Source organism: Streptomyces novaecaesareae (genome assembly GCF_000716875.1).
In the GTDB taxonomy this organism is placed as follows: Bacteria; Actinomycetota; Actinomycetes; order Streptomycetales; family Streptomycetaceae; genus Kitasatospora; species Kitasatospora novaecaesareae.
On sequence record NZ_JNWQ01000001.1, the window covers coordinates 169858 to 223191 of the forward strand.

38 protein-coding genes and 1 riboswitch (1 of these 39 only partly in view) are annotated in these 53334 nt (G+C 74.4%); of the genes, 17 read left to right on the forward strand and 21 right to left on the reverse strand.

Annotation, left to right across the window (positions count from 1 at the left end; all coding sequences use genetic code 11):
* The 4 genes from OP86_RS00755 to OP86_RS00770 all read left to right on the forward strand — a co-directional run.
* Nucleotides 1–454 carry the 3' portion of a TadE/TadG family type IV pilus assembly protein gene (locus OP86_RS00755; protein ID WP_030056459.1) on the forward strand. The gene continues 14 nt to the left of window position 1, outside the view, so only the last 454 of its 468 coding nucleotides appear in the window; the start codon falls outside the window, past its left edge; it ends in the stop codon at nucleotides 452–454.
* A 160-nt stretch (nucleotides 455–614) separates the two neighbouring features.
* Complete coding sequence (locus OP86_RS00760) at nucleotides 615–1061, forward strand: hypothetical protein (RefSeq protein ID WP_157849632.1); 447 nt, start codon at nucleotides 615–617, stop codon at nucleotides 1059–1061.
* A complete protein-coding gene (locus OP86_RS38615) occupies nucleotides 1061–5068 on the forward strand; it encodes a LysM peptidoglycan-binding domain-containing protein (RefSeq protein WP_033330451.1) in 4008 nt (1335 codons plus the stop codon). Before OP86_RS00760 ends, OP86_RS38615 begins: the two co-directional genes overlap by 1 nt.
* A gap of 127 nt (nucleotides 5069–5195) precedes the next feature.
* Entirely contained in the window at nucleotides 5196–5726 is a 531-nt protein-coding gene (locus OP86_RS00770; RefSeq protein ID WP_051829512.1) for a hypothetical protein, read from the forward strand.
* Here the strand turns inward: OP86_RS00770 and OP86_RS00775 are convergent.
* On the reverse strand, nucleotides 5692–6216 hold the full coding sequence (locus OP86_RS00775) for an HAD domain-containing protein (RefSeq protein WP_030254322.1): 525 nt from the start codon (nucleotides 6214–6216) through the stop codon (nucleotides 5692–5694). The genes OP86_RS00770 and OP86_RS00775 overlap by 35 nt on opposite strands.
* A 173-nt stretch (nucleotides 6217–6389) precedes the next feature.
* Here OP86_RS00775 and OP86_RS00780 point away from each other — a divergent pair, with 173 nt between their 5' ends.
* Nucleotides 6390–8564 (forward strand): hypothetical protein, encoded by a 2175-nt coding sequence (locus OP86_RS00780; RefSeq protein ID WP_157849633.1) that lies wholly within the window; start codon nucleotides 6390–6392, stop codon nucleotides 8562–8564.
* 167 nt (nucleotides 8565–8731) lie between these two features.
* Here the strand turns inward: OP86_RS00780 and OP86_RS00785 are convergent, their stop codons facing one another.
* The 4 genes from OP86_RS00785 to OP86_RS00800 all read right to left on the reverse strand — a co-directional run bounded on the left by OP86_RS00785 (nucleotide 8732) and on the right by OP86_RS00800 (nucleotide 13573).
* Nucleotides 8732–10102, reverse strand: coding sequence for a S53 family peptidase (locus tag OP86_RS00785; RefSeq protein ID WP_030056465.1), 1371 nt, complete (start codon nucleotides 10100–10102; stop codon nucleotides 8732–8734).
* Between the two features lie 294 nt (nucleotides 10103–10396).
* Complete coding sequence (locus tag OP86_RS00790; protein ID WP_030056466.1) at nucleotides 10397–11155, reverse strand: beta-ketoacyl-ACP reductase; 759 nt, start codon at nucleotides 11153–11155, stop codon at nucleotides 10397–10399.
* A gap of 25 nt (nucleotides 11156–11180) precedes the next feature.
* Complete coding sequence (locus OP86_RS00795; protein WP_030056467.1) at nucleotides 11181–12380, reverse strand: thiolase family protein; 1200 nt, start codon at nucleotides 12378–12380, stop codon at nucleotides 11181–11183.
* Nucleotides 12381–12409: 29 nt separating this feature from the next.
* Nucleotides 12410–13573, reverse strand: coding sequence for an acyl-CoA dehydrogenase family protein (locus OP86_RS00800; protein ID WP_030056468.1), 1164 nt, complete (start codon nucleotides 13571–13573; stop codon nucleotides 12410–12412).
* 176 nt (nucleotides 13574–13749) lie between these two features.
* On the opposite strand from OP86_RS00800, the gene OP86_RS00805 reads away from it, so the two are divergent.
* A complete protein-coding gene (locus tag OP86_RS00805) occupies nucleotides 13750–14460 on the forward strand; it encodes a TetR/AcrR family transcriptional regulator (protein ID WP_030254316.1) in 711 nt (236 codons plus the stop codon).
* Between the two features lie 64 nt (nucleotides 14461–14524).
* Here the strand turns inward: OP86_RS00805 and OP86_RS00810 are convergent, their stop codons facing one another.
* The 8 genes from OP86_RS00810 to OP86_RS00845 form a co-directional block, all read right to left on the reverse strand.
* Nucleotides 14525–15664 carry a nitric oxide synthase oxygenase gene (locus tag OP86_RS00810; protein ID WP_078588361.1) on the reverse strand — a complete coding sequence of 380 codons (1140 nt, stop codon included), beginning with the start codon at nucleotides 15662–15664 and terminating at the stop codon, nucleotides 14525–14527.
* 324 nt (nucleotides 15665–15988) lie between these two features.
* Nucleotides 15989–17416 (reverse strand): sugar porter family MFS transporter, encoded by a 1428-nt coding sequence (locus OP86_RS00815; RefSeq protein WP_106973306.1) that lies wholly within the window; start codon nucleotides 17414–17416, stop codon nucleotides 15989–15991.
* Nucleotides 17417–17544: 128 nt separating this feature from the next.
* On the reverse strand, nucleotides 17545–18516 hold the full coding sequence (gene egtD, locus OP86_RS00820) for an L-histidine N(alpha)-methyltransferase (protein WP_030254307.1): 972 nt from the start codon (nucleotides 18514–18516) through the stop codon (nucleotides 17545–17547).
* Between the two features lie 44 nt (nucleotides 18517–18560).
* Nucleotides 18561–19310, reverse strand: a complete 750-nt coding sequence (gene egtC, locus OP86_RS00825) for an ergothioneine biosynthesis protein EgtC (protein ID WP_030254304.1) — start codon at nucleotides 19308–19310, stop codon at nucleotides 18561–18563.
* On the reverse strand, nucleotides 19310–20734 hold the full coding sequence (gene egtB / locus OP86_RS00830; protein ID WP_078588308.1) for an ergothioneine biosynthesis protein EgtB: 1425 nt from the start codon (nucleotides 20732–20734) through the stop codon (nucleotides 19310–19312). Before egtB ends, egtC begins: the two co-directional genes overlap by 1 nt.
* Nucleotides 20731–22038, reverse strand: a complete 1308-nt coding sequence (egtA, locus tag OP86_RS00835) for an ergothioneine biosynthesis glutamate--cysteine ligase EgtA (protein WP_051829513.1) — start codon at nucleotides 22036–22038, stop codon at nucleotides 20731–20733. Before egtA ends, egtB begins: the two co-directional genes overlap by 4 nt.
* A gap of 265 nt (nucleotides 22039–22303) precedes the next feature.
* Nucleotides 22304–23584 (reverse strand): aminotransferase class I/II-fold pyridoxal phosphate-dependent enzyme, encoded by a 1281-nt coding sequence (locus OP86_RS00840; RefSeq protein ID WP_078588306.1) that lies wholly within the window; start codon nucleotides 23582–23584, stop codon nucleotides 22304–22306.
* Nucleotides 23581–24090: an SRPBCC family protein gene (locus OP86_RS00845; protein WP_030056481.1), complete on the reverse strand. Its 510-nt coding sequence runs from the start codon at nucleotides 24088–24090 to the stop codon at nucleotides 23581–23583. The genes OP86_RS00840 and OP86_RS00845 overlap by 4 nt, the downstream gene beginning before the upstream one ends.
* Before the next feature lie 247 nt (nucleotides 24091–24337).
* On the opposite strand from OP86_RS00845, the gene OP86_RS00850 reads away from it, so the two are divergent.
* The 3 genes from OP86_RS00850 to OP86_RS00865 all read left to right on the forward strand — a co-directional run bounded on the left by OP86_RS00850 (nucleotide 24338) and on the right by OP86_RS00865 (nucleotide 31147).
* Nucleotides 24338–25144 (forward strand): SAM-dependent methyltransferase, encoded by an 807-nt coding sequence (locus tag OP86_RS00850; RefSeq protein ID WP_030254295.1) that lies wholly within the window; start codon nucleotides 24338–24340, stop codon nucleotides 25142–25144.
* A gap of 148 nt (nucleotides 25145–25292) precedes the next feature.
* Nucleotides 25293–27410: a putative bifunctional diguanylate cyclase/phosphodiesterase gene (locus OP86_RS00855; RefSeq protein WP_030254292.1), complete on the forward strand. Its 2118-nt coding sequence runs from the start codon at nucleotides 25293–25295 to the stop codon at nucleotides 27408–27410.
* A gap of 191 nt (nucleotides 27411–27601) precedes the next feature.
* Nucleotides 27602–31147, forward strand: a complete 3546-nt coding sequence (locus OP86_RS00865; protein WP_078588305.1) for a protein kinase domain-containing protein — start codon at nucleotides 27602–27604, stop codon at nucleotides 31145–31147.
* A gap of 121 nt (nucleotides 31148–31268) precedes the next feature.
* Here OP86_RS00865 and OP86_RS00870 read toward each other — a convergent pair whose 3' ends face one another.
* On the reverse strand, nucleotides 31269–31898 hold the full coding sequence (locus OP86_RS00870) for a GTP cyclohydrolase II (RefSeq protein ID WP_030056486.1): 630 nt from the start codon (nucleotides 31896–31898) through the stop codon (nucleotides 31269–31271).
* Between the two features lie 277 nt (nucleotides 31899–32175).
* Here OP86_RS00870 and OP86_RS00875 point away from each other — a divergent pair, with 277 nt between their 5' ends.
* From OP86_RS00875 to OP86_RS00885, 3 genes are all read left to right on the forward strand, one after another.
* Nucleotides 32176–33051, forward strand: a complete 876-nt coding sequence (locus tag OP86_RS00875; protein ID WP_030056487.1) for an AraC family transcriptional regulator — start codon at nucleotides 32176–32178, stop codon at nucleotides 33049–33051.
* A gap of 172 nt (nucleotides 33052–33223) precedes the next feature.
* On the forward strand, nucleotides 33224–34132 hold the full coding sequence (locus tag OP86_RS00880) for an NADP-dependent oxidoreductase (RefSeq protein ID WP_030056488.1): 909 nt from the start codon (nucleotides 33224–33226) through the stop codon (nucleotides 34130–34132).
* A gap of 156 nt (nucleotides 34133–34288) precedes the next feature.
* Complete coding sequence (locus OP86_RS00885) at nucleotides 34289–35053, forward strand: VOC family protein (protein ID WP_030254285.1); 765 nt, start codon at nucleotides 34289–34291, stop codon at nucleotides 35051–35053.
* Here the strand turns inward: OP86_RS00885 and lnt are convergent.
* Nucleotides 35029–36588, reverse strand: a complete 1560-nt coding sequence (gene lnt / locus OP86_RS00890) for an apolipoprotein N-acyltransferase (RefSeq protein WP_234434719.1) — start codon at nucleotides 36586–36588, stop codon at nucleotides 35029–35031. The genes OP86_RS00885 and lnt overlap by 25 nt on opposite strands.
* A gap of 344 nt (nucleotides 36589–36932) precedes the next feature.
* A complete protein-coding gene (gene cobN / locus OP86_RS00895) occupies nucleotides 36933–40565 on the reverse strand; it encodes a cobaltochelatase subunit CobN (protein ID WP_030254278.1) in 3633 nt (1210 codons plus the stop codon).
* Between the two features lie 136 nt (nucleotides 40566–40701).
* A riboswitch (cobalamin riboswitch) is annotated at nucleotides 40702–40787 on the reverse strand.
* Nucleotides 40788–41045: 258 nt separating this feature from the next.
* Between cobN and OP86_RS00900 the strand changes: the two genes are divergently transcribed.
* From OP86_RS00900 to OP86_RS00910, 3 genes are read left to right on the forward strand one after another with little or no spacing between them, the layout of a single operon-like run.
* Complete coding sequence (locus tag OP86_RS00900) at nucleotides 41046–42374, forward strand: hypothetical protein (protein WP_234434718.1); 1329 nt, start codon at nucleotides 41046–41048, stop codon at nucleotides 42372–42374.
* Nucleotides 42371–42997: a precorrin-8X methylmutase gene (locus OP86_RS00905; RefSeq protein WP_030056494.1), complete on the forward strand. Its 627-nt coding sequence runs from the start codon at nucleotides 42371–42373 to the stop codon at nucleotides 42995–42997. Before OP86_RS00900 ends, OP86_RS00905 begins: the two co-directional genes overlap by 4 nt.
* Nucleotides 42994–44523 carry a precorrin-2 C(20)-methyltransferase gene (locus tag OP86_RS00910; RefSeq protein ID WP_030056495.1) on the forward strand — a complete coding sequence of 510 codons (1530 nt, stop codon included), beginning with the start codon at nucleotides 42994–42996 and terminating at the stop codon, nucleotides 44521–44523. Before OP86_RS00905 ends, OP86_RS00910 begins: the two co-directional genes overlap by 4 nt.
* Before the next feature lie 162 nt (nucleotides 44524–44685).
* Here OP86_RS00910 and OP86_RS00915 read toward each other — a convergent pair whose 3' ends face one another.
* The gene (locus tag OP86_RS00915) at nucleotides 44686–46425 is read right to left on the reverse strand and encodes a TIGR03767 family metallophosphoesterase (protein ID WP_106973299.1); all 1740 of its coding nucleotides are present in this window, start codon (nucleotides 46423–46425) and stop codon (nucleotides 44686–44688) included.
* A 330-nt stretch (nucleotides 46426–46755) separates the two neighbouring features.
* Here OP86_RS00915 and OP86_RS00920 point away from each other — a divergent pair, with 330 nt between their 5' ends.
* On the forward strand, nucleotides 46756–47895 hold the full coding sequence (locus OP86_RS00920) for a cobalt-precorrin-5B (C(1))-methyltransferase (RefSeq protein ID WP_030254271.1): 1140 nt from the start codon (nucleotides 46756–46758) through the stop codon (nucleotides 47893–47895).
* Between the two features lie 118 nt (nucleotides 47896–48013).
* Nucleotides 48014–49543, forward strand: coding sequence for a UDP-N-acetylglucosamine 1-carboxyvinyltransferase (locus tag OP86_RS00925; RefSeq protein WP_030056498.1), 1530 nt, complete (start codon nucleotides 48014–48016; stop codon nucleotides 49541–49543).
* 188 nt (nucleotides 49544–49731) lie between these two features.
* Here OP86_RS00925 and OP86_RS00930 read toward each other — a convergent pair whose 3' ends face one another.
* The 4 genes from OP86_RS00930 to OP86_RS00945 form a co-directional block, all read right to left on the reverse strand.
* Entirely contained in the window at nucleotides 49732–50472 is a 741-nt protein-coding gene (locus OP86_RS00930; RefSeq protein WP_030056499.1) for a cobalt-precorrin-6A reductase, read from the reverse strand.
* Nucleotides 50472–51233 (reverse strand): precorrin-4 C(11)-methyltransferase, encoded by a 762-nt coding sequence (gene cobM, locus OP86_RS00935; RefSeq protein ID WP_030056500.1) that lies wholly within the window; start codon nucleotides 51231–51233, stop codon nucleotides 50472–50474. Before cobM ends, OP86_RS00930 begins: the two co-directional genes overlap by 1 nt.
* Nucleotides 51230–52468, reverse strand: coding sequence for a bifunctional cobalt-precorrin-7 (C(5))-methyltransferase/cobalt-precorrin-6B (C(15))-methyltransferase (locus tag OP86_RS00940; protein ID WP_030254265.1), 1239 nt, complete (start codon nucleotides 52466–52468; stop codon nucleotides 51230–51232). The genes cobM and OP86_RS00940 overlap by 4 nt, the downstream gene beginning before the upstream one ends.
* Before the next feature lie 219 nt (nucleotides 52469–52687).
* Nucleotides 52688–53113: a gamma-glutamylcyclotransferase family protein gene (locus OP86_RS00945; RefSeq protein WP_030254260.1), complete on the reverse strand. Its 426-nt coding sequence runs from the start codon at nucleotides 53111–53113 to the stop codon at nucleotides 52688–52690.
* Between the last annotated feature and the right edge of the window lie 221 nt (nucleotides 53114–53334).

The following is a 53334-nucleotide window of genomic DNA, read 5'->3' on the forward strand; positions in this document are numbered from 1 at the left end:
GCCCGGGGCCGGGCCGCGGTGGTGGCGCCCGCGCAGGCGGGACCGGGGCGGGATCGCGATCGAGGCGGCGATCGTCGTGCCGGGCGTGGTCGGCCTGGTGCTGCTGGCCGTCGCCGCCGGACGGGTGCAGACCACGGCCGGCACGGTCGAGGCCGCCGCCCGCGCGGGAGCCCGTACGGCCACACTGCAACGCGACCCGGACAAGATGGCGCAGCCGGCCAAGGACTCCGCCTTCGCGACGCTGCGCCAGCAGGGCGTCTCCTGCCTCGGCGGGGACGTCCGGGTCGAGAAGGGGAAGCTCGACCTGCCGGGCGGCCCGGTCGTGACCGTCAAGGTCACGGTGGTCTGCGACGTCGAACTCTCCGACCTGCTCGGCGGACCGTCCGGGGTCGGCGTGACCAAGCACCTCGTCGGCGAGTTCACCTCGGTGGTGGACCGTTACCGGGGCGCATGACGGTGCGCGCCCCCGCCACCGGGACGCCGGGGGATTGGAGGCGGCCCGCGCGGGGGAGACGCAAGCGGAGAGCGCCCGGGGGATGACACAGCGGTACCGAGCGGCGCCCGGTGGGGGCCGGTGGGGAGAACAGCGTGCGGAACGAGGGGAGGGGATGCGGGTGCTGAGCCGTCTGCGGCGACGGGCGGCGCGTCGGCCGGACCGGGGCGCGGTGGCCCTCTTCGTGGCGATCTGCGCGGCCTACGTCGTGCTCGTCATCGCCCTGGTGATCGACGCGGGCGGCCGACTGCGGGTCGCCGAGCGCACCGACGCCTACGCCCTGGAGGCCGCGCGGGTCGGCGGACAGCAGCTCGACCAGGCCGAGCTGTTGAACGGCAAGGGCTTCAAGGCCCAGCAGAAGTACGCCCAGGACGCCGCCGACGCCTACCTCGGCCTGTACGGCCTGAAATCCGAGCGTGTCGATTTCTCCGAGGACGGCAAGGTCGTCATCGTCACCGTGCAGACCGACTACCGGCCGGTCCTGCTGGGCGCCCTCGGGGAACGGAAGGTAACGGGCAAGGGCAGTGCGACCCTCGTCCACGGAGTCGAGAAAGCGGAGACCGACTGATGGCCGCGCCACGTGCCAAGGACCAGGCCCGAACCGCCCAGGCCCGCACCGGCCGGGCCGGAGCCGCGCATCGGAGCGGCGGCTCCGCGCGCCGGCCCGCCGCCCCGGCGCCCCGACCGCCGCGCGGACGCGGCCGCGGCGGCGCCCTGATCACCGCGCTCGCCGCGCTGGTCACCCTGCTCGTGCTGCTGCTCGGCGTCCCCGCGCTGCTGCTCTACGGCACCCAGGCGGTCGCCGGGATGGGCGACGTGGCGCCGGGCGGCGTCGGGGAGGCGCTCACCAGCCCGGACGACGGGCGGCTGTTCCTGTGGGCGCTGGTGGTGGTGGGCTGGCTCGCCTGGGCCTGCTTCGCGCTCTCCGTCCTGCTGGAGATCCCCGCCCAGCTGCGCGGCCGGGTCGCCCGCCGGATCCCGGCCTTCGGCTGGAGCCAGCGGCTCGCCGCCGGGCTGGTCGGTTCGGTGCTCGCGCTGCTGCCGGTCGCCGGCTCGGCCTTCGCGGCCGTCCCCGAACTCGCCCACACCCCGGCCGTCCAGGCGCAGTCGGTCCCGGGCGTGCAGCGCGCCGCACTGCCCGCCGCGCAGTCCGCGCCCGCCCTGACGCCCGCCGCCGAGCAGCAGCCGACGTACACCGTGCGGGACAGTCGGCCCGCGGACAGCCTGTGGTCCATCGCCGAGCGCCAACTGGGTTCGGGCGAACGGTGGGTGGAGATCGCCAAGCTCAACGACGGTCGGGTGATGGACGATTCGGGCATCCGCTTCGACGCCGACCGGCCGATCCAGCCCGGGTGGGAACTGCTGATGCCGGCGGACGCCAAGCCGGACGAGGCGAAGGGCTCGACGCCCGCTCCGGCTCCGGCGCCCTCGGGGGACGCGACCCAGGGTGCTGCGCAGGAGACTCAGCAGGGGGCTCCGCCGCAGGGGACGTCGCCGCAGGCCGGGACGGAGCCGGGCGGTGCGGGCGGGCAGCGGACCGTCACCGTCGAGGCCGGGGACAGTCTTTCGAGCATCGCCCAGCGGGAGTTGGGGGACGGCGAGGAGTGGCCGAAGCTGTTCGACGCCAACAAGGGGGTGCAGGCGCCGGACGGCGAGCGGCTGACGGACCCGGACGTGGTGGTGCCGGGGATGGTGCTCACGGTGCCGGGAGCGGCCGCGACGCCTGCGCCTGCACCTGTACCTGCGCCCGCTCCGGCTCCGGCTCCGGCCCCGGCGCCTGAACCTGCGCCTTCGCAGGGGCAGGGCGCGCCTGCTCCGGCCACCCAGGCTCCCGCGCCTTCGCCGGGCACCCCGCAGTCGGCCCCGGCCCCGGCCCCGGCGCCCACGCACGCGCCGACCCAGGCGCCCGCCCCCGCCGCCCACGTCGACCCGGCCCGCAGCGACGACTACACCGTCGCCCTTGCGGCCTCCACCGTCGGCGTCCTGCTCGCCGCCGTCATGGTCGGCACCGTCGCCCACAAGCGCGGCACCCAGCAGCGCGCCCGCCGCCCCCGGCACCGCATCGCGATGCCCGCCGCCGAGGCCGCCGCCTTCGAGAACGAGCTGATGGCCCGGCAGGACCAGGCCGGGCTGGAGCTCCTGGACCGCGCCCTGCGCACCCTGGCCCGCAACACCGTGCGCGGGGGCAAGCGCCTGCCCGCCATCGTCGCCGCCCGGATCACCCCCGGCCACACCGTCGAGCTGCACCTGTCCGGCCCGGCCACCCCGATCGCGCCGTTCCGCGCCGCGCACGCCGCCAACGTCTGGTGGTGCAGCGCCGACTCCGGCGACATGCTGAGCGCCGCCCAGGCCCGCAAGACCGCCGCACCGTACCCCGCGCTGGTCACCCTCGGCACCTCGCCCGACGGCTCGGTGGTCCTCGCCGACCTGGAGGCCGTCCGGCTGCTCCACCTCTCCGGCCACCCCGACGACGCCCGGGACGTACTGCGCACCCTCGCCGTCGAGCTCGCCCACAGCCCGCTCGCCGACCGGCTCCACCTGCACCTGGTCGACCTCGCCGAAGAGGTGCCGATCAGCGGCCCGGCCGCCGAACGCGTCCACCGGCACGCCACCCTGGAGGACGCGCTCGCCGCCCTCGGCCCGCGCACCGCCAAGGCCCGCGCCACCCTGGTCGCCGCCGAGGCCAGCAGCCCGCGCGAGGCCCGCAGCCGGGGCCAGGCAGACGAGTCCTGGGTCCCGGAGATCGTGCTCTGCGCCCAGCAGCCCGGCGGCGACGTCCCCGCCGAACTCGGCCGGCTGCTCGACGCCCGCCCGCGCACCTGCGTCGCCGTCATCACCCGCGCCCCCGAGCGCGGCACCGGCCCGGTCGCCCGCTGGACCCTCCCGGCCAGCGGCCAGGCCGCCATCCCGGGCCTGCACCTCACCGTCGAGCTGCAGCGGCTCAGCGGGCCGCAGTACGACCAGGTCGCCGAGCTGCTCCGAGCCGCCGACGACACCACCCAGCACCCGGCCCCGGCCTGGACCCTGGACGGGCCGGAGGACACCGACACCACCGAACTGCCCCTCGCCGTACCGGTGCTGGCCGGTGTCGGCGCCGCGGGCGGTACTGGCGCAGGGGAGGAGGGCGCGGAGACCGCCGCCGGCCCCCGGCTGCTGGCCCGGGTCATCGGCACCGGCGCCAGCCCGTTCGCGGGCACCGACCCGGTGACGCCCGCCCCGGGGCCGGCTTCGACCGCGGCTCCGACCCCCGTCCCCGCCGGTCCGGCGCGGTTCGCCGTCAACGGGCAGGGGCGGCAGGCGGCCGGTGACGAGACCACCCGGGACCTGCGGCGGCCGGGCGGGCCGGAGGAGACCGGGGAGGACGCGGTCGACCCCGTGGACGCCGCTGCCGCTGCCGCTGCCGATGTCGATGCCGCTGCCCAGGCGGCGGACGCCCCGGCGGAGGCCACAGCGACCGTCGTCCTCGCCGTCCAGCCGGTGGTACCGCGGCCCGTGGCGCCGCAGCCGGCCGTACCGCAGCCGATCGTGCCGGGGATGGGCGGTCCGGAATCGGGTGAGCCGGGGCCTGCCGAGGAGGCGGCGCCCTCGGGCGCGTCCGCTCCCGAGAGCGCGGACGTCGACGCCGCCACGACGGCCTCCGGGGAGTCCGAAGCAGCCGTCACCCCGGAGCCCGTCGGGACGGCCGGCCCCGCGGCCCTCGAAGCCGGTCCCGCCGCCGTTGCCCCGGTCGCCCGGACGGCCCGGACCGCGGCCGGTCGCAGCGACAGCGACGACCTGCTCGCCATCCTCCGCTCCCCGGAGGCGCACACCCCCCGCAACGCGCCCCGGATCCGGCTGCTCGGCCCGGTGGACGTCGCCGGCGTCCTCGGCACCGCCGAACCCGGCGCTCTGCCCCGGCTCACCGAGCTCGCCGTCTACCTCGCGCTGCGCCCCGGCGCCGACCACCGCGCCCTCGACCTCGACCTGCACCCGGGCGCCGCACACCTCGACCCGCACCCCACCACGGCCGACGCCAAGGGCCCGCTGCCGGCCAAACTCGCCGACCTGGCCGCCTGGTTCGGCACCTCGCCCGAGGGCCACGCCTTCCTGCCCACCGAGGGCACCGACGGTTACTCCTTCGCCCCGACGGTGACCTGCGACTGGGACGAGTTCCGCAGCCTCTACCGGCGCGGCATGCGCAGCACCAGCGCCACCGCGGACGCGGCCCTCGCGCACGCGCTGGCCCTGGTCCGCGGCGCCCCGTTCGCCGAGGCCCCGCCCGCCTCCTACGGCTGGGCCGAGGCCGAGCGCCAGGACATGATCGCGGCGATCGTCGACACCGCCCACGAACTGGCCGCCCGCCGCCTGCAGTACGGCGACCACCGCAGCGCCGAGGCCGCCGTCTTCCGCGGCCTCGCCGTCGCCCCGGACGTCGAACTCCTGCACCGGGACCTGTTCTACGCCTACGCCTCGGCCGGCGCCCGGGACCAGCTCCTGCGCGCCGTCAACCGCCTGGACGCGCTCAGCCGCCGTACGGGCCGCGACCTCGACGCCGACACGGTCGCGCTGCTCAGGGACCTGCTCGCTGGCTCCTGAGGGCGGCGCCGCCCGCGCCGGGCGGGGCCGGCCTCGGCCGCGTGGCGTCCGACGATGCCACGCGGCCGGGGGCAGGGCAGGGGCCGGGGTAGGGCCTGGGGCCGGGGATTCGGGGATCGGGAGGGTGATGAGTACCGTGCTCGCGAGCCTGATCGCCGTCCTCGGCACGCTGTTGGGGTCCCTCAGCACCTACCTCTTCCAGCAGCGGGCCGCCGCGCGCGGCGAGGCGAGGGCGCGCGAGGAGCTGCTGCGCCAGGAACTCCTGTCCGCGTACGGCGGGTTCGCCGCGGCCGTGACCGAGCTCAAGCGAGCGCTGGTCACCGGGTGGCTGCGCCGGTCGGACCCGGCGGCCCTCGGCCCGGCGCTCGCCGAGGCCGACCGGCTGGGCGCCGTCGCCGAGACGGCGCGCTTCCGGCTGCAGTTGGTGTCCGGCCGGCCCGAGCCGCTGGCGGACGCCGCGTTCGCCCGTGCCGGGGCAGTGCGCGACGCGGCCGACCAGTCGGAACTCACGGCCAGGGAAGCCGAGTTCGAGGCTTCGGTCGGCGCGTTCATCAGGGCCGCCGCCGAACGCCTGGCCGTCGCGCACCAGCCGCCGGCGCCGTGGCCGACCGGGCGGTTCGTGCTCAGCCGGCGCGCAGCCAGGCCTCCAGGGCGGTGAAGTCCGCCTCGGTGAGGCCGAGTTGCGGGTCGACCCGGTGGAGGAGGGCCCGGGCGGGGGAGTGGGCCGCGACCCATCGGCGATCCGGCTCGGTGATCTCGTCGTCCACCCAGGCGAACGGGCGCCCGGCGGCCCAGGCCACCAGTGCGCGGGTCTTCCAGTGCACGCCGTCCGGTCCGGCGTCCTCGTCGCCCGCCTCGTCCACCGGCCAGGACACGACGGGGAGTTGCGGCAGGCCGAGCCACGGTGCGAGGCACTCGTTGGCGTCCTCCAGCCAGGTCGTCGCCCACACGAGTTCGCAGGGCAGGCCCAGCAGCCGCGGCCCCGAGGCCGGGTCGGCACGGGTCACCAGCGGGTTGCCGCCCGGGGCGGCGCCGGTGGCGGCGTACGGGCTGCAGTAGGTGGGATAACCGCCGGGGGGAGGGCCGCCGAAGGGGATGAGCGGTCCGTCCACGTCGAGGAACAGCAGCGGCCGGCCGGGATCGGTCATGACCGCACGATAGCGGGCACTACGGGCGGTGTGGCGCGCCGATCGGACACCCGGCCTGGATAGGGTGCGCCGGGATCTCGTAGGGTGGCCGCGCACGGAGTGTGGTGGCAGGCGCCACACAGGCAAGGGCATCAGACGCCGCGGGAGCGGCGGGGCGGGGCGGTGACCAGGAGATGGCGGAGACGACAGCGGTTTCCGGAGGGCCGGACCCGGCAGCGGACTCGGGCCCCTGGGACGCCGTACCGCCACCCCCGCGCCAGTCCCCCGAGGAGCACCCGCCCGGGCCCGCCGCGCTCTACGAGCCGCCGCCGGCGCCCCCGGCAGCACCCGTACCTGCACCCGCACCCGTACCGGTGTCGGGCCCGCAGCCGGTCGCGCAGGTGCCCACGCCGCCGCCGGCGCCCCCGGTCGCGCCGCCCGTCCCGTCCACCGGATGGACCCTCACCGGCCTGCCCGCCGTGGGTGCGGCGACGCCGCCGCCGGTCCCGGTCCCGGCCCCGAGCGGTGCGCCGGGCAGTGTTCCGAGCGGTGCGCCGGGCGCGGCCGTCGCCGGTCCGGGCGGGTTCGGTGCCGCGCCGCGCGGACGGATCCTGGTGATCGAGGGCGGGTACGGCAACTCCGGCCGCCGCACCTGGGGCCGGGGCGGCCCGACCCAGGCGCCGGTGCTCTCGGCGATGCTCGCCGCCGTCTCGCCGCAGGTGCTGCTCGCCGCCGACGCGGTGGACGCCGTGCACCTCCCCGGCGCCGGGGACCCGCACACCGTCCTCGCCCACCTGCGGGCCGCGTCCCGGCACCCCGGGCCGCTGCTGGTGCACGTGGGCGGCCACGTGATCGCCGACAAGCGCGGCGGACAGCTCCAGCTGACCCTGCGCGACGCCAAGCAGGACGGCCTGCCCTGGCAGGCCATCGCCGCCGAGCTGAGCCACCGGCCGGCCGAGTGGCAGACCCTCGTCATCGCCGACCTGAGCGCCGACCAGAACGCCTGGCCGTACCTCCAGGGCACCGTCTCGCCGCTCAGCGAGGGCATCCCGCTGTGGGCGGTGGTCAGCCCGGACCCGGAGCAGATCGGCACCTTCACCCGTGCCCTGATCGAGGCTCTGCACGGCGGCCGCCCCGGCGCGGGCGAGGTGCTCGCGCCCGAACAGCTCCGGCAGCAGGTGTACTCGGTGCTGCGGCCGGACGTGGTCATCCTGGCCACGCACGCCCCGGACCGCCCGTTCTTCCGCAACACCGCGCGCCGCGGCGACGCCCTGGCGGCCGAGCTGCCGCCGCTGGCGGACGCCGTGCCGTTCACGGACCCGGCGCCGTTCGCGGACGCCGTGCCGTTCGCGGAGTCGGCGCCGACGGAGCTTCCGCCGCCGCCGGCCCCGGTGCTGCCGCGTCCGACGGAGCCGCAGGACGGCGTTCCCGCCCGGCCGGTGACGGCCCCTCCCGCGACGGTTGCCCCGGTGGCCGTCGGCGGCCCGGTGAGCCTGGTCAAGCCGGGCGTGCCGCCCACCCCGCCCCGACCGGCCCGCCCGGTCAGCCTGCTGAAGGCGGGCGAGCCCGTCGCGGCACCGGGCGTGACCCTGCACAAGCCCGCCCCGGCCGACGTCACGCCCGAGGACGCCGCACGTGTGGACGCCGTGCCTGTGGACGTCGTACCTGAGGACGCCGTACGGGTGGACGCCGTGTCCCCGGTGGGCGTCACGCTCCGCAAGCCCGCCCGGACGGAGGCCTCGGACGTCGTCGCCGATGCCGTCATCGCCGCGGACGTCGTGGACGTCGTGGATGTCGTGGACGCCGAGCTTGCCGAGGAGGGGGCGGCCGAGGAGCCTCAGGACGCCGTCCCGGCCGAGGCCGCGCCAACGGACGAGGCGCCCGCCGCCGAGGTCCCCGCCGACGCGCCGGCCGAGGCCGCGGTGGCCGCTCCGCCCCGTGCGGACTACCGCGAGGTCATCGGACGGATCGTCCGCAGCGCCGACGCGGGGGACCACGCCGCCGCCACCGACCTGGCGTTCGCCCTCGAACTGGAGGCGATCGCCGAACACGGCGCCGTCTCCGAACCGGTCCTCCAGGTGCGGCAGGTCCGGGCGCACGTGTGCCGGCTCGCGGGTCGGGCGGTCGAGGCCGCGGACATCTACCGCGAGGTGGCCCTGTCGCTGCTCCGCTCGCAGGGCCCGGACCACCCGGAGACCCAGCAGGCTGCCACCAACGCCGAGGCCTGCTGGCGCTCGATCACCGACCGCGCGGAGGCGATCCGGATCGCGCCGGAGATCATCGAGCTGCGTGCCTACCTCCCGGGCCCCGAGGGCCGCAAGCTCCGCGCCGCCGAGCGCTACCTCGCCCAGCTGGCCGCCGCCGACTGACGGCGGGGCAGGCGGCAGCGGACGGGTAGCGGGCCGCGGGTAACGGGGAACAGGTAACAGAAAACAGCGGACAGATGACAGATTTCGAAATCTGTCATCTGTCCGCTGTCGTTTGTCAGCCGTCAGCTGCTACAGCCGCCAGCCGTCGGCCATCAGCCGCTACCCGATCACCGACCGGCGATCGCGTGCACGAACTTGGCGCCGTCGATGGTGCCCAGGCCGCTGGCCAGGTCGTAGCCCTCGGTGGCGTTGTAGCCGGTGACGCCGTTCCAGCCGTTGTCACCCTCCTTGACGTCCACGATGCCGCTCCACTCGCTCGGGAGCAGGTTGAGGCCGTACAGGCGCCAGTTGAGCTGGCCGAGGCGGTAGCCGGCGAGCTGGTCGGCCAGGGCGACGACACCCGAGAAGATCGGGGTGGCCTCGCTGGTGCCGCCGGTGAGGTGCCAGCCGACCGCGGTCGGGTCGTAGGACTCGTAGGTCCAGGCGGCACCGTCCACGGCCGCGCTCATGCTGATGTCCGGCGTGCCGCGGTGGTTGCCGGTGACGTTGGCGACGCCGGCCTGGTACCACGGGCGCTCGAAGACGCCGGAGACGCCACCGCCGCCGGCGCCGGACTTGTCGTGCCACACCTTGTCGGCCGCGGTGCGGTTGCCGTTGTCGTCCAGGGTGAGCTGGGTGCCGCCGATGGAGGTGACCAGCGGGTCCGAGGACGGCCAGGAGTTGACCTTGTACGGGTACAGGTCGGTGCCGTTGGTCTGCGCGTCGGTGGCGCCGTTGTCGCCGGAGGCGCCGAGCACGGTCACGTTGTGGTCGGCGGCGGCCTTGAAGGCGTAGCGCAGGTCGGTCAGCGACTTGAAGTCGCCCTTGTCGTAACCCGGGAAGGTGTTCTCGGTGGCGCCGAAGCTCTGCGAGATGACGTCGCCGCGGCCCTTCTTGATGAGGTCCTTCTCGGCGTCCATCATCTCGGGCAGACCGGTGGTGCCCTCGGTCTCGGCGACGCCGGTCTCGACCAGGATGATGTGCGCGTCGGGGGCGACCGCGTGGGCGTACTCGACGTCCAGGGTGGTCTCGCCCGCCCAGCCGGTGTGGTCGGGGTTCTTCGGGTCGAAGACGGGGACGTTGCCCCACTTGACCACCTCGACGTTGGTGTCCGGGATGCCCCACTGCTTGTCGAAGACCTCCAGGTCGTGCTGGATGGTCGGCGAGCCGAAGGAGTCGACGATGACGATCGTGCGGCCCTTGCCGGTGACGCCCTCCTTGTACAGCGGGTTCAGGTTGTAGGCGGTGCGGTACTGCAGCGGCGAGTAGCAGTGGATGCCGATCTGGCTGACGCACTGGGTGGTGCTCAGCGGGGCGACGCGCGCCTGGGCGTTGTGGTGCCCGAAGGAGGCGGGGCGGACGTGGACGCCCGCGAGGTTGTGCGAGGGGGCGGCGGTCGCGGTGCCGACGGCCGGTACGGCGATGGTGCCGGCCGTGAGGGCGGTGGCCCCCACGGCGAGCAGAGCCAGGGCGCGACGGAGGGAAGCGGGGCTGCCCATGGGACTCCTTGAGGGGGACGCAGGGCCCGACCTTGGTCAGGTCGGGTCGGTCCGGCCATCCCATCGACTGCAACATGATCATGCCATAGTCATTTGGTGGGGTAGTGGGGTCGCGGACATGGTCATGCTCGGCCACGCGAAAAGGTAAAGGCCGTCCCAGGGGGAGGTAACCCCGCATCTGGGACGGCCGACTGACGAACCGTCAGACAGGACCCGTCGTGTTCACAGTTTTCACCGTGTTGGCCAACTTTACCAAGTTCACCGGCTTCGGGTAAGCCGTCGTCAGCCGTCGAATCAGCGGGCGCCGCCGTTGACGTACAGCGTCTGCCCGCTGACGTACGAGGCGTCCTCGCTCGCCAGGAAGGCGACCACCGACGCGATCTCCTCCGGCTGCCCGACCCGGCGCAGCGGCGTCCGGGCGGAGACCTCGGCCTGGTGGTCCTCGGCCGAGCTGCCGACCCGCTCGGCGGTGGCGGCGGTCATCGGGGTGGCGATGTACCCGGGGGCGACGGCGTTGACGTTGATGTTGAACGGCCCGAGCTCGATCGCCAGGGTGGCGGTGAGGCCCTGGATGCCGGCCTTGGCGGCCGCGTAGTTGGCCTGGCCCCGGTTGCCGAGGGCCGAGCGCGAGCTGAGCGAGACGATCTTCCCGAACTTCTGCGCCACCATGTACTTCTGTGCGACGTGGCTGCAGTTGTAGGCGCTGGTCAGGTTGACCGTCAGCACCGTGTCCCAGTCGGACTTGGGCATCTTGAAGAACAGGTTGTCCCGGGTGATCCCGGCGTTGTTCACCAGGATGTGCACCCCGCCGAAGTCGCCGGCGATCTGTGCGAACACCGCCTCGACGGCGTCGTAGTCGGCCACGTCGCAGCCGTACGCCCGGGCGGTGCCGCCCTTGGCGGTGATCTCGGCGACCGTGCCGGCCGCCCGCTCGGCGCTGAGGTCGACCACGGCGACCGCCGCGCCCTCCTCGGCCAGCCGGCGGGCGGTGGCCGCCCCGATGCCCTGCGCCGCACCGGTCACCACGGCGACCTTGCCCGCGAAACGCGTCATTGTGAACTCCTTGGGAGAAAAAGTGTCAGACGTTCTCGACCAGCACGGCCGTACCCTGCCCCACGCCCACGCACATGGTGGCCAGGCCGCGCCGGGCGCCGGTACGGCGCATCCGGTGCAGCAGGGTGGTGAGGATGCGGGCGCCGGAGCCGCCCAGCGGGTGGCCGAGGGCGATCGCCCCGCCGCTGGGGTTGACCAGTTCGTCGGCCTGCTCCGGGTCGAAGCCGATGCCGTCGGCGGAGGCGAGCGCCTGGGCGGCGAAGGCCTCGTTCAGCTCGGCGGTGTCCAGGTCGGCGAGCGACCAGCCCGCCCGCCCGAGCACCTTCGCCGTCGCCGGCACCGGGCCGATCCCCATGACGTCCGGGTGCACCCCGGCCGAGGCGCCGGCCACGTACCGGCCGAGCGGCTGCAGGCCGAGGTCGCGCAGCGCCTCCTCGCTGACCAGGACGAGCCCGGCCGCGCCGTCGTTCATCGGTGAGGCGTTCCCGGCGGTGACGGTGCCCCCGGGGCGGAAGACCGGCTTGAGCCCGGAGAGCTTGGCCAGGCTGGTGTCCTCGCGGATGCCCTCGTCCCGGCCGACCGTCACCCCGTCCGGCCGCTCGACCGGGATCAGCTCGGCGTCGAAGTGCCCGTCCTTGCGGGCGGCCGCGGCCCGCTGGTGGCTGCGCAGCGCGAAGGCGTCCTGACGCTCCCGGCCGATGCCGTACCTGGTCGCCACCTCCTCGGCGGTCTCGCCCATGCTGAGCACGCCGTGCAGTTCGGCCATCCGGGGGTTGGTGAGCCGCCAGCCGAGCCGGGTGTCGTAGGTCTCCATCCGGTGCGGCAGTGCCTCGTCGGGGCGGGGCAGGACGAAGGGGGCGCGGGTCATCGACTCGCAGCCGCCGGCCAGCACCACGTCGGCCTCGCCGGAGCCGATGGCCCGGGCGGCGAGGGTGACGGCCTCCAGGCCGGAGGCGCAGAGCCGGTTGACGGTGGCTCCGGGGACGGTCTCCGGCAGGCCGGCCAGCAGGACGGCCATCCGGGCGGCGTTGCGGTTGTCCTCGCCGGCCTGGTTGGCGGCGCCCCAGTAGACGTCGTCGATCCGGGCCGGGTCGAGGTCGGGCAGGTCGGCGAGCAGGGCGCGCAGCACGGTGGCCGAGAGGTCGTCCGGGCGGACCGTGGCGAGCGCTCCGCGCAGCCGACCGATCGGTGTGCGGCGGGCTGCGGCGAAGTAGACGGGACGCACGTCGTCGGGCTCCTTGTCAGGTGGGCGGATCAGAAGGCGTTGACGCCGGTGAGGGCGCGTCCGATGAGCAGTTCGTGGATCTGGCTGGTGCCCTCGTAGAGGGTCATCACGCGGGCGTCGCGCAGGTACTTGCCGACGGGGTACTCGTCGATGAACCCGTACCCGCCGAACACCTGCAGCGCGTTGTTGGCGGCCCGGACGGCGGCCTCGCTCGCGTGGAGCTTGGCGATGGAGGACTCGGTGGCGAACGGCAGGCCGCGTTCGATGTGGTCGGCGACCTTCCAGGTGAGCAGCCGGGCCGCCTCGACGTCCACGGCGATGCCGGCCAGCAGCTGCTGGACGAGTTGGTGGGAGGCGATCGGCCGGCCGAACTGCTCGCGTTCGCCCGCGTAGCGGACCGCGGCCTCCAGGCAGGCGCGGGCGATGCCGACGCAGCCGGCCGCGACCGACATCCGGCCCTTGGCCAGCGCGGCCATCGCCACCGTGAAGCCCTTGCCGACCTCGCCGAGGCGGGCGCCGTCCGGCACCCGGACGTCCTCGAAGGAGAGTTCGGCGGTGGCCTGGCCGCGCAGGCCGAGCTTGCCGTGGATCTCGGTGCGGGTGAAGCCGGGCAGGTCGGTGGGGACCAGGAAGGCGGTGATGCCCCGGTGGCCCTGCTGTTCGGGTTCGCTGCCGCCGGTGCGGGCGAAGACCAGGGCGACGTCGGCCCAGGTTCCGTTGGTGATGAACATCTTGGCGCCGCTGATCAGCCAGTCCTCGCCGTCGCGCACCGCGCGGGTGGTGAGGTTGGCCGCGTCGGAGCCGGTGCCGGGCTCGGTGAGGGCGAAGCAGGCGAGTGCCTCGCCCGAGGTGAGCCGGGGCAGCCAGTGCCGCTTCTGCTCCTCGGTGCCGAAGCTGTTGATCGACTTGCCGACCAGGCCGAGCGAGACCGAGACGATCCCGCGCACCGCCGAGTCGCCGCGCCCGAGTTCCTCCAGCACCAGGCAGTAGGCGAGGTGGTCGCCGCCGCTGCCGCCGTACTCCTCGGGGATGGTCAGGCCGAGGAAGCCGACCTTCGCCAGCTTGCCGATGATCGCGCGGTCGACGGACTCGACGCGGTCCCACTCGGCGGCGTACGGAACGATCTCGCGGTCGGTGAAGGAGGCGGCGAGGTCCCGGACGGCGCTCTGCTCCTCGGACAGCTCCAGGTTCACGGCGGCTCCCGAATCCCGTGCGCCAGGTGGGCCCGGGACGAGGCCCGGACCGATTAAACTAGCGCTGCAAGTTTTATGGGGGGACTGTAGCCCCGGCCGGCCCCCGCTGGGAAGGGGCACCTGCCAGAATCGGTCCCCACCGCACCCGACCGGAGGAACCGGAGGCAGCCGCCGAGATGGCCCGTCCACGCACCCCGCTGCTCAGCCGCGAGCGCATCGTCGCCGCCGCCCTGCGGCTGATCGACGACGAGGGGCTGGACGCCCTCTCCACCCGCCGCCTCGCCACCGAGCTGTCGGTCAGCGGGCCCTCGCTCTACAACCACTTCGCGACCAAGGACGAGCTGCTGGACGCGGTGGTGGACAGCGTCATCGGCGAAGTCGACTTGTCGATGTTCGGGCCCACCGGGCCCACCGGGCCCACCGGGCCCACCGGGCCCACCGGAACGAGCGCCGGAGCGGCTGGAACCTCCGCGACCCCGTGGCCGGTGGCGCTGCGCGACTGGGCGCGCTCCTACCGGGCCGCACTGGCCGCCCACCCCAACATCGTCCCGGTGCTCGCCCAGGGCCCGGGGCGGCGGCCGAACGCGCTGCGGCTGGCCGACGCGGTCTTCGGCCACCTGGTCGAGGCCGGGTGGCCGCGCGGCCAGGCGACCCGGATCGGCGCGCTGATGCGCTACTTCGTCACCGGCTCCGCGTTGGCGTCCTTCGCGGCCGGCTTCCCGGCGGACGCCGAGGTCTACGACGCGGCCGACTACCCGCACCTCGGCGAGGCGCACCGGCTGGCCGGGCACCGCGGGACGGTCGACGAGGGCGCCTTCGAGACCGGTCTGGAGGCGCTGCTCGACGGGCTCGTCCTGCGCTTCGCCCGCCTCGCCGAGCGGGCCTGACGCCGACCCCGGTGCGGTCACGCGGTACCCCGGCGCCTCGCCCCGGCGCCACGCCCCGACACCGCTACCAGGGCTCGCGCGGGACGAAGGCCGGCCGCAGCGCCGCATCCACCGGGTCGTAGTACCGGTGGTAGACCGGCGTCAGCCCGCCCGAGACCGGGGGCACGATCCAGCTCCAGTCCGCCGGGGTCGGCCGGCCGAGCCGCTTCTCCTGGGCGACGTGCTTGAGGAAGCGCTCCGACTCGGTGTGGTGGTCGGCGATCGTCACCCCGGCCTCCTGGAAGGAGTGCAGCACGGCGATGTTGAGCTCGATCAGCGTGCGGTCGCGCCAGAGCGTGCGGTCGCTGGAGGTGTCCAGGCCCAGCCGCTCGGCGACGGCGCCGAGCATGTCGTACCGGTCGGCGTCGGCGAGGTTGCGGGCGCCGATCTCGGTGCCCATGTACCAGCCGTTGAACGGCGCGGTCGGGTAGCGGACGCCGCCGATCTCCAGCGTCATGTCGCTGATCGCGGGCACCGCGTACCAGCGCAGGCCGAGGTCGGCGAACCAGCCGTGCTCGGGGTGGCTCAGCGGCACCTCCAGCGTGGTGTCGTCCGGCAGCTCGTACCAGGCCGGGCGCTCGCCCGGGCGCTCCTGGACGAGCAGCGGCAGCACCTCGAAGCGGTCCTCGGCGCACTTCCAGCCGAGCTCGCGGGCCCGGGCGGCGAGCGCGGCGCCGGCCGGGTCGCCGACGGCGCCGTCCGCGGTGCGGTGGCCGGCGTAGCGGACCAGCTGCTGGTTGAGGATGCGCGCGGCCGGGCGGCCCGGACGGTCGGGGGCGAACACCGAGACCACCGGGCGGATCCGCCCGCCGTTGCCCGCCAGCCGCAGGTGCTCGAAGCACTCGGCGGCGATGTCGTCGGCGGAGGAGAGGTGGCGCAGGTCGCGGACCACCAGGCTGCGCCAGTACAGCCGGCCGATGCAGCGGGCTGCGTTGCGCCAGGCGAGCTTGGCGCCGTAGGCGAGTTCGGCGGGGGTGTGCCGGTAGCTGCCGGTGCGGTCGATCTCGTCGAGGACGGTGTGCAGTCGCGGTTCCAGGGCCCCGGCGGCGGGCTGCTCCTGGTGGAACTGCCGGATGAAGTCGGCGGCCTGGTCCGGGTCGGTGAACGGCGGCGGCGCGGCTGTCGGTGCGGGCGTCGGTACGGATGTCGGTGCGGGCGTCGGTATGGGCGTCGGTACGGCTGTCGGTACGGCTGTCGGTACGGATGTCGCCGTCGGGTGCGGGTGCAGCGCCGGGGCGTGCGCGTGGGCGTACGGGCAGCCGCCGGTCGGGGCGGCGGCCGCGGTTCTGCGGGTGCGGTTGCGAAGCCGGTCGAAGATCAAGGACACATCCCTCCTGTCGCACAGGAGTACCGGAGGTGCGCGGTCCACCGCAGAGAGTGAACGATTCGGCCCCCGCACCCGCGCCGATGGCGCTAGGGTGCGGGGGCCGAAGGTCAGAAATTCAGACTGTGAGACCGTGAGACCGTCCGATCAGCCGATGTACGGCTGTCAGCCCATGTCCTCCAGGCGGATGCCCTTGGTCTCCTTCAGGTACTTGGCCACGAAGAGGGCCGACAGCGCGGCGAAGGCGGCGTAGATCAGGTAGGTCGCCGACAGGTTCCACCGGGACATGGACGGGAACGAGACGGTGATCACCCAGTTGGCGATCCACTGCGCGGAGGCGGCGACGGAGAGCGCGGCGGCGCGGACCCGGTTCGGGAACATCTCGCCGAGCATCACCCAGACGACCACGCCCCAGGACATCGCGAAGAACAGCACGAAGGCGTTGGCGGCGATCAGCGCGACGGTGCCCTGCAGGTCGGGCAGGGTGAGGTTGTCGCCGCTGCCGGTGGCCGAGGAGAACGCCCAGCCGGCCGCGCCGAGGGCGACCGCCATGCCGACCGAGCCGATCAGGGCGAGCGGCTTGCGGCCGATCCGGTCGACCAGCACGATCGCCACCACGGTGCCGAGGATGTTGATGACCGAGCCGATGAAGCTGATCAGCAGCGAGTTGCTCTGGTCGATGCCGACCGACTGCCACAGGATCGACGAGTAGTAGAAGATCACGTTGATGCCGACCAGCTGCTGGAAGACCGACAGGCCGATGCCGACCCAGACGATCGGCAGCAGGCCGAAGCGGCCGCCGAGCAGGTCGCGGAAGCGCGGGCGGTGGTCGGAGGCGATCAGCGCCTGGACCTCGGCGATCCGGGCGTCGGTGTCCACGCCCTCGCCCTCGACCTCGGTGAGCACCTTGCGGGCGTCGTCGAGCCGGCCGGCCTGGATCAGGTAGCGCGGGGACTCGGGGATGACCGAGGAGAGCACGAAGTAGACCGCGGCCGGCACGACGCAGATGCCGAGCATCCACTGCCAGGCCTCCAGGCCGAGCAGGTGGCCGCGGGTCTCGCCGCCGGCGGCCTGCGCCAGCAGCCAGTTGATCAGCTGGGATATCGCGATGCCGAGCACGATCGCGGCCTGCTGGAAGGAGGCCAGCCGGCCCCGGTACTTGGTCGGCGCGACCTCGGCGATGTAGGTCGGGGCGATCACCGAGGCGATGCCGATGGCCGCGCCGCCGAGGACGCGCCAGAGGGCGAGGTCCCAGGCGGAGAAGGGCAGCATCGAGCCGACGGCGCTGACCGCGAACAGCAGCGCGCCCGCCTTCATGACCTTGATGCGGCCGTACCGGTCGGCGAACCGGCCGGCCAGCGCCGCGCCGACCGCCGAGCCCAGCAGGGCCGAGGAGACGATCAGGCCGGTCACGCCGTCGCCGACGCCGAACTTCTCCTGGATGCCGGAGACGGCGCCGTTGATCACGGAGCTGTCGTAGCCGAACAGGAACCCGCCGAGGGCCGCGGCGGCGGTGATGAAGACGACGAAGCCGAGGCGGCCGGGCGCGGGGGCCTCGACCGCCCCGGAGGGCTTCTGGGTGACGCTCACGATCTGACTCCTGGTACTCAACACTGAGCTCGGTAGTCGAGATCGTAACCCTTATTCGTTTAACTCTTGTACACCGGCATGCCCGATGCTTGCTCTAAGAATTCGTAAGGTGAACAAGCAAATTGGGCCGCTCAGGCCGGGGTGGAGAGCGAGAGCCCGAAGCGGCCCTCGGGGTCCGTCCACCAGTGGTCCAGCCGCAGCCCGGCCGCCGACAGCTCCCCGGCGACCCGCTCCCGGCGGAACTTGGCCGACACCTCGGTGCGCAGCTCCTCCCCCCGGTCGAAGTGCACCGGCAGGTCCAGGGCCGGGATCTTCACCGTCTGCGAGCGCAGCGAGCGCAGGCGCATCTCGATCCACTCGTGCTCGGCGTCCCAGAGCGCGACGTGCTCGAAGGCGTCCGGGTCGAAGTCGGCGCCCAGTTCCCGGTTGAGCACGTTGAGCACGTTCCGGTTGAACTCGGCGGTCACCCCGGCGGAGTCGTCGTAGGCGGCGACCAGTACCGCCGGGTCCTTGACCAGGTCGGTGCCGAGCAGCAGGAAGTCGCCCGGGTCGAGGGCGGCGCGCAGGCCGCGCAGGAAGGCCGCGCGCTCCGCGGGCAGCAGGTTGCCGAGGGTGCCGCCGAGGAAGGCGACCAGCCGCGGGCCGCCCTCCGGGGGCAGGCCGAGCCGGGCGGTGAAGTCGGCCAGCACTCCGTGTACGGCCAGCCCGGGGTACTCGGCGGCGAGCGCGGTGCCGGCCGCGGTCAGCGCGCTCTCGCTGACGTCCACCGGGACGTACGTCTCCAGGGTGTCGAGCGCGCGCAGGGCGTCCAGCAGCAGCCGGGTCTTCTCGGAGGAGCCGGAGCCCAGCTCGACCAGGGTGCGGGCCCCGGTGGCGGCGGCGATCTCGCCGGCCCGGGCGGTCAGGATGGCCCGCTCGGCGCGGGTCGGGTAGTACTCGGGCAGCCGGGTGATCTCCTCGAACAGCTCGCTGCCCCGCGCGTCGTAGAACCACTTCGGCGGCAGCCACTTCGGCTCGGAGGTCAGTCCGTGCCGTACGTCGTGGTGCAGTGCGGTGCTGAAGTGGTCGGCGGGCAGCAGTCGGGTGAGATCGAAGGTGTCCATGACAGGGTGGTTCCTCTGTTCAGAAGATGAAGGGAGAGTGGAGATCAGTAGTGGCTCGGGAGCCGGTGGACGGTGACCCCGTCGCCGTCGGCCAGCAGCAGCGAGCCGTCCGGGACGGGCGTCCAGCCGGGCCCGTCGTCGTACGGCTCGGAGGCCACCACCGTGCCGAGGCCCGGCAGGGTGCGGTGGTGCAGGGTGTCGCCCCAGGTGGTCGCGGCGATCGCGGTGCCGTCGGTGAGCAGCAGGTTCAGTCGCGCGGTGGTGTGCGCGGCGACGTCCGCGACGGTGCCGGCCAGGGCCTCGCCGAGCCCGGCGCCAGCCCGCAGCCGGTGCAGGGTGAGGGCCCACAGCAGGGCCGAGTCGGTGCGCGCCTCCAGCTCCAGCAGCTCCGCCGGGGGGAGCAGGGCGGCCAGCGCGTTCAGCTTGCCCGGCCAGCCGGCCACCGCGCCGTTGTGGCTGAACAGCCATCGCTCGGCGGCGAACGGCGCGGCCGCGTGCTCGCCCGCCGCGCAGCCCTCGGTGGCCGAGCGGACGGCGGCCAGCAGCGCCCGGGTGCGGACCACCCGGGCGAGGTCGGCGAAGGTCGCGTCCGCCCAGATCGGCCCGGTCCGGCGGTAGCGGGCGGGCACCTCGTCGCCGTCCGCGTACCAGCCGAGACCGAAGCCGTCCACGTTGACCGTGCCGTGCTGCTGCGTCCGGGGTGCCCAGGACTGCCGGTAGAGCGCGTACGGCGGGTGCACCAGCAGCTCCTGGGGTGCCACCGGCTCGCCCAGGTAGGCGATGTGACGGCACATCAGGCACGCTCCAGGTCGCGGGCGGTACGGAAGCCGGCGAAGATCTGCCGCCGGACGGGGTAGTCCCAGTTGCGGAAGGTGCCCCGGCAGGCGACCGGCGCCACCGCGAAGCAGCCGCCGCGCAGCACCTTGTACTCGGGGCCGAAGAAGACCTCCGAGTACTCCTTGTACGGCCAGGCCCGGAAGCCCGGGTAGGAGCGGAAGTCGCTCGCCGTCCACTCCCACACGTCGCCGATCAACTGCCGGACGCCGTACGGGGACTGGCCCTTCGGGTAGCTGCCCGCCCCGGCCGGGCGCAGGTGGTGCTGGCCGAGGTTGGCGTGCTCGGGCCCGGGTGCTCCGTCGCCCCAGGGGTAGCGGCGGGAGCGGCCGGTGGCCGGGTCGTGCCGGGCCGCCTTCTCCCACTCCGCCTCGGTCGGCAGCCGACGCCCGGCCCACCGGGCGTACGCGTCCGCCTCGTACCAACTGACGTGCAGAACCGGCTCGTTCAGCGGCACGGGCTCGACCGTGCCGAAGTGCCGGCGGAGCCACTGGCCGTCCTCGAAGCGCCAGAACAGCGGGGCGGTCAGGTCCGCGCGCTGCCGGTGCTCCCAGCCCTGCGGTGTCCACCAGTGCGGGTCGTCGTAGCCGCCGTCCGCGATGAAGCGCTGGTAGGCGGCGTTGGTGACGGGGGTGGTGTCCAGCAGGAAGGCGGGCAGGTCGACGACGTGGGCCGGGCGCTCGTTGTCCAGCGCCCACGGCTCGGTGTCCGTACCCATGGTGAACGGCCCCGCCGGGATGAGCACTTCGGCGGGCAGTGCGGCCGCGTCGGCGGGCACGGGCGGCGGTGGGGGAGCGGCCAGGGCCGGCTCGCCCTTGCGGAGCTGGTGGGTGATCAGCATCGTCTCGTCGTGCTGCTGCTCGTGCTGGGCGATCATCCCGAACGCGAACCCGGCCTCCAGCAGCGGCGCACCCTCCAGCGGGCTGGCGGCGAGCAGGTCCAGCACCCGGCCGCGCACGTCGTGGGCGTAGGCGCGGGCCTCGGCGGGCGGCAGCAGCGGCAGGCTGGGGCGCTCGGCCCGGGGGTGCTGGAAGGCGTCGTACAGCGGGTCGATCTCCGGGTGCATCGGGTCCCGGCCGCCGACGTTGCGCAGCAGCCAGAGCTCCTCCTGGTTGCCGATGTGCGCGAGGTCCCAGACCAGCGGGGACATCAGCGGGGAGTGCTGGGCGGTGAGGTCGCCGTCCCCGACGCAGTCGGTCAGCGCGGCGGTCCGGGCGCGGGCGGCCAGCAGCTCGGCGGCGATGGTCTCCCGCAGGTCCTCGATGCCGCGCAGGTCCTGGATGTTGCGCGGGCCCTGGGTGCCGTGCGGCGCCTCGACTCCGCGCGGGGCCTCGGCCCCGGTGGCGGGGGCTGTGGTCGGGCCGTTCGGTCGGACGTCGGTCATGGTGCGGCCTCCTCCGGGGGAGTGCGTCGGGTGCCTGAGCGCAGGGCGTCCAGCTGGTCGTCGGCCGGGCAGCGGCCGCGCGCGGGGTAGCGCTCGGCGAACTCGGCGACGGCGGTGCGCAGCCGCCCGGCACCGGGCAGGCGGCCCAGTGCGGCGTCGGCGGCGGCGAAGCAGGTCAGGGTGGCGCGGCGCAGTTCGGGGTCGCCGACGGCCAGGGTGGCGGCGCGGCGCCAGACCTCGCTGCGCGGCGGGCGCGGCCCGTCCGGCCCCTTCGGCCGGTCCAGGGCCTCCAGCGGCTCCAGCGCGGCCAGCGCGGCGTCCGCGGCCACCGGGTCGTCCAGCAGTGCGGTGACCAGGGCGGCGACCACCATCCAGCCGTCCCCCGGCTGGGCGTCGATCATCCGCAGCTCCAGGTGGCCGCGCGGGCGGACCGGGGGGAAGAGCGTGGTGCGGTGGTAGTCCAAGTCGTCCAGCGTGGGCGGGCGTTCGCCGGCGCCGCGGATCCACTGGCGGAAGGTCAGCCCGGGCGGGGCCGTCCACGGGAGTCCCTCCGGCCGGCGCACGCACAGGACTTCGGCGTCCAGCACGTACTGCGCCCAGGCCTCGCGCGGGTCTCCGTGGTCCGGCTCCGGGGCCAGCGTGCGGGTCGGGTCCATCCGGGACCAGACGGTCTGCCGGGTCGACCGGTGGCCGGTCGGCCTGCCGTCCAGGAGCGGGGAGTTGGCGAAGGCGGCGACCAGCACCGGGCCCAGCCGGTGCACCAGCCGCCAGCGGCGGTCCACCGCGTGCGGGCCGTCCGCGTCGCCGGCGTCCAGGCACACCTGCACCGACGCGGTACCGGTCATCATGATCCGGCCCCAGGGCCCTGCGGAGTCGAAGAAGCGCTCCATCGCGAGGTAGCGGGGGTGGTCCAGCACCATCCGTCGGGGGCGGGACAGCGGGTCCGTCCCGGTGCCGGTGAGTCGCAGGCCCTGCGCCGCGAAGGCGGCCCGCAGGGCGGTCAGATCGCGCCGGGTGTCGTCGACGCAGGCCAGGAGGCCGGAGGCGGGCGGGGAGCTGAGCTCGACCTGTCCGCCGGGTTCGAGCGTGAGGCGCGAACCGGAGGGGAGCGAGGTACCGTCGGCGCCGCCGAGGGGCAGCGACTCCAGTGCGGCGTGGATCAGTTCGGGCCGTACGGGCCGGGTGGGACATCGATCGTCGTGGACGAACCACTCGACCTCGACACCCACCAGTCGAGGCGGTCCGATCTTGAAGCAGACGCCCGACACGTGGCTGCGCGCCCCCGATTCGGTCAACGGGGTCACCCCCGACGGGGGTGGTGGCGTGCTCTGACGGTCGGGCGGAGTGGTGCGTGATGTCGGTATCACCGGACAAACCATCCTCGGGATCACGATTGCGGCCCGGTCTACCTTGCCCAGTCTGCTACGGAGCATGCAGGGGCGCCCCGCAAAAATCGCGTGAACGTTCGTTTCTGCAGGTCAGGGGCGTGGCGAATGGGTGATTTCGTGGATCTGCGACCGGTCGTGCGCGGGCGCGCACGTGGTGTGCCGGGACCGGCACATGCCAGGGTCACGGGAGGTCGAGCCGCTCCAGCCGCTCCAGGACGGTGGTCAGCACCGAGCCCGGCAGGGCGTAGTTCAACCGCAGCGAACCGCGGCCGCCGGGGCCGAACTCGGCGCCGTCGGAGGCCTCCAGGCCGCAGCGCTCCAGCAGTGCCCGCCGGGCGTCCTGCGGCGGCAGGCCGAGGGCGGCGGCGTCCAGCCAGAGCAGGTAGGAGGCCTGCGGGGCGGACCGGACGGCGGGCCCGAGCAGGGCGGTGAGCCGGGTACGGGCGGTGGCGAGGTGGACGAGCAGCGCGTCCAGCCACGGGCCACCCTCGCGCAGCGCCGCCTGCTGCACGGTCTGCTCCAGCAGTCCGCCCTCCCAGAGGCCGTAGCCGGCCAGGGCGTCGGCGAACCGGGCGCGCAGCCCGGGATCGGGGACGAGGGCGAAACTGCTCGGGATGCCGGAGCAGTTGAAGGTCTTGCCGACGGAGTTGAGGGTGACCACCAGGTGGCGGTGCGCCGGGTCGGCGGTGGTCACGGCGACGGGGTGCACGTGGCCGGGGTGGGTGAGGTCGCCGTGCACCTCGTCCGAGACCAGCAGCGCGCCCGCCTCCGCCGCCCGCGCGGCCAGCGTGCGCAGCCCGTCGGCGGGCCAGACCCGGGCGGAGGGGTTGTGCGGGCTGCTGAGCAGGACGGCGGAGGCGGGGCCGGGGAGCGGACCGTCCGGGAGCCGGTAGCCGTCCGGGCCGATGGGCAGCGGCAGCTCGCGGTAGTCGAGGCGGGCGGCGCGGCAGAGCTGGGCGAAGCCGCCCCACTCGGGGGCCGGGAACAGGACGGGCGCCTGCGGGCGGGCCGGTTCCGGGCGGGCGGCTTCCGGTCGTCCGGGTGCCGGGCGTGCCGGTTCCGGTCGGCCGGGCTCCGGGCGGACGGTCTCCAGCAGGATGCGCAGGGCGGTGCGCGGGCCGCAGGGCAGCAGCAGGACCCAGTCCGGATCCACCTCGACGCCGTGCCGGGCGCGGTACCAGTCGGCCACCAGCGAGCGGCCGGCCGGGTCGCACACCGTGTAGCCGTACGCGCGGTGGCGGGCGCGTTGCCGCAGGGCGTCGGCGATCGCGGGCGGGCCGGGGAGGTCCATGTCGGCGAGGCCCATCGGGATCACCCCGGGGGCGCCGGGGGCGTCGGCGCGGGCCCACTTGCTGCTGCCGGTGCCGGCGCGGTCGAAGGGGGAGTCGAAGTCGGGAGTGGGGCGAACAGATGACAGATTTCGAAATCTGTCATCTGTTCGCTGAAAGCTGTCTTCTGTCATCTGTCACCTCCGGCCGCCAGGTGCGCCGCCAGTCCGCGCCGCCCCCGGAGCATCATCACCGCGTGGTTGGCCCGGAACAGCGGGTGCAGCGGCAGTGCGAGCCGGCGCAGCAGCGGATTGCCGGGCCGGGTGTCCTCCTCGAACAGCACCCGGCAACCTGCGCCGCCCGTACCGCCCGCGGCGCCCGTACCGCCAGTGCCGCCCGGACCGGTCGGCCCGCCCGTCGTCACCGTGAACCGCGACCACCCGTTGAGGTCGCCCCGCATGACCGCCTCCAGCACCCCGGCCTCCGGGTCGCGCCGGTGTGCCGCCAGGCTGATCACCAACCGGTACGGCAGCAGTGCGCGCACGACCACGTCCCCGGTCTCCGCGCCGGTCCGCCGGACCTCGCGGATCTCCGGCCACCACAGCGGATAGCTCGGCACGTCCGCCAGCGCCGCGTACACGACGGACGCCGGTGCCGCGAGCCGCCACACGCCCCGGAAACGGTAGTGGTTGGGGTCCACGGGCCCCACCCTAGCCGGGCCGGGGCGGCGCGAGGGCCGAACGCCGTTGGGCCGTTGCCGAGTTGGCGCGGACAGCCACCGGGCGCGGAGGTGAACGTTCCGGAAACGTCCGCCCGCCGGGAAGGGGGCACTCCGCTTGCACCCGTTCGAGGTGCGGAGGAGGATCTTCTGTGCTTGTAGTCTCATCTGTCACGGCAGCATCCCCAGGGCGCTGCGCCCCCGGATCCGGAGTGAAGGAGTCACAGGCATGCGGCGACCGAGCTGGGTACCGGAGGGGACGGACCTGGACAAACCGAACGCCGCGCGGGTCTACGACTACTACCTCGGGGGTTCGCACAACTTCGAGGTCGACCGGGAGATGGCCCGCAAGGCGATCGGCCTGTGGCCGGAGCTGCCGCAGATCATGCGCTCCAACCGCGCCTTCCTGCGCCGCGCCGTGACCTTCCTCGCCGAGCGGGGCGTGACCCGCTTCCTGGACATCGGCTCCGGCATCCCGACCTTCGGCGCCGTGCACGAGATCGCCCGGGCGGTCCGCCCCGAGTCGAAGGTCGTCTACGTGGACCGCGACCCGGTCGCCGTCGCGCACAGCCGCCTGCTGCTGGCGGACGACCCGGACAGCGCCGTCGTCCAGGCCGACCTGCGCGACGTCGGCGACCTGATGGCCCACCCCGAGGTCACCGAGCTGATCGCGGCGGGCGAGCCGGTGGCCGTCCTGCTGGTGGCCGTCGCCCACTTCGTCAGCGACGACGAGGACCCGTGGAAGCTGATCGGCGTGATCCGCGACGCGCTCCCGCCCGGCAGCGCGCTGGTGCTGTCGCACGCCTCGCTGGAAGGCCGCCCGGACCAGGCGGAGGACCATCAGAAGCTCTACCGGATGACGCCGACCCCGCTGACCATGCGCACCCGCGAGCAGGTCGCCGCGATGTTCGCCGGCTTCGGGCTGGTCGAGCCCGGCGTGGTCTACCTGCCGCAGTGGCGCCCGGACCAGCCCCACGCGGTCGGTGCGCACCCCGAGCGGATGGCCGGGGTGGCGGGCGTCGGGATCCGCCCTTGAGCGGACGCCACCGACGAGGCGCCGACGGCCGCCCGCCCCGCGCGGCGGCCGCCGGGGGCACGGCGTCGGCCAACACCGGGGGCGCGGTCGGACGTACGTACGGACGCGCGGCCAGGCGCGCGGCCGCCGCCGGAAACGGGCCACGCCGATGAGCAGCACCCCTGAGCGCGGCGGCGCCGAGCGGTTCCACGAGGACTGGGCCCGGCTGCTCTCGGCCGACCACGGCATCGCCGTTCACCCCGACCTGCTCAACCGGCTGGTCGCGCGCACCGCCGCCCTGTTGCACCGCGCCCAGGAGGAGCAGCCCTTCGAGCCGCGCCTGGCCACGCAGGCCGGCGCCGAACTGGTCGACGCGCACTTCACCGACCCGGTGCTGCTGGCCCGGGCCGTCGAACTGCTCCAGGCGCAGCCCCTCGCCGACGACCGCGGCCCCGTCCTGACCGGCGCCTTCGCGGCCGGCTGGGCCGCCGCCCTGCGCGAGCGCACGCTGCGCGAACAGGAGGCGATCCGCACCGCCGCCGACGTCGCCCGCAAGGAGGCCGAGCGGGCGCTGCGCGCCTCCGAGGCCCGGTTCCGCGCGCTGTTCGAGAGCGCCGCGATCGGCATCGGCATCGGTGACACCGACGGCAACATCATGGCCGTCAACAAGGCCCTGCAGGAGCTGTTCGGCGCGGGCCCGGCGGACATGATCGGCCGCCGGGTCGGCGACCTCGTGCACCCCGAGGACGCCCCGGGCGTGTGGGAGGCGTACGAGGAGCTGATCAGCGGCAAGCGCGAGTACTTCCAGTTCGACAAGCCGTACTACCGCCAGGACGGCGAGGTGATCTGGACCCACCTGACCGTCTCGCTGATCCGCGACGACGACGGCTCCCCGCAGTACCAGGTCGCGATGCTGGAGGATGTCACCGACCGCTACCGGCTCCAGGAGCGGCTGCGCCACCAGGCCACGCACGACCCGCTGACCGGCCTGCCCAACCGTGCGGCCTTCTTCGAACGGCTGGAGAAGCTGTTCGAGGAACCGGAGCCGGGCGACCGCTTCGGCCTCTGCTACGTCGACCTGGACGGCTTCAAGGTGGTCAACGACAGCCTCGGCCACGACATGGGCGACCAGCTGCTGGCCGCCGTCGGTGCCCGGCTCAAGGCCGCCCTCACCCCGCTCGGCCACCTCGTGGCCCGGCTCGGCGGGGACGAGTTCGTCGTCCTGCTGGAGAAGTGCCGGGGCGAGCAGGAGGCGGTGGCCGCCGCGAAGACGGTGCTCAAGGCGCTCGCCGGGCCGGTGCTGATCGGCGACCACAAGCTCGCCGTCGGCGCCAGCGTCGGCGTGCTGGAGCGGCGGGTGTCCACCACCACCCCGGGCGCCGCCGTCCGGGCCGCCGACCTCACCCTGTACCGCGCCAAGGAGGCCGGCCGCGGCCGCTGGACGCTGTTCGACCCCAAGGAGAACGCCCGCGCGGTCAGCCGCTACGCGGTGTCGGTACGGATGCCCGCCGCCCTCGACCGCGGCGAGTTCTTCATCGACTACCAGCCGCTCTACCGCCTCGCCGACGGCCGGCTGGCCGCCGTGGAGGCGCTGGTGCGCTGGCGCCACCCGCAGCTCGGCGTGCTCGGCCCGGACGAGTTCGTCACCACCGCCGAGGAGACCGGCCTGATCATGCCGCTCGGCCGCTGGGTGCTGGAGCAGGCCTGCGGCCAGGCCGCCGACTGGATCAAACGGTTCGGCGACGCCGCGCCGCAGCTCAACGTCAACCTGGCGGTCCGCCAGGCGCGCAGCGCCGCGCTCGTCACCGACCTCGGCCGGATCCTGGACGGCACCGGCCTGGACCCGGCCCGGTTGCAGCTGGAGATCACCGAGTCGACCGTGGTCGGCCCCGAGGACGAGGCGCTGCGCACCCTGCACGGACTGGTCGACCTCGGGGTGTCGCTGGCCGTGGACGACTTCGGCACCGGCTGGTCCAACCTCGCCTACCTGCGCGACCTGCCCGTGTCCGGGCTGAAGATCGCCGGGTCCTTCGTCGGCGACCTGCACGAACCGGGCAAGGACGAGTCCACCGGGTGGCGGATCGTCAGCGGCCTGGTGTCGATGGCGCACGCGCTCGGGCTGAACGTCACCGCCGAGGGCGTGGAGACGCTGCGGGACGCCCAGCGGCTGCGGACCATGGGCTGCGACTGGGCGCAGGGCTGGCACTTCGGCCGCCCGGTGCGGCCGGCCGAGATCGCCCGGCGGATCGTGGAGGAGCCGAAGGGACGCCCGGTCGAGGAGGGCTGAGGGCCGGTCGCGCCGACGTACCGGTCGCGCTCGCGTACCGGTCCTGCGGCGGGTCGGTCCTGATCCGGAAAAGCGCCCGACGCCCGGGCCCGGCATGCGGGATGATGGCGCGTCAAATCACCACCCCGGCACCGGCGCGCCCATGGTCACGGCCCCGCGCCGGTCCGGGCCGCGGGGGAGGGGAGCGCCGCATGGGCACGACGGAGGACGCGGATCCGGCCGACGGCGATCGGCGCGGGCCGAGACCCCGGTCGGCAGTCGGCGGCGGGCCGGGTGCGCAGTGGACGCAGCGGGCGCAGGCGCAGCAGGCGGCGGAACCGTCGGGGGAGCCCGGAGAGGTCGGGCAGCCAGGGCAGCCAGGGGAGCTGCCGCAGAGCAGGGTGGAGCGGTGGTCGCGCGGGCGGTGGCGCGGTACCGGCGCCGCACCGGGCCGCTCGTCCAGGCTCGGGTCCGTCCCGCCGACCCGGGTGGATCCGGAGGGCGCGCCCCGCTTCGACCCGGAGGCCGTGACCCGGCGGGTGACCGGGGCCGAGCCGCGCTTCGACCCGCAGGCGCCGACGAAGGTGCGGAAGGGCGGCCGGGGGCGCTTCGACCCGGACGCGGTGACCGAGGTCGTCCGGCCCCGGCCGGGTGCCGGGCCGGCGCCGTCCTGGCAGGACAGCGTCGGGCCCGGGCCGGCCTCCGGCGGCAGGCCCGTCCCGCCCGGAGGGCCCGACCCGGGCGGACACGGAGGGCCCGACCTGGGCCTCGGTTCAGGCTTCGGCGAGGCCCACGGAGCAGACGGTCCGCCCGAGGAGGCCTTCCCGCGAGCCCTGCGGGACCGTTTCGTCCCGCTGGGCAAGGCCGGCGCGGGCTCCGAGGGCACCGTCTGGTACGTCCGGCGCACCGACGGCGGCGGCGACGCGGCCGTCAAGGTCGCCGCCAGCGGGCAGCCGATGGACCACGAACTGCTCGCGCACCTGCGCAACGACGGCTTCCGGCGGCACGTCCCGCACCTGATCGACTTCGGGCGGGTCCGCCACCACGGGGCCCTGGTCGACTGGGTGGCCATGGAGTACCTGCCGGTCACCCTCGCCGCGCACGTCGCCGAGTTGTGGCGCGAGGGCGGGCACACCGACCGGCGGACCACCGAGCAGATCGTCTACGAGCTGGTCGCCCTGCTCGACTTCTGGCAGCAGCGGATCAGGCGCAACCCGCTGGACTTCAAGCCCGCCAACATCCTGGTGCGCCCCGGCCGCGCCTCCGGGGAGTTCGTGATCGCCGACTTCGGCGGGGTCGACCGGCTCACCGACAGCCGCCGGTTCACCTCCGCGATGATGGTCACCGTCGCCTACATGGCCCCCGAGCAGCTGGCCGGCAAGAACCACCAGGCCGGGCCCTGGTGGGGCCTCGGCAACGTGCTGTACGAACTCTTCGTCGGCCGCCCGCGGTTCCTCGGCGCGGACGGTGAACGCGCCGCCGACCAGGAGCTGGAGCTGGAACTCGTGATGGGCGAGGAGGTGGACCTCACCGCCGTCCGTGACCCGCGCCAACTGCTGCTCCTCCAGGGGCTGTTCACCAAGAAGCCGGAGGACCGCTGGACCGCTCCGCAGGTCCGCGCCTGGCTGGCCGGCGGCACCCCCGAGGTGATCCGCCGTCGGCCCCAGGCGCAGGCCCGGGCCCACCGGCCGGTCACCTTCCTCGGCAACCCCTTCACCGATCCGGTACGGCTCACCGAGGCGCTGCTCAGGAACTCGGGCGCCGCCGCGCGCTGGCTCGCCACCGGGGGCGCGGAGCGGCTGCGGGACTGGCTGCGCGACGAGGTCGAGGACACCGTCTTCGACCTGCACTACCTCACCGACGTCGCCCGGGCGCCCGGCTCCCGGCGCGAGTCCGTGGCGGCCGTCGCCGTACTCGCCCTCGGCGCCGCCTTCGCACCGTCCGCCACCCCGCACTACCGCGACCGCCCGATCGACACCGCAGGACTGGAACGCATCGTCACCGAGCCGGACGGCGCCGAGCTCATCGACGAACTGGTCCGCGGCGGCGCGCCGGCCGTCGTCGCGCGCTACGACTGCTTCCACCCCGAATGCGCCGGCGAGCACTGCTCACGGCTGCTCGCGCTGGCCGGGCTGCCGGAGGTGCTGGCCGAGGTGGACCGGCTGGCCCGCACCGTCGGCGGCGGGCGGCGGGGCGGCGACGGGCTCAGCCCGGAGGAGCGGGAGGAGGCGTACCGGCAGGCGGTCTGGCTGAGCATCCGCCCCGAGGAGCGCCGGCGACTGCTCGGCCGGCTCTCGCCGCTGCCCGCCGCGCTGCACCGACTGCCGCTGCCCGGGCGGGTGTCGGAGCTGGCGGCCGTCGTGGCGGCAGTGGTCGTGGACGGGACGCTGACCGCAAGCGCGGGCGCCCGTACGGCCGTTCGCGCGGCGGCCCGGAAGCCGGCGCCCGATCCGGCGGCGGCCACCCCTCGGGACGTGGTGCGGCGCCGCTGGTCGGCGCTGCGGCGCCAGGCCGTGGCGGCCGACCCTTCCCAGGCCGCCGGGCGGGCGGCGCTGGTCGCGGCCGAAGCGCTGCGGCGACGCGGCCGGGGCCGTCCCGAGCGGCCCGAACCGGAGCCCGGGGTACGGCGGGAGGGCCGGCTGACCCGGCTCTGGCGCAACCGCCGCCGACGGCCGCCGGTGGCCTGGCGGGCCCGGCTGGAGGCCTGGTGGCCGCACGCCCGCACCGCGCTGCCGCGCCGGGCCGGGGCCGTCCTGCTGCTGCTCCTCGGCTTCGGACTGCTGCTCTGGGCGGGGGCGGTGCTCCGCTACCCGGTCGAGGCGGGCGAGAAGCTGGATATCGCGCCCGGCGGCGTCTTCGGCGGGCCGCTGCGGACGGCCGGCGACCATGCGGCGAGACAGACGGTGGGCCGGCTCGGCGCGGCCTTCGTCGCGGCCACCGTGCTCGCCTTCATTCCCGCCAGGGTCGGCGTCGGCACGGCACTGCTGACCGGCGCCGGGGCCTTCGCGATCGGCTACCTGCGGCTCGGGCCGCCGATGACGGCGGTGGAGGCGCCGCAGCCGGTGGCCGACCGGGTGGTCATGTTCGAGGGAGGGATGGGGAGTTGGGCCGGCATCGCGGCGGTGGTGGCGATCGTGGTGTCGCTCTGGCTGATCGAGCGGGCGGCCAACCGGCTGCTCAAGCCCGCCCAGGACGCCCGGTGGCGGGTCCGGGAGGCCTGGCGGCGGCTGGACGAGCGGCGCGCGGCGCGTTCGGGGGCGGCTCGTGAGGGCGTGCGGACGGGCGCGGGGGCCGGGCAGTGGCGTGGCGGCAACCCGGGTGTGCGCGACCGGCTGCGGTTCGCGCTCGGGAGCACGGCGGTGCTGGTCCTGCTGCTGTGGGCGGCGGTCGAGGTGCGGCTCGCGGTGACGGGGGTGCATCCGACGCCGGCCTCGTGGGGGACGGGCCGGACGGGCGCGGACTACCAGGCCGGGTTCGTCGTCCTGCTGGCGGTGGTGTCGCTGGTGAGCACCCTCGGGACTCGCCTCACCGCCCGGGCCCTGTTCGCGGTGTGGATCCCGGCCACCCTGTTCCTGGGCGCCTGGCCCGGACCGCTGGGCCCGGTCGAGGCGCTGCGGATCCCGGTGTTCGAGGGGCTGTTCCGCGCCCTCGCGGGGCTGTGGGGGCACGGCGCCTTCTGGGCCGCGCTGCTGGTGGCGCTGCCGCTGGCGGCGTACGGGGCGCTGCGGACGGTCCGGGGGCGGCCGGGGGAGAGGTGACGGCGGACGACGGACGGCGACGGCGGACAGATCACAGCCGACAGATGACAGCTGACAGATTTCGAAAGTTGTCAGCTGTCATCTGCTACCAGCTACCAGTCACCCGCCACTAGCCGCCCACTCAGCCGACCAGCCGGGACAGCTCGATCGAGTGCCCCGTCCGCTCCACCTTCGCCCGCAGGTACCGGACGTTGCTCGCCGACAGGTGCACGCCCGTCGGCACCCGGTGCCGCACGGCGATCCCGAGGTCGGCCAGCTGCGCCGCCTTGTCCGGGTTGTTGCTCAGCAGGTCGATGCCCGTGGCGCCGAGCGCGGCGAGCATCTGGGCGGCGGCCGTGTAGTCCCGGCCGTCCTCGGGCAGGCCGAGCGCGGTGTTGGCGTCGTACGTGTCCAGCCCGGAGTCCTGCAGGGCGTACGCATCGAGCTTGTTGTAGAGCCCGATGCCCCGGCCCTCCTGGCGCAGGTAGAGCAGGTATCCGCCGGTCTCGCCGATCCGTTCGACCGACTCGCGCAGCTGGGGCCCGCAGTCGCAGCGGTCCGAGCCGAAGACGTCCCCGGTCAGGCACTCGGAGTGCAGCCGCACCAGCGGCGTCCCGCCCTCGGGGACCGTGCCGAGGGCGAGCGCCAGGTGCTCGGCGCCGTCGGCGAGGCCGTGGAAGGTGAAGACCTCCGCCTCGACGTGGAAGCCGTCGGGGAAGGTCAGCGGGATGCGCACGTGCGAGCGCACCGTGGCGGGGCCGGGCAGGGGCATGGAACGGGCCTCCGTCGATCAGGGGTGGACCGGGCTGGATCGGATGTCGACCGTACTCGGTAGTTCCAATTTGAACAACTGCTTACCGACGGTGCCCGTCGCGATCATGGACCGCAGAACACCTCTCCCGCCCCGTCTGTTCCCTCCCCGCTCCCGACATGTGGTGCGGGGCGGTGCCCACTCCGACCGGTACCCGACCGGAGTGGGCACCGATTGTCGGGTACGCCAGGGTGGGTCCTTCCTACGGTGGTGATCAGCAAGGAAGGACGGGGTTGACGTGCTGGAACACCTGAACCGGGCGATGGAGTGCATCGAACGGGACCTGGACGGCGAGGTCGACGTGGCCGAGCTGGCACGGATCGCGATGACGTCGGAGTACCACTTCCGGCGACTGTTCTCGATGCTCGCCGGGATGCCGTTGTCGGAGTACGTCCGGCGCCGGCGGCTGACCGTCGCCGGGGCCGAAGTCCTCGACGGCAAAAGGACGTTGCTCGACATCGCGGTCCGGTACGGGTACACCTCGGGGGAGGCGTTCGCCCGGGCGTTCCGGGCGATGCACGGGGTCGGGCCGGGAGAGGCCCGGCGCGACGGTGCGGTGCTCACCTCCCAGCCCCGGATGTCCTTCCGACTCGTCGTGGAAGGAAGCAGCAGTATGGAGTACCGAATCGTCGAGAAGCCGGACTTCCGGATCGTCGGCAAGAAGGCCAGGGTGCCCCTGATCTACCTGGGGATCAACCCGCACATCGCCGAGTTCATCAAGGGGCTCGGCAAGGAGACCGTCGAGCGGATCACCGCCCTCACCGGCAAGGACCCGGTCGGCATCGTGTCGGTGAGTGACGACTTCTCGCCCAACCGGGAGGAGGGGTCCGAACTCGACTACTGGCACGCGGTGGTGGCGCGCGAGGACGCCGTCGTCCCGGAGGACCTGGACGTCCTCGACGTCCCGGCCGGCACCTGGGCGGTGTTCACCAACACCGGGCCGTTCCCGCAGGCACTGCAGGAGATGTGGGGGGACGTGGCCAGCCAGTGGTTCCCGTCCAACCCGTACGAGGCCCGGCCGGGCCCGGAGATCCTGCAGACCCGCTTCGTCCCGGGGACGGGCGACGCCGAGGCGGAGCTCTGGATCCCGGTGGCGCGGGCCGTGCGGAGCTGACAGGTAACAGCGGACAGATGACAGATTTCAATATCTGTCATCTGTCCGCTGTCGTTTGTTCTCCCACCCCGTTCGGCCCACCAGCGCCCGCCCCCTCGCCGCTTCGCCCCGCATGCTGGGGGCGGGGGAGGGGTGGGGGCCGCAGACCGCTACCCGAGGAATGGGATCACCGATGGTCAACGCGTTCGGCTTCACCGACTACGGCGGGCCGGAGACCCAGGAGTTCCTGGACCGCCCGCCCCTGGAGCCCGGCCCCGGCCGGTTGGCGATCGCGGTCCGGGCAGCCGGGGTGAATCCGATCGACTGGAAGATCCGCCGGGGCCTCTTCGGCCGCGAGCGCCAACTGCCCGCCGTGCTGGGCCAGGAGGCCTCGGGCGTGGTGCTGCGGGTCGGCCCCGGGGTCACCGGGTTCGCCCCGGGCGACGAGGTGTTCGGCACCGCCGCCTCCGGAGGCTTCTCCGAACAGACACTGTTGCGGGCCGAGTTGAGCGCCCTCAAGCCCGGTACCGTCGGCTTCGACCAGGCCGCCACCCTGCCCGTCTCGGCCGCCACCGCCGACGACGCCGTACGCGAACTCGGCCTCGGCGCCGGCCGAACGCTGCTGATCCTCGGCATCGCCGGCGGGGTCGGTACCATCGCCGCCCAGCTCGCCCGCACCCGGGGCCTGGTCGTGCTCGGCACCGCGAGCGACGCCAACCGCGCGTACGTGGACGCCCTCAGCGCGGTGCAGGTGCCCTACGGCGAGGGCGTCACCGAGCGGATCGCGGCGGCCGCGCCCGACGGCGTCGACGGCGTCCTCGACCTGGTCGGCGGCGACGCCCTGCGGGCGGTGGCGGGCGTGATCACCGACCGCACCGTGCTGGTCAGCACCGTGGACCCGGTCACCGTCGCCGAGTTGGGCGGCAGCTTCGTCACGCGTGCGACCACGTCCGGCACGCTGGCCGCCCTGGCCGCCCTGGTCGGTTCCGGCGAGCTGGACCCGCACGTCACCCACCGCTTCCCGCTCACCGGTGCCGCCGAGGCGCTCGCCCTGGTCGAGTCCGGACATGCGCGCGGCAAGGTCGTCATCGAGGTCGCCTGAGTCGAGGCTGCCTGAGTCGAAGTGGCCTGAGTCGAGGCCGCCCGAACCGAGGCCGCCCGAACCGAGGCCACCCGAACCGAACGCAAGCAAAGTCGCCCGAACAAACGCATCTGACGTTCCGTCAGCACCGCAAGGACGAGCTGGAGAACAGAAGCCATGAAGCAGACCTCCGTGACCACCGACGCCCCCTGCTGGGTCGAGCTGGGCACCTCCGATCCGCCCGCCGCCAGGGCCTTCTACGGTGAGCTGTTCGGCTGGCGCGAGGACGACGGCGCACGCCCCGCGGACGGCGACTACGCCCAGATGCTCGTCGGCGACGCCCCGGCCGCCGCGATCACCCCGCGCTACGCGCCGCAGCAGCCGACGGCCTGGACGATCTGCTTCGCGGTCGCCGACGCCGACGACACCGCGGCGAGGATCAAGGACGCCGGCGGCACCCTCCTCAAGGAGCCCAGCGACGTGCTCGACCACGGCCGCTTCGCGGTGGCCGCCGACCGCTCCCGCGCGGTGTTCATCCTCTGGCAGGCCCGAGCCTTCCAGGGCGCCGGGGTGTTCAACGAGCCCGGCTCGCTCGGCTGGGTGGAGCTGCTCACCCGCGACCCGGCCGGCGCGACCGCCTTCTACCCGGCGGTCTTCGGCTGGTCCGTCGCGCCGTCCGAGCACTACACCCAGTGGGGTCTGGCCGGCCGGGACTTCGGCGGCATGCTGGTGATGGGCGAGGACTTCCCGCCCGAGGTGCCGCCGCACTGGCTGCCGTACTTCGCGGTCGCCGACGTCGACAACACCGTCGAACGGGCGGTCGCCCTCGGCGCGGCGGTGCTGATGCCCGCCTACTCCATGCAGGGCGGTCGGCGGATCGCCGTGCTGCGCGACGCCCAGGGCGCCGCGTTCGGCGTCTACAGCTCCGGTACGGACGGCTGACCCGACGCCTGAGCGGACGCCCGATCCGACGCCGGATCCGACGCCTGACCCGACGCCGGATCCGACGCCTGACCCGACGCCTGAGCCGGGCCCCGCGCGCCGCGCGAGCGCCGCCGTCCCGCGACCCCCGCCACCGCCGCCCCCGCAGTGACCAGCAGCGCCCCGACCGGCACCACGTCGCCGATCCGGTCGTACCAGGTCAGCGTCCCGGGCGCGGTGAGCGGCAGGCGGACGGTCAGCGCGCCGGTGCCGTCGGTGCCCATCCGGGCGAGCTCCCGGCCCTGCGCGTCGAAGGCCGCGGAGACCCCGGTCAGCGAGGCCTGGACGGCCGGCCGCCCGGTCTCGGCGGCCCGGATCGCCGCGAGCGAGACGTGCTGCTCGGGCGCCCAGGTGTGCTGGAAGGTCGAGGTCGAGGACTGGTAGACCAGCACCCGGGCGCCGTCCCGCGCGGCGGTGCGGGCCATGTCGGGGAAGGCCGACTCGAAGCAGATCAGTGCCCCGACCGGCAGCGGCGCACCCGTCCGGTCGGTGGCCGGGAGCAGGTGGAACCCGGTGCCGGGCGCCCGGTTCTCGCCCGCCGCTCGGCTGACCCCGGCGATCCAGCCGAGCACCGGCCGCAGCGGGATGTACTCGCCGAACGGCACCAGCCGGATCTTGCGGTAGCGGTCCACCACGCCCGCCGGGGAGACCAGCACCGCGTCCTTGGAGATCCGCCCGTCCGCCTTGCGCGCGTCCTCCCCGGCGACGACCTGGGCGCCGGTGGTCGCGGCGAGTCCGCGCAGGACGCCCAGTGCGGCCGGATCGTGGTCCAGGTCGGCGGTGGTGCTGCTCTCGCCCCACACGACCAGGTCCACGGGCTGCCCGACCAGTCCGGCGGTGGCCCGCGCACTCGCCTCGAACCTGGCCTGCGGGTCCTCCACGATGCCGGGCTGGACCAGCGCCACCGTGACCGCCCCGGCCCCGGCGGGCGCCTGGCGCAGCGAGAACAGCAGCGGACCGGAGGCCAGCGCCAGCACCGCCGCCGCCGCGGCGACGGCCCGTGGCCGCCGGTGCACCGCGGTCAGTACGATCAGCACCCCGGTGTTCACGGCCGCCACCGCTGCGCTGACCAGCCAGATCCCGCCCGCCGCCGCCAGCCCGAGGATCGCCGGGTGCTGCCACTGGGTGGCCCCGAGCAGTGCCCACGGCCCGCCGAGCGCGTGCCAGGACCGCGCGTACTCGGCGGAGACCCAGACCGCCGGGACGACCAGCAGCGCGAGCAGCGCCCGACGGGTGGTCAGCGGCGGGTGCAGCAGCCTGTGCACGGTGTACCCGACGGCGCCCTGCAGCGCCCCGAACAGCACCGCGAGCACCGGCAGCCCCGGTCCGACGGACGGGACCAGCCAGTACATCGCGGTCAGGATGAACCCCGCCCCGAACCACCACCCGCGCACCGCCGCCTCCCGCCCCGACGGTGCCCGCTGCATCAGCAGCAGCCCGGGGACGAGCGCGATCCACGCCAGCCAGGCCTGCCCGGGAGCGGGGAACGCGAGCACCGGCACCGCCCCGCCCGCCGCCGCCCCCAGCCGTCCCCGGTAGCGGTTCCGCGGGCGGGGACGGGGCCGGGGACGGGTGGGCCGGTGCGGCGCGCGCGGCTCCCGTTCCTTCGTGGGGGCCGTGCTCAGGGCTGTGCTGGCGGGAGCGATGCGGCGCGACATGCCCCGTATTGTCCGCTCGGACGGCGTGGGCCACCAGTGTTCCCGTCACCCGAATGGGCGAGGGGCACGCCGGACCGGCACACCGGACCGGCACACCGGACGGGCACGCCGGATGGGCACACCGGACCGGCACACCGGACGGGCACGCCGGACCGGCACGCCGGCCGGCACGCCGCACGGGCTCAGCCCTCGTCGCCCTCCAGGTCCCCCTCCGTCTCCAGGAACGCGGCCTGCAGCTGCGCGATCAGCTCCGGGTCCGGCTGCTCCCACAGCCCGCGGCTCGCCGCCTCCAGCAGCCGCTCGCTGATCCCGTGCAGCGCCCACGGGTTGGCGCCCGCGAGGAACTCCCGGTTGACCGGGTCGAGCACGTACTCCTGGGTCAGCTTCTCGTACATCCAGTCCGCGACCACGCCCGTCGTGGCGTCGTAGCCGAACAGGTAGTCGACCGTCGCGGCCATCTCGAAGGCGCCCTTGTAGCCGTGGCGGCGCATCGCCTCGATCCACCGCGGGTTGACCACGCGGGCGCGGAAGACGCGGGCGGCCTCCTCGGTCAGCGTGCGGGTGCGGACCGTCTCGGGGCGGGTCGAGTCGCCGATGTAGGCGGTCGGCGCCTTGCCAGTGAGGGCGCGGACGGTGGCCACCATGCCGCCGTGGTACTGGAAGTAGTCGTCCGAGTCGGCGATGTCGTGCTCGCGGGTGTCGGTGTTCTTCGCGGCGACGGTGATCCGCTTGTACGCGGTCTCCATCTCCTCGCGGGCCGGCCGCCCGTCCAGCCCGCGCCCGTACGCGTAGCCGCCCCAGACCGTGTACACCTCGGCCAGGTCGGCGTCGGTGCGCCAGTCGCGGCTGTCGATCAGCTGCAGCAGGCCCGCCCCGTACGTGCCCGGGCGGGATCCGAAGACGCGGACGGTGGCCTTGCGCTCGTCGCCGTGGACGGCGAGGTCGGCCTGGACGTGGGCCCGCACGAAGTTCTGCTCGTCGGTCTCCTGCTGGGCGGCGGCCAGGCGCACCGCGTCGTCCAGCAGGGCGACGACGTGCGGGAAGGCGTCGCGGAAGAAGCCGGAGATGCGCAGCGTCACGTCGATGCGCGGGCGGCCCAGCTCCTCCAGCGGGATCGGCTCCAGGCCGGTGACCCGGCGGGAGGCGTCGTCCCAGACCGGGCGCACGCCGAGCAGGGCGAAGGCCTCGGCGATGTCGTCGCCGGCGGTGCGCATCGCGCTGGTGCCCCAGAGCGAGAGCCCGACCGAGGGCGGGTAGGCGCCGTCGTTGTCGGCGGTGTACCGCTCGATCAGCGAGGCGGCGAGCGCCTGGCCGGTCTCCCAGGCGAGCTTGCTGGGGACGGCCTTCGGGTCGACGGAGTAGAAGTTGCGGCCGGTGGGCAGCACGTTGACCAGGCCGCGCAGCGGCGAGCCGGAGGGGCCGGCCGGGACGAAGCCACCCTGGAGCGCGTGCAGCACGGCGTCCAGTTCGTCGGTGGTGGCGGCCAGGCGCGGCACCACCTGGGTGGCGGCGAAGGCCAGCACCTCGTGGACGGCCTCCGGCAGCCCGGCGGCGACCTTCTCGACCGCCTCGACCGCCCAGTCCTCCGCCTCCATCGCCTCGACCAGGGCACGGGCCTTGGCCTCGGCGGCGTCGGTGGCGCCGAGGGTGAGCGCCGCCTCGTCCAGGCCGAGCGCCTCGCGCAGACCGGGCAACGCGCTGACGCCGCCCCAGATCTGCCGGGCGCGCAGGATGGCGAGCACGATGTTGACCCGGTCGGTGCCGGCCGGGGCCTGGCCCAGGACGTGCAGGCCGTCGCGGATCTGGGCGTCCTTGACCTCGCAGAGCCAGCCGTCGACGTGCAGCAGGAAGTCGTCGAAGCCGTCGTCCTCGGGGCGCTCGTCCAGGCCGAGGTCGTGGTCGAGCCGGGCGGCCTGGATCAGCGTCCAGATCTGGGCGCGGATGGCGGGCAGCTTGGCCGGGTCCATCGCGGCGATGTTGGAGTGCTCGTCCAGCAGCTGCTCCAGGCGCGCGATGTCGCCGTAGGAGTCGGCGCGGGCCATCGGCGGGACGAGGTGGTCGACCAGGGTGGCGTGGGCGCGGCGCTTGGCCTGGGTGCCCTCGCCCGGGTCGTTGACCAGGAAGGGGTAGACCAGCGGGAGGTTGCCGAGGACGGCGTCCGGGCCGCACTCGGCGGACAGCGCGGCGGTCTTGCCGGGCAGCCACTCCAGGTTGCCGTGCTTGCCGAGGTGGATGACGGCGTGGGCGCCGAAGCCGCCGTCCTCCTGCGCGGCCTCGATCCAGCGGTAGGCGGCCAGGTAGTGGTGGCTCGGCGGCAGGTCGGGGTCGTGGTAGATGGCGACGGGGTTCTCGCCGAAGCCGCGCGGCGGCTGGATCAGGACGAGCAGGTTCCCGGAGCGGATCGCGGCCAGCACGATGTCGCCGTCCGGGTTCTGCGAGCGGTCGACGTACAGCTCGCCGGGGGCCGGGCCCCAGTGCTCCTCGACCCGCTCGCGCAGGGCCTGCGGGAGGGTGGCGTACCAGCGGCGGTAGTCGGCGGCGGGGATGCGCACCGGGTTGCGGGCCAGCTGGTCCTCGGTGAGCCAGTCCTGGTCGTAGCCGCCGGCCGCGATCAGGGCGTGGATCAGCGCGTCGCCCTCGTGGCCTTCGTCCTCCGCGGCGGCGTCCAGACCGGGCAGGTCGTGCCCGAGGTCCATGCCCTCCTCGCGCAGCCGCTCCAGCAGGCGCACCGCGCTGGCCGGGGTGTCCAGGCCGACGGCGTTGCCGACCCGGGCGTGCTTCGTCGGGTACGCGGACAGCACCAGCGCGAGACGGCGCTCGGCGGCCGGGACGTGGCGCAGCCGGGCGTGGCTGACGGCGGTGCCGGCCACGCGGGCGGCGCGCTCCGGGTCGGCGGCGTAGACGGTGAGGCCGTCCTCGTCCAGCTCCTTGAAGGAGAACGGGACGGTGATCAGCCGGCCGTCGAACTCCGGCACGGCGATCTGGGTGGCGGTGTCCAGCGGGGACAGGCCGTCGTCGCTGCCCTCCCACTGGGCGCGCGACCAGGTCAGGCAGAGCGCCTGCAGGATCGGGCGGTCCAGCGCGGCGAGCGCGCCCGCGTCCCAGGCCTCCTCGTCGCCGCCGGCCTGCGCGTCGGCCGGGCGGGTGCCGCCGGCGGCGAGCACCGTGGTGACGATCGCGTCGGCCTCGCCGAGTGCGGCCAGCAGCTCGGGCTCGGCGCCGCGCAGCGAGGCGCAGTAGTAGGCCTTCGCCCGGGCGCCCTGGTCCTCGATGGCCCGGCAGAGCGTCTCGACGAAACCGGTGTTGCCACTCATGTGGTGGGCGCGGTAGTAGAGCACCGCGACCGTCGGGCCCTCGCCGCTGCGGTCATCGGCGCTGGGGGCTTCGCGCTCCAGCGGGCCCCAGGCCGGGGCGGAGGCGGGCGGGGCGAAGCCGTGGCCGGTGAGCAGCACGGTGTCGGAGAGGAAGGCGCCCAGCTCGGCCAGGTTGGCGGCGCCGCCGTGGGCGAGGTACGCGTGCGCCTCGGCGGCGATGCCGGCCGGGACGGTGGACAGCTCCATCAGCTGGGCGTCGGGGGCCTGTTCGCCGGTCAGCACCACCACCGGGCGGGGGCCGGCCAGCAGCGCGTCCAGGCCCTCCTGCCAGGCGCGGCGGCCGCCGAGCAGGCGGACCACGACGAGCTCGGTGCCCTCCAGCAGCGCGGGCAGGTCTTCGGGGGTGAGCCGGGCCGGGTTGCCGAGCCGGTAGCGCACGGGGCCCTCGGAGGCACGGGCGCTCAGCAGGTCGGTGTCGGACGTCGACAGCAGCAGGATCATGCGAAGGCCCTCCCGGCCTCTTGGGTGGCCAGGATGGCCGCAGTGGTGGCCGTGGACGCGTGCGCGGGCATGCGACAGCGCTGGTGCATTTCTGCCTTCCTCGGGGTCCGCGCCCCGGGCCGGTGGAGGACGGCAGGAGTTCCTGGCTCCCGCGGCCGACCGGCTTCCCGGTGAACCGCGGTCACAGTGGCGGGACCGCACCGGGCTTGCACCGGTTTCCTCCCCTGCGCCGTCGCTGGCGTGTGGGCGGTCCGCCGGACCGCCCGCCCTGCATCGTACGGGGTACGGCTGACCTGGGGGAGAGTGAGCTTTCGGTCGCGGGCCCCGGCGGGCCGGCGCGTGCGGCGGGGTGCGTGTCGGCGTACGTAGCGGCGTGCGCGTCCGGGCGTGCGTCCGGTGCGCGTCCGGCGTGTCCGGGTGCTCCCGGGTGTGATGCAGCGGACGGAGGCATCCGATCGGATCATCTGTATGCTCGCCGCCATGCCACCGACACCCGACGCCACCGCGCCGGGCGCCGACGTGCCCGACCGGGAGGTGCCCGACCGGGGGCGCGCGGACGCCTGCCCCGGGGCGCTGCGCCTGCACCCGGCCGACGACGGCGCCCTGGCCCGGATCCGCCTGCCCGGCGGCCTCCTGACGGATCGTCAGGCGCTCGCGCTGGCCGAGGCCGCCGAGGCCCTCGGCGACGGGGAGTTGGAGACCACCTCGCGCGGCAACGTCCAACTGCGCGGCCTGGCTTCGCACTGTGCGGCGGACCTCGCCGAGCGGCTGCGCGGCGTCGGACTGCTGCCCTCGGACACCCACGAGCGGGTCCGCAACATCGTCGCCTCGCCGCTGGCGGGGCTGGACACCGCCTCCTCCGCCGACGTCCAGACCTGGGTACGGGAACTGGACGCGCGGCTGTGCGCGAGCGACTGGGCGGCCGGACTCTCCGGCAAGTTCCTGTTCGCGCTGGACGACGGACGCGGCGACGTCGCCGCGCTCGACGCCGATGTGACATTGATCGCAGGTTCGGACGGGCCCGCCGTGCTGCGCCTCGGGCGCTCCACCCACGGGCACCCGGTCGAGGCCGGGCGGGAGGTGACGGCCGTGCTGGACGCGGCCCGCCGCTTCCTGGAGGCGCTGCGGGCCGGCGGCCGCAGGGCGTGGCACCTACGGGAAGTCCCCGACCTGCTGCCGGCCGGCCCGGTGCCGCTGCCCGCCCCCGCCGGTACGGCGCCCGCCGTCGGCGCGCTGCCCGGCGGGCTCTCGGTGGGCCTGCGCTTCGGGCGGGCGAGCGCCGCGCAGTGGCGGGCGCTGGTCGCCGCCTCGGCCGGGGAGCTGCGGCTGACGCCCTGGCGCGGCGCGGTCCTGCCCGGTGCGCCGGCCGACCGGCTGCCCGCGCTCGCCGAGGCCGGGTTCCGCACCGAGCCGGGCTCGCCCTGGGACCGGGCCACCGCCTGCACCGGGCTGCCGGGCTGCGCCAAGTCGCTGGCCGACGTGCGCTCGGACGCGGCCCGGGCGCTGGACGCCGCCAGGACGTCGGACGGGTCTCCCGGTGCGCTGCCCGTCCACTGGTCGGGCTGTGAACGGCGCTGCGGCCACCCGGCCGGGCGGTGGGTGGACGTGCTCGCCATTGGGCACGGCTACCGGGTGACGGTGAACGGACCGGAGGCCACCCCGACGGCCGCCGACGCGACGAACGCGATGAACGCGATGAACGCGATGAACGTGATGAACGTGATGAACGCGACGAACGGCGTGACGACCGACGTGACGAACGAGGAGATGGCCGAGGCGGTCGCCGAGGCCAGGAGGACGACGAAGTGATCGAGTACGAGAAGGACGGGGCGTCCATCTACCGCCAGTCCTTTGCCACCATCCGTGCGGAGGCCGATCTGGCCGCCCTCCCGGCGGACGTCTCCCAGGTCGCGGTGCGGATGATCCACGCCTGCGGGATGGTCGACCTGGTCGAGGACCTGGTGTACTCGCCCGGCGTGGTCGCCTCCGCGCGCGCGGCGCTGCGCGCCGGTGCGCCGATCCTCTGCGACGTCAACATGGTCGCGAGCGGGGTGACCCGCAAGCGGCTGCCCGCCGACAACGAGGTGATCTGCACCCTCACCGACCCGTCGGTGCCCGAACTCGCCCGCACGATGGGCAACACCCGCAGCGCCGCCGCCATGGAGCTGTGGCTGCCCCGGCTGGAGGGCGCGGTGGTCGCCGTCGGCAACGCGCCGACCTCGCTGTTCCGACTGCTGGAGATGATCGAGGCGGGCGCACCGCGCCCGGCCGCGGTGATCGGCGTCCCGGTCGGCTTCATCGGCGCCGCCGAGTCCAAGCAGGCCCTGGCCGAGCACCCGTCCGGCCTGGAGCACCTGGTGGTGCGCGGCCGGCGCGGCGGCAGCGCGATCGCCGCCGCCGCCGTCAACGCGATTGCGAGCGAAGAAGAGTGACGGAGCATCAGAAGCCCTCGACCGGACGGCTGTACGGCGTCGGGCTCGGCCCGGGAGACCCGTCGCTGGTGACCGTCCGCGCCGCCGAACTCATCGGCAAGGCCGACGTGGTGGCGTACCACAGCGCCCGGCACGGCCGGTCCATCGCGCGCTCGATCGCCGAGCGGTACCTGACGGGTGGTCAGATCGAGGAGAAGCTGGTCTACCCGCTCACCGTCGAGACCACCGACCACCCGGGCGGGTACCGGGGCGCACTGGACGAGTTCTACGAGGAGGCCGCCGCCCGGCTGGCCGCCCACCTGGACGCCGGCCGCGACGTCGTGGTCCTCGCCGAGGGGGATCCGCTCTTCTACGGCTCGTACCAGCACATGCACAAGCGCCTCGCGCACCGCTACCCGACCGAGGTGGTGCCCGGCGTGACCTCGGTCAGCGCGGCGGCGGCCCGGCTCGGACAGCCGCTGACCGAGGCGGAGGAGACGCTCACCGTCATCCCGGGCACCCTGCCCGAGGAGGAGCTGACGGCGCGGATCGCGGCCGCCGACTCCGCGGTGATCATGAAGCTCGGGCGCACCTTCCCGACCGTCCGCCGGGCCCTGGAGCGGGCTGGCCGGCTGGCCGACGCCCAGTACGTGGAGCGGGCCTTCATGGCGGGCGAGCGCATCGCGCCGCTCGCGGAGGTCGACGGCGAGACGGTGCCGTACTTCTCGGTCGCGGTGCTGCCGAGCAAGGTCGCGCCGCTGGAGCCCGAGGTCCGGCTGTCGGAGGGCACGGGCAGCGTGACCGTCGTGGGCACCGGGCCGGCCGGGCCGCTCTGGCTCACCCCCGAGGCGCGCGGCGCGCTGGCCGAGGCCACCGATCTGGTCGGCTACACCACCTACCTGGCCCGGGTGCCGGAGCGCCCAGGCCAGCGGCGGCACGGCTCGGACAACAAGGTGGAGTCGGAGCGCGCGGAGTACGCGCTGGACCTCGCGCGGCGCGGGCACCGGGTCGCGGTGGTCTCCTCCGGTGACCCGGGCGTGTTCGCCATGGCCACCGCCGTGCTGGAGGTCGCCTGCGAGGAGGCCTACCGGGACGTCCCGGTGCGGATCCTCCCGGGGATGACGGCCGCCCACGCGGCCGCCTCCCGGGCCGGCGCCCCGCTCGGGCACGACTACGCCGTGGTGTCGCTCTCGGACCGGCTCAAGCCCTGGGGCGCGGTGGCCAAGCGGCTGCGCGCCGCCGCCGAGGCGGACCTGGTGCTCGCGCTGTACAACCCGGGCTCGCAGTCCCGGACGACCCAGGTCGGCCTCGCCCGGGACCTGCTGCTGGAGTACCGGGCGCCGGAGACCCCGGTGGTGATGGCGCGGGACGTCGGCGGGCCGACCGAGCGGGTGCGGATCGTCCGGCTGGGCGAGCTGGACCCGGCGCTGGTCGACATGCGGACGATCCTGCTGATCGGCTCCTCGCAGACCCAGGCGGTCGAGCGGGGCAGCGGCGTGGAGGTCGTCTGGACGCCTCGGCGGTACCCGGAGGGGCCGGAGGCGTGACGGCGGACGAATGACAGATGACAGCTGACAGATTTCGTAATCTGTCAGCTGTCATCTGTTTTCGGTCCTCTGTTACGTGTTACCTGTTACCTGCTACGTGCTGTCCGCTACCTGCTACCGCTGCCCGCTGCCCGCTGCCCGCTGCCCGCTGCCCGCCGCCCGTCACCGGGTCGGCTTGGCGATCAGCAGCTCCGTGTTGTGGTCCTCGCCGGCGCCGAGCAGCGCCGTGACCCGCCCGTTCGGGTCGTTGTACGACAGCTCGCGGTAGAGCGCCGCGAGGTTGGCGTCCGAGCTGCCGCCGAAGTCCGTCGCGTACGGCGCGGAGGACTCGATCAGCGTGGTGAACAGCGAGAGCGTGCCGTCCCCGTTGTCCACGACCTCGATGATCCGGCCGTGCTGCGGGTAGTCGATGTGCGAGGCGGTGTTGATCTCCCAGAACGCCCGCTCCGGGACCGTGTGGCCGTGCGGCGTGATCTTGTTCATGTGGGTGTGCCCGTTCACCCACGCGACCACGTTCGGGTAGCGCTGCAGTAGCGCCACCAGCTCGTTGCCGTCGTGCCGCCGCTCGAAGATGTTGCGCGGGTCCGGCAGCAGGTTGCCCATGCTGGTGCTGGTGTGGTGGCTGAAGAGCAGGATCACCTCGTCCGTGCTCCCGCCCGTCACCTTGCGCCCGTCGGCGTCGTACCAGTGGCCGCTGTGCGCCTGCAACTGCTTCTCCAGCCAGCGCAGTTGAGCGGTGCCCAGCGAACCGTCGGCGAACCCGGCCTGGTTGGTGGTGTCCAGGCTGATGCCGACCACCTTCTCCGAGATGCGGAAGGTGTAGTAGAGCTTGCCGCTGCTCGCCATGTCCGAGGTGAAGCCGTGCCCGTACGGGCCCGCGCCGGTGACCGCCGGGTCCAGGTGAGCCTTGGCGAACTCCTTGAGCGTGAAGGGCTTGCGGCGCTCGTCCGGGGTGATCCGGCGTACCGCCTCGCCGCTGGCGAGCAGCTTCGCGAGCAGCAGCACGGCGCCCGCCGGGTCGCGGCGCAGCGAGTCCATCAGCTGGGCGGCCGTGGCGTCGTCGCAGCCCTCCAGCTTGTACTGGCCCGTGTAGAGGTCGTTGAGCAGCCCGAGGTCGGGCAGTGAGCCCTCGATGCTGTCGTCGTGGTTGCCGACCGTGGTGTACCACGGGGTGCGCAGGCCCGGCGCGTCGAACGGGCGGCCCGCGGCGGAGAGGAAGCCGGGTATCTGCGGGAAGCCCTTGGCCTTGTAGCCGTCGCCGTAGGCGAGTTCGGGGTTCCAGTAGGCCGCGTTGCCGGAGTTCTGCACGCCCTCGTAGCGGTTCGGGTCGCCGGTGTTCTGGGCCAGCCGGCCGCCGCCCATGACCTTGAGGTACCAGTCGAGTTCGGCGAGTTCGTGGTTGTCGGTGTTGTCACCGGTGGCCATCACCATGCTGAACGGCAGGCCGGTGTAGGGGCCGCCGTCGAGCGAGTTGACCCGCTCGACGAGCGCTGACACGCCGCGGGCGTTCAGGGCCTCCTGCGGCCGGTACGCGCTGCCGTTGTACCGGGCCAGGTACTCGAAGCGCACCGGGGACTCGGTGTCCACCAGGTGCAGGTCGCTGAACTGGACGAAGCTGGCCAGCCCGGTGCGGCGGTCGTCTCTCCCGGTGCCCGGCGCCGCCAGGTCGCCGCGCACCACCAGCGGCCAGCCCGGGCCGGCCGTCAGACGCTTGTAGGCCCCGGTGCCGACCGGCGTGGCCACCTGCTCCAGCGTGGTGCCGGTGACCGTGACCGCCCGCGCGGCCGTGGCCGCCAGCGCCTGGTCGCGCGTCGCGGCCGAGGCGAACGACGCGCCCCCCAGCGACAAGGCCGACCATGCCGCGGCCACCGACGTACCCGTGAGGAACGTACGCCGACTCATCCCTGCCACAAAAACCCCCAACATACTGATGACCCCGGCCGGGACGGACCCGGTCGCCGGGGTCACGCGTCATGAACCCGCTAAGTAACGGAGCGACAGATTACTCGTTGGTAGGCACGGCGGGCGAGGTCCGTGCGAAGAACAGTTCGAGAACGCGGGGCAGCTCCCTCTCCGCCTCCACCCCCGCCCCCGTTCCCGCCCCGCCCCCGCCGGCCTTCGGGCCCCGGTCGCGGCGCGGTGGGACGGATGGGGGAGAATCGGCGGGCACGGCCGAGGCGGCCGAGGCGGCCGGGACGAACCGGTACGGGCGTGGTCGGAAGCGAGGCGAAGGTGGCCGAAGCGGCAGCCGGGACGGGAGGCCGGGCCGGTCAGCTGAAGAGCAGCGGCCTGCGGCACGGCTGGACGACGGGCGCCTGCGCCACCGCCGCCACCAAGGCCGCGTACACCGCGCTGCTCACCGGCGAGTTCCCCGATCCCGTGGTCATCACCCTGCCCAAGGGGCAGCAGCCCGCCTTCGCGCTCGCCGCCGAGCAGCCGGCGGCGGACGGACGGCCGTACGCCATGGCCGGAGTGGTCAAGGATGCCGGCGACGACCCCGACGTCACCCACGGTGCGCTGATCCGCTCGACGGTGCGGGCCGGCGAGCCCGGCACCGGGGTGGTGTTCCGGGCCGGCCCCGGGGTGGGGACGGTCACCAAGGCCGGCCTGCCGCTGCCCGTCGGCGAGCCCGCGATCAACCCGATGCCCCGGCAGATGATCCGGGACGCCGTCGCCGAGGTGGCCGCCGAGCACGGCGGCAGCGGGGATGTGGTGGTCGAGATCTCCGTCGACCACGGCGAGGAGATCGCCCGCTCGACCTGGAACCCGCGGCTCGGCATCCTCGGCGGCCTCTCCATCCTCGGTACCACCGGGATCGTCGTCCCCTACTCCTGCTCGGCCTGGATCGACTCCATCCGCCGCGGCGTGGACGTGGCCCGGGCGGCGGGGCGTACGCACGTGGCGGGCTGCACCGGTTCCACCTCGGAGAAGGTGGCGGTCGCGGTGCACGGGCTGCCCGAGGACGCGCTGCTCGACATGGGCGACTTCGCCGGCGCCGTGCTCAAGTACCTCAAGCGCCACCCGGTGCCCCGGCTGACCATCGCGGGCGGCTTCGCCAAGCTGTCCAAGCTCGCCGCCGGCCACCTCGACCTGCACTCGGCGCGCTCCCAGGTGGACAAGGGCTACCTGGCCGAACTGGCCCGGCAGGGCGGGGCGGACGAGGCGCTGGCCGCGGCGGTGGCGGCGGCCAACACCGGGCTGGAGGCGGTGCAGTTGTGCCGCGCGGCCGGGGTGCCGCTCGGGGACCTGGTCGCCGAGGCGGCCCGGGCGACGGCGCTCGGCGTGCTGCTGGGCTCGCCGGTCGCCGTGGACGTCATCTGCATCGACCGCGCGGGCACCATCGTCGGCCGGGCGGAGCCGCTGGGGCCGTGACGGCATCGCGCCGTGATGTGAAGATCTGACGGCCATACGGGGCGAGAAACGGACAAAAGGCGCGCCGTGTCGCCCTCTGGTTCTGTTGCCATCTCAACCATGAGATATTGTCTGGCGGGTGACAGGCGACTACCTCACCCGTATCGGCACCCTCATCCGTACCGCGCGCCAGCACCGCGGCTGGTCCCAGGCGCAGCTCGGAGAGGCCCTCGGCACCAGCCAGAGCGCGGTCAACCGCATCGAACAGGGCAAGCAGAACGTCAGCCTTGAGATGATCGCCCGCATCGGCGAAGCCCTCGACAGCGAGATCGTCTCCCTCGGCTACTCCGGCCCGATGCACCTGCGGGTCGCCGGCGGCACCCGCCTCTCCGGCGCCATCGACGTCCGCAGCAGCAAGAACGCCTGCGTGGCCATCCTCTGCGCCTCGCTGCTGACCACCGGTCGGACCACGATCCGCAGCGTCGCCCGGATCGAGGAGGTCTACCGCATCCTCGAAGTGCTGACCAGCATCGGCGTCAAGAGCCGCTGGATCAACGAAGGCCGCGACCTCGAACTCACCCCGCCCGCCGAGCTGGACCTCGCGGCCATGGACGTCGAGGCGGCCCGCCGCACCCGCAGCGTGCTGATGTTCCTCGGCCCGCTGATGCACCGCGCCCAGCAGTTCGCCATCCCCTACGCCGGCGGCTGCGACCTCGGCACCCGCACCGTCCAGCCGCACCTCACGGCGCTGCGCCGGTTCGGCCTGGAGGTCGCCACCACCGGCGGCGCCTACCACGCCTCGGTCGAGCCGGGCACCCCCATGGACCGCCCGATCGTGCTGACCGAGCGCGGGGACACCGTCACCGAGAACGCCCTGTTGGCCGCCGCGCGGCACGACGGCGTGAGCGTCATCCGCAACGCCTCGCCCAACTACATGGTCCAGGACCTCTGCTTCTTCCTGGAGAAGCTGGGCGTCAGGATCGAGGGCATCGGCACCACCACCCTCACCGTGCACGGCGTCCCGGAGATCACCTGCGACGTCGACTACACCCCGGCCGAGGACCCGGTGGAGGCCATGAGCCTGCTCGCCGCCGCCGTCGTCACCTCCTCCGAGCTGACGATCCGCCGGGTGCCGATCGAGTTCCTGGAGATCGAGCTCGCGGTGCTGGAGGGCATGGGCCTCGACTACGACCGCACCCCCGAGTACCCGGCCCACAACGGTCACACCCGCCTGGTCGACCTCACCGTGCGCCCCTCCAAGCTGACCGCGCCGATCGACACCATCCACCCGATGCCGTTCCCCGGCATCAACATCGACAACGTGCCGTTCTTCGCCGCCATCGCCGCGGCCGCCCACGGCACCACGATGATCCACGACTGGGTGTACGACAACCGTGCGATCTACCTCACCGAGCTGACCCGCCTCGGCGCCGACGTCAAGCTCCTCGACCCGCACCGCGTCCTGGTCCAGGGCCCCACCCGCTGGCGCGCCGCCGAGATGATGTGCCCGCCGGCCCTGCGCCCCGCCGTCGTCATCCTCCTCGCCATGCTCGCCGCCCAGGGCACCTCCGTCCTGCGCAACGTCTACGTCATCAACCGCGGCTACGAGGACCTCGCCGAGCGCCTCAACTCCATCGGCGCCCGGATCGAGACCTTCCGCGACATCTGACAACCCGTCATGTCGCCGACCGGCCTCACCCGTTGAGCCCGGCCAGCAACACGGCCACGTCCAACCCGGTGTTCAGGTACGCCACGAACACCGGGTTGTTCAGTGCCCAGGGCGAGCGGTGCTCCCGGACCAGCCGGACGGCCTCGCCGGTGTCGTGGCCGAGCAGCGTCAGCGCCTGTGGACCGGCCTCAGCCCAGCTGTTCCAGCCAGCGCACCGCGCCCTCGACGTCCGGCACGACCGGCACGCGGTCCGGAACCGGCGGACGCTCCACGATGATGACGGGCAGCCGCAGTCCGCGGGCGGCGGTGAGCTTGGGCGCGGTCGCGGCCCCGCCGCTGTCCTTGGTGATCAGGACGTCGATGTCGTGCGCGCGCAGCAGCGCCAGTTCACCCTCGATCGTGAACGGACCGCGGTCCAGCAGGAGTTCGAAGGAGGGCGGCAGCGGCGGCTCGGGCGGGTCCACCGAGCGGGCGAGGAAGTGGAGCCCGTCGAGGTGGGCGAAGGCGGCGATGCCCTGTCGTCCGATGCTGAGGAAGACCCGCTCGCCGCGTCGCGGCAGCAGTTCGGCGGCCGCGGCGAGCGAGGGGACGGGGAGCCAGTGGTCCCCGTCGACGGGCGTGAAGCCGGGGCGGCGCAGCACCAGCAGCGGGACGCCGGTGGCGGCGGCCGCGAGTGCGGCGTTCCGTGAGATGCCGGCGGCGAACGGGTGGGTGGCGTCCACGACGGCGTCCACCCGCTCCGCGCGCAACCAGTCCGCCAGGCCGTCCGGGCCGCCGAAGCCGCCGATCCGCACCTCCCCGGCGGGCAGCCGGGGTTGGGCGACGCGGCCGGCCAGCGAGCTGGTGACCCGCAGGGACGGACAGCCGTCGAGGGCGGCGGCCAGGGCCCGCCCCTCCGTCGTCCCGCCGAGGACGAGCAGGTGCCGCATCACGACCCGCAGGGCTCGTGCGGGCGCTCGCGGTCCGCCGAGTAGAGGTGGCTGTCGCGGAAGTGTTCGGCGGCCAGGGTGCGGCCGACGATGATGACGGCGGTGCGGACCACGCCCGCCGCCTTGAGCTGCTCGGCGATGTCGCCGACGGTGCCGCGCAGCACCAGCTCGTCGGGCCGGCTGGCCATCGCGACGACGGCGGCCGGGCAGTCGGCGCCGTAGTGGGGGAGGAGCTGCTCGACCACGTCGTCCACGTACCCGGCGGCCAGGTGCAGCACGAGGAGGGCGCCGCTGCGGCCGAGGGTGGCGAGGTCCTCGCCCTCGGGCATGGGGGTGGCGCGCTTGGCGATCCGGGTGAGGATGACGGTCTGGCCGACGGTCGGTACGGTCAACTCCCGCTTCAGCGCGGCCGCGGCGGCGGCGAAGGCGGGCACGCCGGGGACCACCTCGTACGGGATGCCCGCCGCGTCGAGGCGGCGCATCTGCTCGGCGACGGCGGAGAACACGGACGGGTCGCCGGAGTGCAGCCGGGCCACGTCCTGTCCGGCCTCGTGCGCGCGGACCAGCTCGGCGATGATCTGGTCCAGGTTGAGCTGCGCGGTGTCGATGAGCCGGGCGCCGGGCGGGCACTCGTCCAGCAGTTCGCGCGGGACGAGGCTGCCGGCGTAGAGGCAGACGTCGGCGCGGGCCAGGATGCGCTGGCCGCGCAGGGTGATCAGGTCGGCGGCGCCCGGGCCGGCTCCGATGAAGTAGACGGTCACGAGGCGTCCTCCTGGGGGTTTTCGGTCTTGACGGCGGACCACTGGGTGACCGGCATGGCCTGGCGCCACCCGGTGAAGCCGCCCACCGGGACGGCGTGGGCGACGGCGAGCTTGACGAGCTCGCCGCCGTGGCGCCGGTACCACTCGGTGAGCAGCGCCTCGGACTCCAGGGTCACGGTGTTGGCGACCAGTCGGCCGCCGGGGCGCAGCGCAGCCCAGCAACTGTCCAGCAGGCCGGGCGCGGTGAGGCCACCGCCGATGAACACGGCGTCGGGGGCGGGGAGTTCGGCGAGCGCGGCCGGGGCCGGGCCGGTCACCACCCGCAGCCGGGGCACACCGAGTGCGGCGGCGTTGCGGGTGATCCGCTCGGCCCGGACGGGGTCGCGCTCGACGGTGACGGCCTGACAGTCGCGGTGCGCACGCAGCCACTCGATGGCGATCGAGCCGGAGCCGCCGCCGACGTCCCAGAGCAGTTCGCCGGGGGAGGGGGCGAGCGTGGCGAGGGTGGCGGCGCGGACGTGGCGCTTGGTGAGCTGGCCGTCGCTCTCGTACGCGGTGTCGGGCAGGCCGGGGACGAGGGAGGTGCGGGGGCCGTCGCCGAGGTCGACGGCGATGACGTTCAGCGGGTCGCCGGGCGGGTGCGGCCAGCCGTCGGCGGGGCCGTGCAGCTGCCGCTCGTGCGCGTGACCGAGCTTTTCGAGTACGCGCAGGCGGGCGGTGCCGTAGCCGCGGGCCGTGAGCAGCGCGGCGACGGCGGCCGGGGTGGCGGCGTCGGCGCTGAGCACCAGCAGGCGGCGGCCGGGGTGGAGGGCGAGGGAGAGGGTGTCCAGCGGGCGGCCGACCAGGCTGATCACCTCGGTGGCCTCCAGCGGCCAGCCGATCCGGGCGCAGGCGTAGGAGACGGCGGAGGGGTGCGGCAGGACGCGCAGCCGCTCGGCGCCGACGGTCTCGGCGAGGGTGCGGCCGATGCCGTAGAACATCGGGTCGCCGCTGGCCAGGACGGCGACGCGGCGCTCGGCGTGGGCGGCGAGCAGCCCGGGGACGGCCGGGCGCAGCGGGGAGGGCCAGGGGACGCGCTGGGCGGCGACCTCGTCCTGGGGGAGCAGGTCCAGTTGGCGGGGGCCGCCGACGACCACCTCGGCGTCCCGCAGGACGGCCCGGGAGGCGGCGGCGAGGCCGGGCCAGCCGTCGGCCCCGATCCCGACGACGGTGATCGGGGATGGCAGCTCGGGCACCGGGTGGCTCCTCGTCGTTCGGCCGGCCAATGAGGCGAAATCTCACTGGCCGGGCAGCCTACCTGGCGGTTTGGGGGCGGACTCAGGGGAGGGGTGCACTCCGGGGAGGTGACGGATGGCAGCGTTCAGATGACAGATGACAGATTTCAGATTTTGAAAGCTGTCAGCTGCCATCTGTCATCTGAACGCTGAAGTCTGAAAGCTGAACTCCGAACGTTGTCACCTGTTCGCCCAGTCCCCCGACTCGATCAGCGCCGGCCGCTCGCGCAGCCGCGCCTCGGCGGCCGGCCCGGCGAGGTAGACCCAGGCATCCCGCGAATCGCCCGCCGCCGTCCGCACCGCCATCCGGCGCCGCACGTACAGCCCCGTCCCGTCCGCCCGGCACTCCTCCAGCGCGTCCAGAGCCGCCAGCGCTCCGGCGTACGCGCCCGGGCGGACGGTGATCAGCTCACCCACGATCCGGCGCCCGGGCGCCGCGTCCGGCACGGCGTACGGGAAGCCGGGGCCCGCGTGCAGTGCGGCGCCGTCCAGCACCGCCGGCCGGATGTCGGCACAGCGCCCGGCCAGGTGGGCGGCGTGGTTGCGGCCGCCGCTGCGCAGCGTGCCGTAGACGAAGAACGGCAGGGCCTCGTCGGACGCGGACACGGGTTCGACCTCCTCGCTGGGGAGCGCCCACGGTACGTCCTGCGGTCCGGTGCGTGATACCGAGTGGCGCATTGGGCCGTCGATGCGATGTCATGTCGGATGTTCGGCCAGCACCGTCCAAGGGGGACACACATGACATCGCCCGCATCCTCCCAACCCTGTCTCTTATACACATCTGACGCTGCCGACGAGCGATCTAGTGTAGATCTCGGTGGTCGCCG

Excerpts from the sequence above, each read along its gene's own strand:
- OP86_RS00850 (WP_030254295.1), top strand. The coding sequence starts at position 24,338 with ATGCGGCGACCGAGCTGGGTACCGGAGGGGACGGACCTGGACAAACCG.
- OP86_RS00880 (WP_030056488.1), top strand. The coding sequence starts at position 33,224 with ATGGTCAACGCGTTCGGCTTCACCGACTACGGCGGGCCGGAGACCCAG.
- OP86_RS00900 (WP_234434718.1), top strand. The coding sequence starts at position 41,046 with ATGCCACCGACACCCGACGCCACCGCGCCGGGCGCCGACGTGCCCGAC.
- OP86_RS00865 (WP_078588305.1), top strand. The coding sequence starts at position 27,602 with ATGGGCACGACGGAGGACGCGGATCCGGCCGACGGCGATCGGCGCGGG.
- OP86_RS00930 (WP_030056499.1), bottom strand. The coding sequence starts at position 50,472 with ATGCGGCACCTGCTCGTCCTCGGCGGGACGACGGAGGGGCGGGCCCTG.
- egtB (WP_078588308.1), bottom strand. The coding sequence starts at position 20,734 with ATGACCGACGTCCGACCGAACGGCCCGACCACAGCCCCCGCCACCGGG.
- OP86_RS00770 (WP_051829512.1), top strand. The coding sequence starts at position 5,196 with ATGAGTACCGTGCTCGCGAGCCTGATCGCCGTCCTCGGCACGCTGTTG.
- OP86_RS00915 (WP_106973299.1), bottom strand. The coding sequence starts at position 46,425 with ATGAGTCGGCGTACGTTCCTCACGGGTACGTCGGTGGCCGCGGCATGG.
- egtC (WP_030254304.1), bottom strand. The coding sequence starts at position 19,310 with ATGTGCCGTCACATCGCCTACCTGGGCGAGCCGGTGGCACCCCAGGAG.
- OP86_RS38615 (WP_033330451.1), top strand. The coding sequence starts at position 1,061 with ATGGCCGCGCCACGTGCCAAGGACCAGGCCCGAACCGCCCAGGCCCGC.
- OP86_RS00785 (WP_030056465.1), bottom strand. The coding sequence starts at position 10,102 with ATGGGCAGCCCCGCTTCCCTCCGTCGCGCCCTGGCTCTGCTCGCCGTG.
- OP86_RS00840 (WP_078588306.1), bottom strand. The coding sequence starts at position 23,584 with ATGACAGAAGACAGCTTTCAGCGAACAGATGACAGATTTCGAAATCTG.
- OP86_RS00870 (WP_030056486.1), bottom strand. The coding sequence starts at position 31,898 with ATGCCCCTGCCCGGCCCCGCCACGGTGCGCTCGCACGTGCGCATCCCG.
- OP86_RS00780 (WP_157849633.1), top strand. The coding sequence starts at position 6,390 with ATGGCGGAGACGACAGCGGTTTCCGGAGGGCCGGACCCGGCAGCGGAC.
- OP86_RS00790 (WP_030056466.1), bottom strand. The coding sequence starts at position 11,155 with ATGACGCGTTTCGCGGGCAAGGTCGCCGTGGTGACCGGTGCGGCGCAG.
- OP86_RS00775 (WP_030254322.1), bottom strand. The coding sequence starts at position 6,216 with ATGACCGATCCCGGCCGGCCGCTGCTGTTCCTCGACGTGGACGGACCG.
- OP86_RS00885 (WP_030254285.1), top strand. The coding sequence starts at position 34,289 with ATGAAGCAGACCTCCGTGACCACCGACGCCCCCTGCTGGGTCGAGCTG.
- OP86_RS00855 (WP_030254292.1), top strand. The coding sequence starts at position 25,293 with ATGAGCAGCACCCCTGAGCGCGGCGGCGCCGAGCGGTTCCACGAGGAC.
- cobN (WP_030254278.1), bottom strand. The coding sequence starts at position 40,565 with ATGATCCTGCTGCTGTCGACGTCCGACACCGACCTGCTGAGCGCCCGT.
- egtD (WP_030254307.1), bottom strand. The coding sequence starts at position 18,516 with ATGGACACCTTCGATCTCACCCGACTGCTGCCCGCCGACCACTTCAGC.
- OP86_RS00805 (WP_030254316.1), top strand. The coding sequence starts at position 13,750 with ATGGCCCGTCCACGCACCCCGCTGCTCAGCCGCGAGCGCATCGTCGCC.